The 54,811-nt window shown below is 62.3% G+C and carries 57 protein-coding genes; 43 read left to right on the top strand and 14 right to left on the bottom strand.

The features are described 5' to 3' along the window. Window positions 1-75 precede the first annotated feature (75 nt). Window positions 76-1,548 carry a PLP-dependent aminotransferase family protein gene (locus AAIL67_RS14290; protein ID WP_063665085.1) on the top strand — a complete coding sequence of 491 codons (1,473 nt, stop codon included), beginning with the start codon at window positions 76-78 and terminating at the stop codon, window positions 1,546-1,548. A 265-nt stretch (window positions 1,549-1,813) separates the two neighbouring features. On the opposite strand, the gene AAIL67_RS14285 is transcribed toward AAIL67_RS14290, so the two are convergent. From AAIL67_RS14285 to flgA, 4 genes are all read right to left on the bottom strand, one after another. Continuing rightward, entirely contained in the window at window positions 1,814-1,942 is a 129-nt protein-coding gene (locus tag AAIL67_RS14285; protein ID WP_343484266.1) for a hypothetical protein, read from the bottom strand. A 209-nt stretch (window positions 1,943-2,151) separates the two neighbouring features. Continuing rightward, the gene (locus AAIL67_RS14280) at window positions 2,152-2,514 is read right to left on the bottom strand and encodes a hypothetical protein (protein ID WP_003065537.1); all 363 of its coding nucleotides are present in this window, start codon (window positions 2,512-2,514) and stop codon (window positions 2,152-2,154) included. A 38-nt stretch (window positions 2,515-2,552) separates the two neighbouring features. Continuing rightward, entirely contained in the window at window positions 2,553-2,867 is a 315-nt protein-coding gene (gene flgM / locus AAIL67_RS14275; protein WP_034378013.1) for a flagellar biosynthesis anti-sigma factor FlgM, read from the bottom strand. Between the two features lie 117 nt (window positions 2,868-2,984). After that, window positions 2,985-3,743, bottom strand: a complete 759-nt coding sequence (gene flgA / locus AAIL67_RS14270; protein ID WP_034353095.1) for a flagellar basal body P-ring formation chaperone FlgA — start codon at window positions 3,741-3,743, stop codon at window positions 2,985-2,987. On the opposite strand from flgA, the gene AAIL67_RS14265 reads away from it, so the two are divergent. From AAIL67_RS14265 to AAIL67_RS14180, 18 genes are all read left to right on the top strand, one after another. Next, window positions 3,742-3,933 (top strand): hypothetical protein, encoded by a 192-nt coding sequence (locus AAIL67_RS14265; protein ID WP_131324637.1) that lies wholly within the window; start codon window positions 3,742-3,744, stop codon window positions 3,931-3,933. The two genes, flgA and AAIL67_RS14265, sit on opposite strands and share 2 nt — an antisense overlap. Window positions 3,934-3,946: 13 nt before the next feature. Further along, window positions 3,947-4,360: a flagellar basal body rod protein FlgB gene (gene flgB / locus AAIL67_RS14260; protein ID WP_003065531.1), complete on the top strand. Its 414-nt coding sequence runs from the start codon at window positions 3,947-3,949 to the stop codon at window positions 4,358-4,360. Window positions 4,361-4,376: 16 nt separating this feature from the next. After that, window positions 4,377-4,781: a flagellar basal body rod protein FlgC gene (flgC, locus tag AAIL67_RS14255; protein WP_003059205.1), complete on the top strand. Its 405-nt coding sequence runs from the start codon at window positions 4,377-4,379 to the stop codon at window positions 4,779-4,781. Between the two features lie 16 nt (window positions 4,782-4,797). Beyond that, window positions 4,798-5,460, top strand: a complete 663-nt coding sequence (locus AAIL67_RS14250) for a flagellar hook capping FlgD N-terminal domain-containing protein (RefSeq protein ID WP_034353098.1) — start codon at window positions 4,798-4,800, stop codon at window positions 5,458-5,460. Between the two features lie 14 nt (window positions 5,461-5,474). Then, window positions 5,475-6,743 carry a flagellar hook protein FlgE gene (gene flgE, locus AAIL67_RS14245; RefSeq protein WP_012836849.1) on the top strand — a complete coding sequence of 423 codons (1,269 nt, stop codon included), beginning with the start codon at window positions 5,475-5,477 and terminating at the stop codon, window positions 6,741-6,743. 69 nt (window positions 6,744-6,812) lie between these two features. Continuing rightward, a complete protein-coding gene (locus tag AAIL67_RS14240; protein WP_003077982.1) occupies window positions 6,813-7,553 on the top strand; it encodes a flagellar basal body rod protein FlgF in 741 nt (246 codons plus the stop codon). 18 nt (window positions 7,554-7,571) lie between these two features. After that, entirely contained in the window at window positions 7,572-8,354 is a 783-nt protein-coding gene (gene flgG, locus AAIL67_RS14235) for a flagellar basal-body rod protein FlgG (protein WP_003065524.1), read from the top strand. Window positions 8,355-8,524: 170 nt separating this feature from the next. Beyond that, complete coding sequence (locus AAIL67_RS14230) at window positions 8,525-9,232, top strand: flagellar basal body L-ring protein FlgH (RefSeq protein WP_003065522.1); 708 nt, start codon at window positions 8,525-8,527, stop codon at window positions 9,230-9,232. A gap of 20 nt (window positions 9,233-9,252) precedes the next feature. Next, the gene (locus AAIL67_RS14225; RefSeq protein WP_054073443.1) at window positions 9,253-10,401 is read left to right on the top strand and encodes a flagellar basal body P-ring protein FlgI; all 1,149 of its coding nucleotides are present in this window, start codon (window positions 9,253-9,255) and stop codon (window positions 10,399-10,401) included. Continuing rightward, window positions 10,398-11,426: a flagellar assembly peptidoglycan hydrolase FlgJ gene (gene flgJ / locus AAIL67_RS14220; protein ID WP_343484265.1), complete on the top strand. Its 1,029-nt coding sequence runs from the start codon at window positions 10,398-10,400 to the stop codon at window positions 11,424-11,426. The genes AAIL67_RS14225 and flgJ overlap by 4 nt, the downstream gene beginning before the upstream one ends. Then, window positions 11,423-13,369: a flagellar hook-associated protein FlgK gene (flgK, locus tag AAIL67_RS14215; RefSeq protein WP_054073250.1), complete on the top strand. Its 1,947-nt coding sequence runs from the start codon at window positions 11,423-11,425 to the stop codon at window positions 13,367-13,369. The genes flgJ and flgK overlap by 4 nt, the downstream gene beginning before the upstream one ends. Window positions 13,370-13,392: 23 nt before the next feature. Then, the gene (gene flgL / locus AAIL67_RS14210; protein WP_034378018.1) at window positions 13,393-14,607 is read left to right on the top strand and encodes a flagellar hook-associated protein FlgL; all 1,215 of its coding nucleotides are present in this window, start codon (window positions 13,393-13,395) and stop codon (window positions 14,605-14,607) included. 55 nt (window positions 14,608-14,662) lie between these two features. Continuing rightward, a complete protein-coding gene (locus AAIL67_RS14205) occupies window positions 14,663-15,931 on the top strand; it encodes an HDOD domain-containing protein (protein WP_224649617.1) in 1,269 nt (422 codons plus the stop codon). A gap of 184 nt (window positions 15,932-16,115) precedes the next feature. Further along, window positions 16,116-17,297 (top strand): flagellar biosynthesis protein FlhB, encoded by a 1,182-nt coding sequence (gene flhB / locus AAIL67_RS14200; protein WP_003065511.1) that lies wholly within the window; start codon window positions 16,116-16,118, stop codon window positions 17,295-17,297. Beyond that, the gene (gene flhA / locus AAIL67_RS14195) at window positions 17,297-19,399 is read left to right on the top strand and encodes a flagellar biosynthesis protein FlhA (protein ID WP_063665092.1); all 2,103 of its coding nucleotides are present in this window, start codon (window positions 17,297-17,299) and stop codon (window positions 19,397-19,399) included. Before flhB ends, flhA begins: the two co-directional genes overlap by 1 nt. After that, complete coding sequence (flhF, locus tag AAIL67_RS14190; RefSeq protein ID WP_343484264.1) at window positions 19,396-21,012, top strand: flagellar biosynthesis protein FlhF; 1,617 nt, start codon at window positions 19,396-19,398, stop codon at window positions 21,010-21,012. Before flhA ends, flhF begins: the two co-directional genes overlap by 4 nt. Continuing rightward, entirely contained in the window at window positions 21,005-21,862 is an 858-nt protein-coding gene (locus tag AAIL67_RS14185; protein ID WP_280041581.1) for a hypothetical protein, read from the top strand. Before flhF ends, AAIL67_RS14185 begins: the two co-directional genes overlap by 8 nt. Before the next feature lie 5 nt (window positions 21,863-21,867). Beyond that, window positions 21,868-22,587: an RNA polymerase sigma factor FliA gene (locus AAIL67_RS14180; protein WP_280041584.1), complete on the top strand. Its 720-nt coding sequence runs from the start codon at window positions 21,868-21,870 to the stop codon at window positions 22,585-22,587. A 253-nt stretch (window positions 22,588-22,840) separates the two neighbouring features. Here AAIL67_RS14180 and AAIL67_RS14175 read toward each other — a convergent pair whose 3' ends face one another. From AAIL67_RS14175 to AAIL67_RS14150, 6 genes are all read right to left on the bottom strand, one after another. Next, window positions 22,841-23,140, bottom strand: a complete 300-nt coding sequence (locus AAIL67_RS14175; RefSeq protein ID WP_003059178.1) for a flagellar protein FliT — start codon at window positions 23,138-23,140, stop codon at window positions 22,841-22,843. Between the two features lie 3 nt (window positions 23,141-23,143). Next, window positions 23,144-23,557 (bottom strand): flagellar export chaperone FliS, encoded by a 414-nt coding sequence (gene fliS / locus AAIL67_RS14170; RefSeq protein ID WP_280041586.1) that lies wholly within the window; start codon window positions 23,555-23,557, stop codon window positions 23,144-23,146. Window positions 23,558-23,650: 93 nt separating this feature from the next. Then, window positions 23,651-25,066 carry a flagellar filament capping protein FliD gene (fliD, locus tag AAIL67_RS14165; RefSeq protein WP_343484263.1) on the bottom strand — a complete coding sequence of 472 codons (1,416 nt, stop codon included), beginning with the start codon at window positions 25,064-25,066 and terminating at the stop codon, window positions 23,651-23,653. A 155-nt stretch (window positions 25,067-25,221) separates the two neighbouring features. Then, a complete protein-coding gene (locus AAIL67_RS14160) occupies window positions 25,222-26,796 on the bottom strand; it encodes a flagellin (RefSeq protein ID WP_224649624.1) in 1,575 nt (524 codons plus the stop codon). Between the two features lie 294 nt (window positions 26,797-27,090). After that, window positions 27,091-28,569, bottom strand: a complete 1,479-nt coding sequence (locus AAIL67_RS14155; protein ID WP_224649626.1) for a flagellin — start codon at window positions 28,567-28,569, stop codon at window positions 27,091-27,093. Continuing rightward, a complete protein-coding gene (locus tag AAIL67_RS14150; RefSeq protein WP_343484262.1) occupies window positions 28,560-28,799 on the bottom strand; it encodes a hypothetical protein in 240 nt (79 codons plus the stop codon). Before AAIL67_RS14150 ends, AAIL67_RS14155 begins: the two co-directional genes overlap by 10 nt. Before the next feature lie 152 nt (window positions 28,800-28,951). Between AAIL67_RS14150 and motA the strand changes: the two genes are divergently transcribed. From motA to AAIL67_RS14130, 4 genes are all read left to right on the top strand, one after another. After that, window positions 28,952-29,812 carry a flagellar motor stator protein MotA gene (gene motA / locus AAIL67_RS14145; protein ID WP_003059167.1) on the top strand — a complete coding sequence of 287 codons (861 nt, stop codon included), beginning with the start codon at window positions 28,952-28,954 and terminating at the stop codon, window positions 29,810-29,812. A 42-nt stretch (window positions 29,813-29,854) separates the two neighbouring features. Then, window positions 29,855-30,922, top strand: a complete 1,068-nt coding sequence (gene motB / locus AAIL67_RS14140) for a flagellar motor protein MotB (protein WP_063665099.1) — start codon at window positions 29,855-29,857, stop codon at window positions 30,920-30,922. Between the two features lie 65 nt (window positions 30,923-30,987). Continuing rightward, window positions 30,988-31,374: a chemotaxis response regulator CheY gene (cheY, locus tag AAIL67_RS14135; RefSeq protein WP_003065483.1), complete on the top strand. Its 387-nt coding sequence runs from the start codon at window positions 30,988-30,990 to the stop codon at window positions 31,372-31,374. A gap of 3 nt (window positions 31,375-31,377) precedes the next feature. After that, window positions 31,378-31,995, top strand: a complete 618-nt coding sequence (locus tag AAIL67_RS14130; protein WP_012836866.1) for a protein phosphatase CheZ — start codon at window positions 31,378-31,380, stop codon at window positions 31,993-31,995. 195 nt (window positions 31,996-32,190) lie between these two features. Here the strand turns inward: AAIL67_RS14130 and fliE are convergent, their stop codons facing one another. Beyond that, the gene (gene fliE / locus AAIL67_RS14125; protein WP_343484261.1) at window positions 32,191-32,499 is read right to left on the bottom strand and encodes a flagellar hook-basal body complex protein FliE; all 309 of its coding nucleotides are present in this window, start codon (window positions 32,497-32,499) and stop codon (window positions 32,191-32,193) included. A 173-nt stretch (window positions 32,500-32,672) separates the two neighbouring features. Here fliE and fliF point away from each other — a divergent pair, with 173 nt between their 5' ends. From fliF to fliR, 13 genes are all read left to right on the top strand, one after another. Next, window positions 32,673-34,379, top strand: coding sequence for a flagellar basal-body MS-ring/collar protein FliF (gene fliF, locus AAIL67_RS14120; protein ID WP_343484260.1), 1,707 nt, complete (start codon window positions 32,673-32,675; stop codon window positions 34,377-34,379). A 148-nt stretch (window positions 34,380-34,527) separates the two neighbouring features. Then, entirely contained in the window at window positions 34,528-35,523 is a 996-nt protein-coding gene (fliG, locus tag AAIL67_RS14115) for a flagellar motor switch protein FliG (RefSeq protein ID WP_003059149.1), read from the top strand. Continuing rightward, a complete protein-coding gene (locus tag AAIL67_RS14110; protein ID WP_063665102.1) occupies window positions 35,516-36,343 on the top strand; it encodes a FliH/SctL family protein in 828 nt (275 codons plus the stop codon). Before fliG ends, AAIL67_RS14110 begins: the two co-directional genes overlap by 8 nt. Next, complete coding sequence (gene fliI, locus AAIL67_RS14105) at window positions 36,340-37,728, top strand: flagellar protein export ATPase FliI (RefSeq protein WP_063665103.1); 1,389 nt, start codon at window positions 36,340-36,342, stop codon at window positions 37,726-37,728. Before AAIL67_RS14110 ends, fliI begins: the two co-directional genes overlap by 4 nt. A 33-nt stretch (window positions 37,729-37,761) precedes the next feature. Then, a complete protein-coding gene (gene fliJ, locus AAIL67_RS14100) occupies window positions 37,762-38,226 on the top strand; it encodes a flagellar export protein FliJ (protein ID WP_034353137.1) in 465 nt (154 codons plus the stop codon). 2 nt (window positions 38,227-38,228) lie between these two features. Next, on the top strand, window positions 38,229-39,545 hold the full coding sequence (locus tag AAIL67_RS14095) for a flagellar hook-length control protein FliK (protein WP_343484259.1): 1,317 nt from the start codon (window positions 38,229-38,231) through the stop codon (window positions 39,543-39,545). A gap of 189 nt (window positions 39,546-39,734) precedes the next feature. Continuing rightward, window positions 39,735-40,289 (top strand): flagellar basal body-associated FliL family protein, encoded by a 555-nt coding sequence (locus tag AAIL67_RS14090; RefSeq protein ID WP_034353146.1) that lies wholly within the window; start codon window positions 39,735-39,737, stop codon window positions 40,287-40,289. 15 nt (window positions 40,290-40,304) lie between these two features. Then, window positions 40,305-41,309, top strand: coding sequence for a flagellar motor switch protein FliM (gene fliM / locus AAIL67_RS14085; protein ID WP_003065459.1), 1,005 nt, complete (start codon window positions 40,305-40,307; stop codon window positions 41,307-41,309). After that, window positions 41,299-41,733 carry a flagellar motor switch protein FliN gene (fliN, locus tag AAIL67_RS14080; protein ID WP_003059131.1) on the top strand — a complete coding sequence of 145 codons (435 nt, stop codon included), beginning with the start codon at window positions 41,299-41,301 and terminating at the stop codon, window positions 41,731-41,733. Before fliM ends, fliN begins: the two co-directional genes overlap by 11 nt. A gap of 34 nt (window positions 41,734-41,767) precedes the next feature. Further along, a complete protein-coding gene (locus AAIL67_RS14075; protein WP_012836872.1) occupies window positions 41,768-42,157 on the top strand; it encodes a flagellar biosynthetic protein FliO in 390 nt (129 codons plus the stop codon). Window positions 42,158-42,194: 37 nt separating this feature from the next. Beyond that, complete coding sequence (gene fliP, locus AAIL67_RS14070) at window positions 42,195-42,899, top strand: flagellar type III secretion system pore protein FliP (protein ID WP_269446746.1); 705 nt, start codon at window positions 42,195-42,197, stop codon at window positions 42,897-42,899. A 152-nt stretch (window positions 42,900-43,051) separates the two neighbouring features. Then, on the top strand, window positions 43,052-43,321 hold the full coding sequence (gene fliQ, locus AAIL67_RS14065; protein ID WP_003059126.1) for a flagellar biosynthesis protein FliQ: 270 nt from the start codon (window positions 43,052-43,054) through the stop codon (window positions 43,319-43,321). After that, entirely contained in the window at window positions 43,318-44,082 is a 765-nt protein-coding gene (gene fliR / locus AAIL67_RS14060) for a flagellar biosynthetic protein FliR (RefSeq protein ID WP_003065453.1), read from the top strand. Before fliQ ends, fliR begins: the two co-directional genes overlap by 4 nt. A gap of 79 nt (window positions 44,083-44,161) precedes the next feature. Here fliR and AAIL67_RS14055 read toward each other — a convergent pair whose 3' ends face one another. Beyond that, window positions 44,162-44,800 carry a response regulator transcription factor gene (locus tag AAIL67_RS14055; protein WP_003065450.1) on the bottom strand — a complete coding sequence of 213 codons (639 nt, stop codon included), beginning with the start codon at window positions 44,798-44,800 and terminating at the stop codon, window positions 44,162-44,164. Window positions 44,801-44,855: 55 nt separating this feature from the next. Beyond that, window positions 44,856-45,977 carry an ATP-binding protein gene (locus AAIL67_RS14050; RefSeq protein ID WP_343484258.1) on the bottom strand — a complete coding sequence of 374 codons (1,122 nt, stop codon included), beginning with the start codon at window positions 45,975-45,977 and terminating at the stop codon, window positions 44,856-44,858. Window positions 45,978-46,098: 121 nt separating this feature from the next. Here AAIL67_RS14050 and AAIL67_RS14045 point away from each other — a divergent pair, with 121 nt between their 5' ends. From AAIL67_RS14045 to AAIL67_RS14015, 7 genes are read left to right on the top strand one after another with little or no spacing between them, the layout of a single operon-like run. After that, entirely contained in the window at window positions 46,099-46,548 is a 450-nt protein-coding gene (locus AAIL67_RS14045; RefSeq protein ID WP_003065446.1) for a hypothetical protein, read from the top strand. Window positions 46,549-46,590: 42 nt separating this feature from the next. Beyond that, window positions 46,591-46,953, top strand: a complete 363-nt coding sequence (locus AAIL67_RS14040; protein WP_003059121.1) for a response regulator — start codon at window positions 46,591-46,593, stop codon at window positions 46,951-46,953. 32 nt (window positions 46,954-46,985) lie between these two features. Continuing rightward, window positions 46,986-49,190, top strand: coding sequence for a chemotaxis protein CheW (locus tag AAIL67_RS14035; RefSeq protein WP_034378046.1), 2,205 nt, complete (start codon window positions 46,986-46,988; stop codon window positions 49,188-49,190). Between the two features lie 50 nt (window positions 49,191-49,240). Continuing rightward, entirely contained in the window at window positions 49,241-49,729 is a 489-nt protein-coding gene (locus AAIL67_RS14030; protein WP_003077929.1) for a chemotaxis protein CheW, read from the top strand. 17 nt (window positions 49,730-49,746) lie between these two features. Next, complete coding sequence (locus AAIL67_RS14025) at window positions 49,747-50,661, top strand: CheR family methyltransferase (RefSeq protein ID WP_034353168.1); 915 nt, start codon at window positions 49,747-49,749, stop codon at window positions 50,659-50,661. Window positions 50,662-50,685: 24 nt separating this feature from the next. Further along, the gene (gene cheD, locus AAIL67_RS14020; RefSeq protein ID WP_034393764.1) at window positions 50,686-51,417 is read left to right on the top strand and encodes a chemoreceptor glutamine deamidase CheD; all 732 of its coding nucleotides are present in this window, start codon (window positions 50,686-50,688) and stop codon (window positions 51,415-51,417) included. 13 nt (window positions 51,418-51,430) lie between these two features. Beyond that, window positions 51,431-52,546: a chemotaxis response regulator protein-glutamate methylesterase gene (locus AAIL67_RS14015; protein WP_196491440.1), complete on the top strand. Its 1,116-nt coding sequence runs from the start codon at window positions 51,431-51,433 to the stop codon at window positions 52,544-52,546. Between the two features lie 111 nt (window positions 52,547-52,657). Here AAIL67_RS14015 and AAIL67_RS14010 read toward each other — a convergent pair whose 3' ends face one another. Beyond that, on the bottom strand, window positions 52,658-54,544 hold the full coding sequence (locus AAIL67_RS14010; protein WP_063665115.1) for an ATP-binding cassette domain-containing protein: 1,887 nt from the start codon (window positions 54,542-54,544) through the stop codon (window positions 52,658-52,660). Window positions 54,545-54,811: the final 267 nt, after the last annotated feature.

Raw genomic sequence — 54,811 nt, 5'->3', positions numbered from 1 at the left:
GTACCTATACAGACAGTCTCACAATCATGGCTTCTGTATCGGTATCCGCTTCAATACAGTTCGCTGCACATTACCATGTCCATCTCCCTGTCCCGCCAGGCGGCCCTGACCCTGACCCAGCAACTGGCCGAGCGTCTGGCCGAGCGCATACGCACGCGGCTGCTGCCCGCTGGCGCGCGCCTGCCCTCGGTGCGTGAATGCGCGCGCCAGCAGGGCGTGAGTCCGTACACGGTGGTGGCCGCCTACGACCTGCTGCAGGCCCAGGGACTGGTCGAGGCCAGGCCGCAACGCGGCTTCTTTGTGCGCGATATTGTGCAAAATCCGCTTCAAACGCAGGAGAGTAAAGCGCAGATAGCTATCAATGAGGGAGCGGTCAATACCCCGGTAGGCATCCCGCCAGGCACGCGCATCAACGCCACCATGCTGATTCGCGGCATGTTCGTGGAGAGCGTGGCCGGAAAGCCCCAGCCCGGTGCCGGCGTGCTGCCTGCCGAATGGCTGGATGCCGGCTTTCTGGTGGCGGCCATGCGCAAGGTCACCAGCGGGCAGGCGCTGCGCGAATCGCTGGTGCGCTATGGCGAGCCCATGGGTGACAGCCGGCTGCGCGAAGCGCTGGCGCGGCGCCTGCAGCGCATAGGCATCGCGGCGGGGACTGGCCAGATCATCACTACCCTGGGGGCGACCCAGGCGCTGGACATCGTGAGCCGAGCCCTGCTGCAGCCCGGCGATCCGGTGATGGTTGAAGAGCCGGGCTGGGCCGTGGAATATGCGCGCCTGGCCGCCATGGGCATGCGCGTGCTGCCCGTGCCGCGCGGGCCCGAAGGGCCGGACATGGCGGTGATGCAGCGCTATTGCGAGACCATGGCCCCCAAGCTCTATGTGAGTGTCAGCGTGCTGCACAACCCCACGGGCTACAGCCTGAGCGCAGCCAGCGCCCATGAGGTGCTGCAGATGGCGCAGCGATACGGCTTCTATGTGGTGGAGGACGATAGCTACTGCCATATCGCTGCCGATCACGCACCGCGCGTGTCGGTACTGGACCGGCTGCAGCGCAGCATCTACATCAGCGGCTTTGCCAAGGTGCTGGTGCCCAACTGGCGCCTGGGCTATCTGGCGGCGCCGCCCGATCTGGTCGAGAGACTGCTGGACACCAAGCTGCTGTCCACCCTGTCCACGCCGACCCCCATGGAGCAGGCCCTGGCCCTGTGCATGGAGCAAGGCCAGCTGCGCCGCCATGCCGAGCGGCTGCGCCAGCATCTGGCCCAGGCGCGCACGCGCAGCGTGGCTCTGGCCCAGGCGGCTGGCTGTCGGTTTGTGGCCGAGCCTGCTGGCATGTTCGGCTGGGTGGATACTGGCGTGGATACCGAGGTGCTGACCCAGTTGCTGCTGGATCAGGGCTACATGATTGCCCCTGGCGCCATGTTCCATGCCAGCCGGGGCTCCAGCACCTGCATGCGCATCAACTTCGCGACCACACAGGATGCCGCTTTCTGGCGCGTCTTCGAACGCGTGGTGGCCCCCATGCGGGCCCAGGCACAGAAGTTGTAGAACGTGTTGACGATCTCCTCGCGCCGCGACAGAGGGTTTGCGGGATGGGATGCAAGGCGCGATACCGCAGCAATAGCCGTGCTATTGCGAGGATTCGCAACGCCGCAGACCGCCCGCAAACCCTCTGTCCCGCAGGGTTGGGGCGAAATCGGGCGATTTCTGCGCGCTGACTCTTGCTTGCACCCCGGTGCAAGCGGCGAGCCAACGCTTTGAACTCATCCCGATTGCGCTCCAACGCGACTGCGTAGAGATCGTCAACACGTTCTTAACCCAGTTGGACGGGACCCTGATGGATATGGCAGCCTGTGCGCTGCAGCAGCTCGCCAAAGGCGTCGGACATCGGATAGTCGAACTCCACGGGCCGCTGCCTGCCTATGGCATCGCCCTGCACCACGCCGTGGACCAACCGGCTAACTATCTGTGTGTCATAGCTGGCTGTGCTGGGGCATCAAAGCCATCGACGCAGGCAAGCCATGGTTCATGGGGATGTCGGCAGGCGCTGCGCTCAGGTGGCGGGCCACCGCTTAGCGGCCGGCGTGGTTGAGCGCGCCCAGAGCATCTCGTGCTGGGTTGCCCGTGTTGCTTGGAGTTTCCGCGTCGAGCCTAGCTGGCTGCGTGATAGATGCGTGCGCGGCCGGTCTGCGATGCGCCGCGCAGACTGCTTTCATAGGTGCTGTCTTCGGCAGCAGGCACCAGGGCCTTGGTGCGGCGCTGGTTGAGCACGGAAAGCCGTGCCAGCTGGTCACGGACCAGGGAAATTTCGCGGTCCAGATTCTGTGCGCGCTCGCGCAGTGCAGGCGTCCAGTCGTCTGCCGAGAAGCGTTTGACGAGCTGGGAGAACGCCACCATGGCGTCACGCAGGCGGGTGCTGGACTGTTCCAGCGCGGATGCGTCCGGTGACTGCAGCGATGCCGAAACGGTCTGAATCACCGCATCCAGCGAATCGAGCATTTCCTGCAAGGTCATCGGGTCAGCCTTTGTTCGGGAGTTCAGGCACGGGCGCTTCAGCCGCGAGCGTGAACCAGGAATTCTTCGGTATTGGCCAGCAGCTTGTCTGCCACGGCCTCGGCGTTGACGCGGAAGCTGCCATTGGCAATGGCTTCGCGCATGGCCTTGACGCGATCGGCATCAAAGTCGGTATTGGTGCGGTTTTGGCTGTCCAGGGCGCGGGCCGAGGACGAAAAGGACACGGGCACGCCGGCGGCGCGCTCGGACAAGCCTTTGGTCGATTCTTCGGTGGCAACCGTGGTGGCGGATTTCGGGGCCTGCTTGGCGGCTGCAGCGGTCTGCTGCAGGTCCGGCTTATTGCCTATCTTCATGCTGGTTCTCCAATCGCCCTGTATCGGCGTAGGGCGCTGTAGCCTTGCTTTCGACAAGGGCGCGTAAAACTTGAGGAATATTTGGCATGGTTGATAAAGTGAGTATGCACTCTCTCGTCATTGAACCAGAACCACGCCACTGGCATTGACCGTTCCTGTAACAAGGCGGCCATTATCCATGCGAACCCGTACCTGCTGCCCTTCTCCGGCTGCAGTCATTGCCTTGCCTGAGCCGGCAACGCTGAAGCCGCCGCCGTTGACCATCACCTGGACGGGCGATCCCGCCGTGAACAAGGCAGGCGGACGTACCATGTTCTGGCGCAGAGCCTGCCCCGAAGTCAGCGGTCGCGCCGCGACCATGCCGATGAAATCCTGTGCATTGGCGAAGACAGGGGCGCTGTCCTCGGCCCAGTCCACTTCAGCGGGGGCTGCGTCCTCGGCGCTCAGCGTCTTGCCGGCCGGAATATTGCCCTGTGCCACCCAGGCCGGGCCATAGGCCCGCACGGTGATGGGCAGGAACACGTTCCAGGGCACGCTGCCCTGCACGCAGCGCAGGCCCAGCCGGGTGCGACCCCAGAGGCGACTGCCCGCAGGCAGATAGGGCTCGACCTTGGCGCAGGCTGCCAGGCGCAGGCGCGAGTCCAGCTGGCCCATCTGAACTTCCATGCGCAAAGCCATGCCATTGCCGGCCTGCGCAGTCTCGGTTGATGGCTGGTGCAGAGCCGCATCGACAAAGCGCTGTCCGATCTGGCTGAGCTGCGCCGCGCCGTCCTGGGCCTGTGCGCCAGCCGTCAGCAGCAGCGCAGCGAGACCCCATGCTGCAGCCAGGCCTTGAGAGGGGCGAAGGCGCAGAAACAGGGAAAAGCGGCCAGACATGCATCAATCCTTTGAAGTATCCGCAGTCACAGGGCTGCAGACGATGCTGGCAAATATAGGCGTGACATGGCTTGCGCAATGGCTTGAAGAGCCAGCGCAATACCGCTTTCTTCGCGCTTTAGTTTGCGCTGCCGATTTTCATAATCCTCGCATGCCGCAGTCCGTGGGCTCCGGCATCCCCGAATTCTGAAAGCGAGGCCGCAATGCTGAACAAAATGACCGAACGACTGGACTTCCAAAGCGAGGCGCTGCTCTTGCGCGCCGAGCGCCAGCGCGCCATTGCCAGCAATATTGCCAATGCCGACACCCCCGGCTATGTGGCGCGCGACTTCAATTTCCGCGAAGCCTTGATGGCCGCGACCAGCGGGCCCAAGCCCTTGACCCAGGCCAGCGTCACGACGGCAGGCCATATCCCGCTGCAGGCGCAGATGTCGGACGAGGCGCTCAAGGCCAAGCTCGGCTATTCGGTCAATTCCCAGCCCAGCCTGGATAACAACACCGTGGATCTGGATCGCGAGCGCGCCAATTTCGTCGACAACTCCGTGCGCTACGAAGCCACGCTGCGCTTCATCAACGGCCAGGCCAAGACCATGCTCAGCGCCATTCAAGGCCAGTAAGCCCAGGAGCTAAACCATGTCCATGTTTTCCATCTTCAATATCTCGGGCAGTGCGGTCAGCGCCCAGTCCCAGCGCCTGAACGTGGTGGCCTCCAATCTGGCCAACGTCGATGCCGTGGCCGGCCCCGATGGCAGCGTCTACAAGGCGCGCCAGGTCGTGTTTCAGACCGTGCCCATGGGCAACGACGGCAGCGCGGGCGTCAAGGTCAATGCCATCAGCGAGGACAACACGCCCGGCCGCCGCATCCACGACCCCAGCAATCCGCTGGCCGATGGCGAGGGCTATGTCACCCACTCCAACGTGAGCGCCGTGGACGAGATGGTCAACATGATCTCGGCGTCACGCTCCTATCAGAACAACGTGGAAGTCATGAACACGGCCAAGACGCTGCTGCTCAAGACTCTGCAAATGGGGCAGTAAGCCCGGGAACACACACATGATCTACGGCGCAAGCAGCGTGGACGGCACCACGACCAACACCACCAGCAATACCAAGAACTCGGTGACCAACCCCAACGAGGCGCAGGACCGTTTCCTCAAGTTGCTGGTGGCCCAGCTCAACAACCAGGACCCCATGAATCCCATGGACAACGCGGAAATGACCTCGCAGATGGCGCAGATCAACACCGTGACCGGTATTCAGCAGCTGAACCAGACCATGGCCTCCATGTCCAGCCAGTTCACGGCCATGCAGGTGCTGCAGGGCACTTCCATGATCGGTCGTACGGTGCTGACCGAGGGCAACACCCTGGGCGTGGCGGCCGATGGCACGCATACCGCTGCCTTCGATCTGGAAAACCAGGCGGCCAGCGTCAAGATCCAGATCACCACGGCCAGCGGCGAGCTGGTGGACACCATCGACCTGGGTGCCGGCGCTGCCGGACGGAACTACTTCACCTGGGATGGCAAGGACAAATACAGCGGCGATGCCTCGCAACTGCGCTACAGCGTGGTCGCCACCAATGGCACGACCGCAGTGGCATCCACCCCGCTGGCGCCGCATGCCGTGATTGCCACCAGCTCGGCCAATGGCTCTTTGTCGCTGGAGCTCGATAACGGCGACAGCGTGGCTTATTCCGGCGTCAAGGCCGTTTACTGATTGAGGAACACATCATGGGTTTTCAACAAGGTCTCTCCGGCTTGAACGCCGCCAGCAAGAATCTGGACGTCATCGGCCACAACATCGCCAACTCCAACACCACGGGCTTCAAGGCCTCGCGCGCTGACTTTGCCGAGATGGTCGCCAGCGCCATCGGCTCGGCCAGCGGCCAGAGCAGCGGCATCGGCGTCAACGTGGCCTCCGTGTCCCAGCAGTTCAGGCAGGGCTCCATCACTTCGACGGGCAACAACCTGGACATCGCCATCAACGGTAACGGCTTTTTCGTCGTCAAGCAAAGCGACGGCAGCATCGCCTACACGCGCGCCGGCAACTTCGGTCTGGACAAGGAGGGCAACCTCAAGACCGTGGACAACGACAATGTCATGGGCTATGTGGTGGACCCTTCGACCGGCAAGATCCAGTCGGGTGCCACGCCTGTGCCGATGAGCTTTCCCACAGGGCAGCCGATTCCCGCCAAGCAGACATCCAAGGTGAATGTGGAGCTGAATCTGGATGCACGCGCCACGGCGGCCGCCGGCGACGCGACAGCCACGCCCCCTGTCGCTGCTACGCCGCGGGCCACCTATGGCACCTCGCTGAATGTGTATGACACCCAGGGCACGGCGATCCCGGTCAATCTGTATTTCGAGAAAGACGCCACAGGCAACACCTGGAATGTCTTCAACTCGCTCGATGCAACGGCCACGCCCATCGGTAAGGCCGTGTTCGATGCGAGCGGCAAGCTCACCAGCGTCACCCCCAATGCACCGACCACAGGTTCGGGTACTACGCTGAATCTGAGCGTCAGCGGCGGCACGGCCAATCCCAACGGCCTGCAGCCCTTCAACGTCGCGTTCGATTTCGGCGGTCTGACCCAGTTCGGCACCAAGTTTGCCGTCAGCAGCCTCAAGCAGGACGGCTATACCTCGGGCGCACTGACGGGCATCAATGTGGGCCGCGACGGCTCCATCGTGGCTTCCTACTCCAACGGTGTCACGCGCACCGAAGGCCAGATCGCTCTGGCGGCATTCACCAATACCCAGGGTCTGGGCTCCATCGGCAACAACAAATGGGTTGCCACCTCCGACTCCGGCCCTGCGCTCAATGGTTCGGCCCAGACCGGCACCTTCGGCTCGCTGCAGTCGGGCGCGCTGGAAGAGTCCAACGTGGACCTGACGGCCGAGCTGGTCAACATGATGACGGCGCAGCGCTCCTATCAGGCCAACGCCCAGACCATCAAGACGCAGGACCAGGTGTTCTCCACACTCGTGAACCTGCGATAACCGATAGGCCCTTGAGGCGCTTTGTGCCGGGGCTGCAAAGGCGATTGATTTGACGGAAGAAAGGTCAGCATGGACAAAATTATTTATACGTCGATGACTGGGGCCAATGCGGCAGCCCAGCGTCAGGCCGTGCTGGCTCACAACCTGGCCAATGCGGGCACCAACGGCTTCAGGGCCGAGATGTCCACCTTCCGTTCGGTACCGCTGCAGGGTTCGGGGGCCGGCACCCGCGTGTTTGCGCTGGAGGCCACCTCCGGCTATCAGGACACTCCCGGCCCGGCCCAGCGCACCGGCCGTGCGCTGGACGCCATGGCCATGGGCCGCGCCTGGTTTGCCGTGCAGGGCCTGGATGGCCAGGAAGCCTATACGCGCAACGGCGTGTTCGAGATCTCGCCCGAAGGGCAGCTGGTCAACAGCAACGGCCAGGCCGTGCTCTCCGACGGCGGCGCGCCCATCGACATCCCGCCAGAGTCCACGATCTCCCTGGGTTCGGACGGCACGCTGACTGCCAAGATGGGCAACCAGCTGCCCGTGGCCGTGGGGCGCGTCAAGCTGGTCACGCCGCCCGTCGATGAGCCGCTGGTGCGCGGCGATGACGGCTTTTTCCGCGCGGCGCAGGGCGATGCGCTGCCCAACGATGAAACAGCGCGCCTGCTGTCGGGCTCGATCGAGGGATCGAATGTGAACTCCGTCGAAACCATGGTCGGCATGATCGCGGCCTCGCGCCAGTTCGAGCAGCAGATGAAGCTGCTGCAGACCGCTGAAACCAACGATAAATCCGCCAGCCAGCTGCTGAGCTTGAACGGCTGATAGCCAAAGGAATACGTCATGATCAATTCGCTGTTCATTGCCAAGACCGGCATGGAAGCCCAGCAGACGCAGCTGGACGTGATTTCGCACAATCTGGCCAACGTCTCCACCACCGGCTACAAGCGCGCGAATGCGGTCTTCGAGGATCTGATCTATCAGAATCTGCGCCAGTCCGGTTCGCAGACCACCGAGCAGAATCAGCTGCCGACCGGCCTGCACCTGGGCCTGGGCGTGCGCACCGTGGCCACCAGCCGCAACTTTCTGCAGGGCAGCCTGCAGCAATCGAGCAATGCGCTGGATGTGGCCATCAACGGCAACGGCTTCTTCGAAGTCAACATGCCAGACGGTACGATTGCCTATACCCGCGACGGTTCGTTCGAGGTCGATGCCCAGGGCCAGCTGGTGACCTCCAGCGGCCTGCCTGTGGCCAACGGCATCACCATCCCGCAGGGTGCGACCAAGGTGTCGATCAGCCATGACGGCGTGGTCAGCGTCACCATGCCCGGCCAGGCTGCGCCGCAGCAGGTGGGCAATATCGCGATGAGCCAGTTCATCAATGCAGCCGGCCTGGAGCCGCGCGGCCAGAACCTCTACGTCGAGACCGCTTCCTCGGGCCAGCCCCAGCAGGGCACGCCAGGCACCAACGGTCTGGGCACGATCCAGCAGGGCTATCTGGAAGCCTCGAACGTGAACGTGGTCCAGGAGCTGGTGACCATGATTCAGACGCAGCGCGCCTACGAAATGAATTCCAAGGCAATTCAGACCTCCGACCAGATGCTGGCCAAGCTGGCACAGCTCTGATTGATCACAATGTATTGAGGAGCAGCTTGCGCTTGATGTGTATGGTTTTCAGATCAATTCATTGCTGATTTCCATTTGAGACAAGCGCTATAAGCTCTGATTTCAATAGCGTGCCTCGCGCACGCAAGGGCACAAGGGGCCAAGCGCCTGACTGCCAAGGACTTGCCGCCATGTTCAAAGCCATTGTTTCCCATTGCCCGCCGCTCTGCGCCCTCGCCGGGGCCCTGCTGGTGTCGGGCTGCGTCACGCTCAATCCGCCGCCGCCCGTGGACATGCCATCCACCGCACCTCCCGTGCTGCAGCCGCGCGAGCAGACGGCCCAGGCGCCCACAGGCAGCCTGTTCAATGCCAGCCGCTACCGTCCCATGTTCGAGGATCAGCGCGCCCGCATGGTGGGTGATTCGGTGACGGTGCAGATTGTCGAGCGCGTTTCGGCCAGCCAGAGCACGGACTCCAAGGTCGGGCGAGCCAACGAGCTGAGCACGGGCATCACCTCGCTGCCGCTGCTCAGGGGCGGCGCCGAGAAGACGGTTGCCGATGCGCTCACCCTGGGGGCCGAGAGCAAGAACGACTTCAAGGGCTCTGGGGCCACCAGCAGCAACAACACCTTCACGGGCTCGATTGCCACCACCGTGGTCGATGTGCTGCCCAACGGTCATCTGGTGATTGCCGGCGAGAAGCAGATCGGCGTGAACCATAACGTCGATGTGCTGCGTTTCACGGGCACGGTGGACCCGCGCTCGCTGCGTCCGGGCAGTACCGTGGCATCGACTCAGGTGGCCAATCTGCGCGTCGAGTCGCGCAGCCGTGGCCAGGCCGGTGAAGCCCAGTCAATTGGCTGGTTGTCCCGGTTCTTTTTGAACGTTATGCCGTTCTGATTCTTCCGAGAATGGGCAGTATGAAAGTACTGTCCACGCTCCTGTCACTGCGCCCTGCGCACACCGCCTTGCTGGTGGTCGCAGCCCTTGGCGCCAGCGGGCTCACCCTGCCTGCGCATGCCACACGCATCAAGGAGGTTGCCGCCATCCAGGGCGTGCGCAGCAACCAGTTGACAGGCTACGGTCTGGTGGTCGGCCTCGACGGCACGGGCGACCAGACCACACAGATGCCCTACACCAAGCAGGCGCTGGCCAATTACCTTGAGCAGATGGGCATCGCCCTGCCGGCCTCGGGCAATGCGGCCCAGCTGCAGCTCAAGAACGTGGCGGCGGTGATCATCACGGCCGAGCTGCCGGCCTTCGCACAGCCCGGTCAGGCCATCGACATCAATGTCTCCTCCATGGGCAACGCCAAGTCGCTCAAGGGCGGCACCCTGGTGGCGACACCGCTGCGCGGCGCGGACGGCGAGATCTACGCCCTGGCCCAGGGCAATGTGGTGGTCGGCGGTGCCGGGGCTGCAGCCGGCGGCTCCAAGGTGCAGGTCAATCACCTGAACGCGGGCCGCGTGCCGCAGGGCGCGCAGGTTGAGCGTGCAGTGCCCACTCCCGTCAACCAGGGCAACACGATCACGCTGGGCCTGAATCAGACCGACTTCCAGACAGCCGACAAGATGGTTCGCGCCATCAACCAGCGCATGGGAGCGGGTACGGCCATGGCATTGGACGGCCGCACGGTGCAGGTCAATGCACCCATCGATCCGGGCTCGCGCGTGCGCATGATCGCCGAGATTCAGGAGATGCCCATCGAGACCTCCAAGCCGGCGGCCAAGGTGGTCATCAATGCCCGCACCGGCTCCATCGTGCTCAATCAGGCGGTGACCCTGGGCCCCTGCGCGATTGCGCACGGCAATCTGTCCATCACCATCAGCACCACGCCGGTCATCAGCCAGCCTGCACCGTTCTCGCAAGGGCAGACCGTGGTGGCGCAGAAGTCCGATATCCAGGTCAAGCAGGAGCCCGGCAAGGTCATCAACATGCCCAATTCGCCCCAGCTCACCGATGTGGTGCGGGCACTGAATTCACTGGGCGCCACGCCCCAGGATCTGCTGGCCATCCTGCAGGCCATCAAGGCCGCTGGCGCCATGGACGCCGAGCTGGAGGTGATATGAGCACGTCATTGCCCCATTCTTCATCCCTGGCGGCCAGCAATGCTCTGGCTGTCGATGCACGTTCGCTCAATGCGCTCAAGACGGCAGCCGGCGAGAACAGCCCTCAGGCCGCGCGCGAGACGGCCAAGCAGCTCGAGTCGCTGTTCATGCGCGAGATGATCAAGAGCATGCGCGAGGCGACCATGAAGTCCGGTCTGCTCGACAGCGCGCAGGGCAATCTCAGCACCGATCTGCTGGATCAGCAGCTCTCGGTCGCCATGGCGGGACAGCCTGGCGGTCTCACGGATGCCATCAGCAAGCAGCTGGCGCGCAGCATGGGGGTCGACGCCGCCGAGGATGCCGAAATTGCCGTGCCTTCCACACTGAGCCTGAGCCGCAACGCCTGGCGCAATGTGGGCAGCAACGGCGCCTGGAGCGGCAGCCGCAGCCAGGCTGCGCAATCGATCAATGCCTATGCACCGGCTCCCAAGGGGCGCGACAACTTCGTGACGGCGCACACCGGCGCGGCCCAGCGTGTGGCCAGCGAGAGCGGCATCCCGGCCCACTACATGATCGGCCAGGCCGGACACGAGACGGGCTGGGGCAGGAGCGAGATCCGCAACAAGGACGGCAGCAACTCGTTCAACCTGTTCGGCATCAAGGCCGGTGGCAGCTGGACGGGCAAGGTCGCCGAAGTCACGACCACCGAATACATCAATGGCGCGCCCAAGAAGGTGACGGCCAAGTTCCGCGCCTATGACTCCTACGAGGAGTCCTTCCGCGACTACGCACGCCTGATCGGCAGCAATCCGCGCTATGAAAAAGCCATGGCCCAGACCGGCTCTGCCCAGGCCTATGCCAGCGAGCTGCAAAAGGCCGGCTACGCCACCGATCCGGCCTATGCGCAAAAGCTCAGCCGCGCCATCCAGAGCGTGGCCCAGGTCACAGTCGCCAACGCCGGCAACGGCAGCGCCAATGTCGCAAGCCGTCTGGGTGCCAGCGCCCGTGCCGCCCAGATCAACAAGATCACCGAGAACCAGTCATGAGTCTTCTGAACGTGGGCGCACGCGCCCTGATGGCCAACCAGATCGCCCTGCAAACCACGGGGCACAACATCGCCAACGTCAACACCGCCGGCTATTCGCGCCAGAGCGTGGCCTTCCAGACCTCGGCGGGCCAGAACATCGGCAATGGCTATATCGGCAATGGCGCCGATGTGGCGACCATCTTGCGCAACTTCAGCGAGCTGCTCAACCGTCAGGCCACGGCGGCCACCGCCGCCAGTGCCGCAGACTCCGCGCGCTCGAACTCGCTCAACCAGTTGCAGGAAGTGTTCTCCGGCGGAACCAACGGCCTGGGCGCGGCCATCAACGACATGATGAATGCGTTTGCCGATGTGAGCAGCGCACCTACCGACTCTTCGGCACGCCAGGTGGTGCTGACGCGCATGAGCGAACTGGCTGCGCGCTTTCGCTCGGCTTCGGCCCAGCTCGACGAGATGGACTACAGCACGCGCCAGCAGATGAGCAATGACGTGAATGTGGTCAACAGTCTGTCCCAACAGGTGGCGGCGCTCAACGGCCAGATCAGCAGCGCCATTGCCACGGGCCACACGCCCAATGACCTGCTCGATCAGCGCGACCAACTGGTGCGTGACATCAACAAATACGTGCAGACCTCGCAGGTCGACGCCGGCGATGGCTCCATCAGCCTGTTCGTGGGCGGCAGCCAGCCGCTGGTGCTGGGGCAGAGCGCGGCCAAGCTCAGCCTGCAGGAGTCCACGCAGTACCCCGGCAGCGGCAAGATGAGCCTGTATTTCCAGCAGCAGGGTGGGCAGCCCGTGGAGCTGACTCCGGCCATGGCCGGTGGCGGCGAGATTGCCGGTCTGCTGCAGTTCCAGAACAACGACCTGAGCGAGGGGCGCAACCTGCTGGGGCGCATGGTGATCTCGATCGGCGATACGCTCAATACACAGAACCAGCTGGGCCTGACCTTGTCGGGTCAGAAAGGCGGGGCGCTGTTCAATATTCCGATGACGACCACGGGCTCCACCACGGGTGCTCAATGGGTACAGCCCGATACGCCCACGGTCACGGTCAAGGACTCGAGCGCGCTCAAGGCTTCGGATTACAAGATCGTTTTCGGCAACGATGCGCCCAAGGGCAAGGTGGTGCGCCTGTCGGATGGCCAGACCACGGCCTTCAACGATCTGACGGACCTGCGCGGCATGACGATCGACGGTCTGCAGTTCGATCTCAAGAACGATGGCCAGGCCGGCCAGTCCGTGCTGTTCAGTCCTGTGGCATCGGCGGCGCACGATATTCAGACCATGGTGCATTCCGGCAACGATCTGGCGGTGGCCAATCCGGTGTCGGCCAAGATCAACTCGCTGGGCGATGCGGCCGTCCGCATGTCCAGCCTGAAGGTGGAAAAAGGCTTCGATGCCTCTACCTTTCCTGCGGGCACCACCCTGTCTTTCGCTCCCGATGGGGCGGGCGGCATGACCTATACCATCACGCCTGCCCCCAGCGGCGTGGCTGCGACAGGCGCTTATATCTCCGGGCAGGCCATCGAGCTGGCTCAGGGGCTCAAGGTGACGCTCACCGGCACGCCTGCGGTGGATGGTGCCACCAGCGATACCGTGAGCTTCGGCCCCAACAGTTTCTACAGCTCGGATACGGGCAATGCCAGCTCTTTCCTGTCGCTTCGCGACGCCGTGATCTTCGATGGCGCGACCACGCTCAGCGACGGTTTTTCCACCGCCATGGCGCAGATCGGCACGCGCACGCAAAGCGCGGCCTATGCAGCCAAGCTGTCCGACTCGATTGCCAAAAATCTGGAAGGCGATCGCACCGCAGTGTCCGGCGTCAATCTGGATGAAGAAGCCGCCAAGCTGCTGCAGTACCAGCAGTCCTACCAGGCCTCGGCCAAGATGCTGCAGGTGGCTCAGGGCATTTTTGACAGCGTGATCCAGGCCGTTGGCCGTTAACCCCCTACAGCCGGAGAACAGGCATGAGCATCAACCGCATTGGCACGGCCAATATGTATGACAGCACCATCAACAACCTGGGCTCGCGTCAGAGCAGCCTGGTGGACCTGATGGAGAAGACCACGGCGGGCAAGCGCGTGCTGCGCGCCAGCGACGATCCCGTGGCGGCGGCACAGGCCGAGCGTGCACGCACCCGCATCACCCGTTCCGAAAATGACCAGCGCGTGCTCGGTGCCCAGCGCGATGTGATTGCCCAGGGCGAGTCCGAGCTGGGCAAGGCTCATGGTGCTTTGCAGGATTTTCGTGATCTGGTGGTGCAGGCCGGCAACGGTTCGTATGACCAGGTGGCACGCGATGCGCTGGTCCAGCAGATGCAAAGCCTGCGCGATCAGATTCTCGGCTATGCCAATGCCAAGGACTCCAACGGCTTGCCGATTTTCCGCGGGCTGGGCAGTCCCGATACGCCGCTGCAAAGCACGCCTCCGGGCTCGAGCAGCCAGCTCAACCCCGGCCAGAGCACCGGCAGCGACAACGGCCTGCCCATCTCTCTGGATGGTCATGCGGCCTGGTTGAACGTGCCCACCGGCAACGGGGTGTTTGTGGTGAATGGCGCTGCCTCCAATTCCGGCAAGGCCTGGGCGGATGTGGGGTCGGTCACCGACCCGAGCAAGGTCACGGGCGATAGCTACACCCTGGTATTCACCAAGGACCCGACTACCGGCGAGGTCAGTTACGAGATCAACTCCAGCTCGGCCACGGTGACCAACCCCGTGGTTCCGCCCACGCCCTACAAGGAAGGGCAGGCGATTACCGTTGGTGGTCAGCAGATCAGCATCAAGGGTACTCCGGCCGACGGCGACAGCTTCACCATGTCTCCAAGCACACGTACCGATATTTTCAGCGTGCTGGATCAGGCCATTGCCACGGTCAAGGGCGGCACGGGGGGATCGACCGCATTGCAGCAGGGTCTTGGGCGCGCCTTGAGCGAACTGGATTCGGGCATGAACAGGGTGCAGGCCATGCGCAGCTATGCCGGCGACCAGCTCAAACGTGCAGACGGCCTGGAGTCCGACATGAAGGATCAGGCACTGACGCAGGAAGGAGCCCGTTCGCGTGCCGAAGATATCGATATGATCACGGCGCTGTCGCAAGTGGATACGCAGAAGGTGGGCTTGCAGGCCGCCCTGCAGTCCTATGCACAGATGCAGAAGCTTTCGCTGTTCAACTACATCGGCTGATTCCAGCGGGCTCTGTCCGTCTTGATGTCTCGTCGTCTACCTGTCCAAATCCTCCATGACCCAGTCTGCCCTCAGCTCTTTGACTCTTGGTTATCGGCCGCTCTGGGGACGTACGCGACGCCTGGCAGGGATTCAGCTTTATGTCCACGAGGACTCGGGCTCCTCTGCCGACATGGCGCATTTCCTGCGCACGGTGGATGAGATCTGGAGCCGTCAGGCCCCGCCGCTCTTGATATCGCCGCAGTCCCGCCAGGTTCTGTGCAATCTTCTTGAACATGCACCTCAGGGCAGTCCCTGGATAGAGGTGCGCGGTGACTGGCTGCAGCAGGATGAAGGTATCTACGAGCTGGTGCAGAAGGCCAAGGCACGCGGGCTGATGCTGGTCTGGGGCGGATCGCTGGCCGATGTGCCCGATGCCGATGCTGCGCGCTGCTTTGCCAGCAGCCTGCTGAGCCTGCCGCCAGAAGGAGCAGCGGGACTGCCTAATGTGGTGCGCCCAAGCCAGCCGGCGAAGGATGCGGACAAGGAGGCTGCCTCGGGCTTTTTTGCCACTCAGCCCCTGAATCTGCTGGACGGCCAGATGTACCAGAGCCTGCAGAGCCTGGAGCTGGCGCGCTCCTGCCTCGACGAGCATGAAGCGGCCGCCGTGGCCGGTTGGCCCGTGGCAGACACCATGCAGGCTTTTCGGCTGCAGCAGCCCCAGCCCTCGCGCGATGCGCTCTTCAGGCTCATGAAGGCCATCGACAAGGAACAGTCCCTGGATGTGATGGAGGAGATCCTGGGTTCGGACCCGGTGCTGGCCTATCGCTTTTTGCTCTATACCAACTCGGCCGCACTGGGCCTGCGTCGCGGCGTGGACTCGCTGCGCCGCGGGCTGGTGATGCTGGGGCTGGGCACGCTGGAGCGCTGGCTGGCCGACCAGCTGCCCCATGCCTGTACCGAACAGGACCTGGTGCCTCTGCGCACGCAGGTCGTGCTGCGCGCCAGGCTGGCCGAGCAGCTGATCGAGGCCGGGGTGAGCCTGGACCTGCAGCGTGAGATGTATCTGTGCAGCCTGTTCTCGCAGCTGGATTTGCTGCTGCATGAGCCGGTGGCCACCATCTTGCGACGCACGCCGCTGAATGAGCGCATTTTCGATGCCATCGTCACGCGCTCCGGTCCTTATGCGGCCGTGCTGCAGATGAGCCAGGCTCTGGAGAGTCGTGACCCGGCACCCATCCGGCAGCTGCGCGAGCAGGAGGAGTGGGAGGCAGAAGACCTCAACCGGATGCTGCTGCGCATGCTCAGCGAGCTCAAGCTGGGCATGCCGCAAGCTCAGACCTGAGTGTCTGGGTGAAAATTCGCTAAAAACAGGCTCTATCTCCTGATGGGAGCGCGCAGACAGCTATCAAATTGATGGATGTGCTGTGAGGCAGAGTCGTGCATAAGCAGGGCTTGGCTGCCGCTTATCCGCGCATTGCCTGGGCGCCGGATTCGGACAATTGGGATATCCAATCCGTCCGTGCGCCATGTCCGAATCCCAAGACAAAAACCTGCCCGCCACCGAACGCAAGCTGCAGAAGACGCGTGAAGACGGCCAGGGTGCGCGCTCGCGCGATCTGTCGCATCTGGCCATTCTGGGTACGGGCGCATTGCTGATGCTGATGGGCACGCAGCCCATGATCAATCATCTGCGCGAGGCCATGGCCCGGCAACTGGTGTTCAACGCTGCGGCGGCCAAGACTCCGGCGCTGATGCTGGAGCGCTTTCAGTCCATGCTGGTGCTGGGTCTGGGCATTGCCGTGATCTTTGCTTTGGTGACCACCACGGCCTCGGTGCTTTCCGGCGTGGCTGCCGGTGGCTGGATCTTCAGCTTCAAGCCCATTCAGCCGCGCTTTGGCAAGCTCAACCCCTTGTCGGGTCTCAAGAATCTGTTTTCCAAGCAGCAGCTGACCACGGTGGTCAAGATGGTGTTCATGACCATCGTGCTGGGCTTTGTAGCCTGGAAGTACATGAGTGCCAATATTGCCGAGATTGCGTCGGTTTCGGCCCAGCCATCGCCCATGGCGCTTGCTATGGTCGGCTCCTGGCTGACCACGGGCATCACCTTGCTGCTGATCGTGGTGCTGCTGGTGGCCCTGATCGACGTGCCGCTGCAGGACTTTCTCTTCAAGTCGCGCCTCAAGATGAGTCATGAGGAGGTCAAGCAGGAGCACAAGGAGTCCGAAGGCAATCCGCAGCTCAAGGGCAAGATCCGCCAGAAGCAGCGCGAGATTGCCGACCGGGCCAGCGTCTCGGCCGTGCCGAAAGCCGACTTTGTAGTCACCAATCCCACCCACTATGCCGTGGCGCTGCGCTATGACGACGCCTCCATGGCCGCTCCCCAGGTCATTGCCAAGGGCACGGATCTGGTGGCGCTCAAGATTCGTGAAATCGCGGGCGCGCACCAGATACCGGTACTGGAGTCGCCCATGCTGGCGCGTGCACTCTATGCGCATGCCGATCTGGATCAGGCCATCCCTGCCGCGCTCTACACCGCGGTGGCCCAGGTACTGGCCTATGTCTATCGTCTCAAGGCTGCACTGAGCGGCCAGGGTCCCATGCCCGATGCCCTGGGAGAGCCCCCCGTGCCCGTGGAGCTGGATCCGCACCGTGGCCGCACCCAGCCTGCGGCGGTCGATGCTGCTGCGCAGCAAGAAGGTAATCTGTGATGTCGTCGAATCCTCTGCAACTGTTCCAGAAGTGGTCTGGCTCCAACGCCGGCGCCCTGCAAGGGATGACTGCTCCCATACTGGTGGTGGCCATTCTGGGCCTAATGGTGTTGCCTGTGCCTCCATGGTTGCTGGACACCTTCTTCACCCTCAATATTGCCGTGGCGCTGATGGTGATGATGGTGGCGGCCTACATGATCAAGCCGCTGGACTTCGCGGCCTTCCCTTCGGTGTTGCTGCTGACCACATTGATGCGCCTGTCGCTCAACGTGGCATCGACGCGCGTGGTGCTGATGGAGGGCCACACCGGCCCCGGCGCCGCGGGCGCGGTGATCGAGGCCTTCGGCCACTTCCTGATCGGCGGCAACTTTGCCGTGGGTCTGATCGTGTTCAGCATTCTGGTGGTCATCAACTTCGTGGTGATTACCAAGGGTGCCGAGCGCATTGCCGAAGTCTCGGCCCGCTTCACGCTGGACGCAATGCCCGGCAAGCAGATGGCCGTGGACGCCGATCTGAACGCCGGCCTGATCGACGAGAAGGAGGCCAAGCGCCGGCGTGCCGAAGTGGGCGAGGAAGCCAATTTCTTCGGCTCCATGGACGGTGCCAGCAAGTTTGTGCGTGGCGACGCGATTGCCGGCATTTTGATTCTGGTGATCAACGTCATCGGCGGCCTGATCATCGGCATGGCCCAGCACGGCCTGTCCGCGGGTCAGGCGGCCGACAGCTACATCCTGCTGGCCGTGGGTGACGCGCTGGTGGCGCAGATTCCAGGCCTGCTGATCTCGGTGGCCTCGGCCATGGTGATCTCGCGCGTGGGCAAGGAATCCGATATGGGCCGCCAGATCGTGCAGCAGTTGTTCATGTCGCCCAAGGTGCTGGGTATCACTGCCGGCGTGATGATCTTGCTGGGTCTGATTCCCGGCATGCCGCATCTGGTGTTCATCAGCATGGGGGCCTTGCTGGGCTGGGGTGCCTGGGTGCTGGACAAGAGGGAAAAAGCCCGTCTGGCCGCCCAAAGCAGTGCCCCGGCGCCCCAGCAGCAGGCTGCGCAAAATGATGGCGAAGCGACCTGGGACGATCTGCAGCCCGTGGACCTGCTGGGTCTGGAGCTGGGCTATCGCCTGATCGCGCTGGTGGACAAGAGCCGCCAGGGCGACCTGCTGACGCGTATCAAGGGCGTGCGCCGCAAGTTCGCGCAGGAGGTCGGCTTTCTGCCGCCGGCCGTGCATGTGCGCGACAACCTGGAACTCAAGCCCAGCGCCTATCGCATGACGCTGCGCGGCGTCATGGTGGGCGAGGGCGAAGCCTTCCCCGGCATGTTCCTGGCCATCAACCCCGGCGGCATCACCACGCCGCTGATCGGCACGGCCACGACCGATCCGGCCTTTGGTCTGCCCGCGCACTGGATCGACGAACGGCAAAAGGAAGCGGCACAAATGGCCGGTTTTACCGTCGTTGATTCGGAAACCGTGATGGCGACGCATTTGTCACACTTGATGCAAGTGCACGCGGCCAAGCTGTTGTCTCGTACCGAGACACAGCAGCTCGTTGACCATGTGGCCAAGCTGGCCCCCAAACTCATCGAAGAAGTCATCCCGAAAATGGTGCCCATCACAACGTTCCAGAAAGTGCTCCAGCTGCTGCTGGAGGACTCTGTGCACATTCGTGATATCCGCACCATCATCGAGACGCTGGCCGAAAACGCCACGCAGACGACCGACCCGGTGGAGCTGGCGCGTCGCGTGCGCATTGCACTGTCGCCTGCCATCGTGCAGCAGATCTACGGTCCGACCCGCGAGCTCAATGTGATTGCCATCGAGCCCGGCCTGGAGCGTCTGCTGGTGCAGGCACTGTCGAACCCCAATGCGCCATCGCTGGACCCCGGCGTGGCTGAAATCCTCACACAAAAAGCGGTCGATGTGGCCAACCAACAGGAAGAGCTGGGCCTGCCCGCCTGCCTGCTGGTGCCGGACGCGATCCGCAACTCTCTTGCCAAGCTGCTGCGTCGTGTGGCGCCGCGTCTGCAGGTGCTCGCGCACAGCGAGATTCCCGAGACGCACACCATCCGCATCGGCCCGATTCTTAAAGGTGCATCCGCATGAATATCAAACGCTTTTACGCCCCGACTGCCCGCGAGGCCCTGGCCAAGGCGCGCATGGTTTTTGGCGACGGCACCCTGATTCTCTCCAACCGCCAGACGCCGGACGGAGTGGAAGTCATGGCCACGGCCGAAGAGACCCTGCAGGACATGGATGCCGGCATGCAGGCCGGTTCGCCCCTGCAAAAGGCGCTGGAGCGCCGTGCAGGCGACGAAGGCATGAGCAGCCTGCGCAAGGAGCATTCGCCTCTGGCTCCCGCTGCTGCCAGGCGCAGCCAGGGCGGTGAAACCATGAGTACGCTGGAGCATGTGCAGGCGCGCCAGACGGCCAAGGAAGAGCAGGCCCGCGAGATGCAGGTCCAGGCCAAGCCCGTCAAGGCCATCAATGAACTGGCCCGGCATTCCGTGCAGGACGATGTGGAACAGCTGTCCATGAGCACGCTGACCTTCCAGGACTATGTGCGCGAACGCATGCTGCGCCGTCGCCATGAGTCTTCGCTGGACAGCAGCGAAGCCCTGCCCACTTTTGCCCAGCGCGTGCAGGAGCGCAACAACGAGCGCCCCGCCATGGCAGCCAAGTCTCAGGTGGCCAGCGCTGCGGTGGTCCGCCACAATCCTCTGCGTCCCGAGAAGATTCAGCTCAAGGAAAGCGCCAGGCCCGCGGCCGTCGCTGCCCCACAGAACTTCATGCAGGAGATGCAGTCCATGAAGGATCTGATCGAGGAGCGCTTCAACACGCTGACCTGGCTGGGCCAGACGCGTCAGAACCCGATCCAGTCCAGCCTGATGCACAAGCTCATCCGCGCCGGATACTCGCCCGCGCTTGCGCGTGCGCTGATCGAGAAGCTGCCGGAGACACTCTCCGCTGGCGACGCCGTGCGCTGGCTGATGCAGGTGCTGGAGCGCAATCTGCGCACCGATGTCGCCCAGCCCGCCATCTATGAGCAAGGCGGGGTGTTTGCCCTGGTCGGTGCGACCGGCGTGGGCAAGACCACGACCACGGCCAAGCTGGCGGCGCTGTGCGCGGCCAAGCACGGTCCCGCATCCGTGGGCTTGATCACGCTGGATACCTACCGCATCGGTGGTCATGACCAGCTGCGCACCTATGCCCGCATGTTGGGCATGGTGGCCCATCAGGCCCATGACAAGGCCGCGCTGCAGGACCTGCTGGGCCTGCTGCAAAGCAAGAAGATGGTGCTGATCGACACCACCGGCGTGGCCCCGCGCGATCCGCGCAAGGACGAGATCATGGATGTGTTGGCCATTGATGGCGTGCAGCAGTTGCTGGCCGTCAATGCAGCCGCACAGGGCGATGCGCAGGACGATGTCATGCAGGCCTTCAAGGCGCGCGGCTCGCAACACGCCATCCTCACCAAGGTCGATGAAGCCGTGAAGGTCGGTCCCTCGGTGGATACGCTGATTCGTCATCAGATCCAGCTATGCGGCGTGACCAATGGCCAGCGCGTGCCCGAAGACTTCGAGCGCGCCAATGCGCAGTTGCTGGTCTCGGCCTCCATGCGTTCGGCTGCCAAGTCGGCATTTGATCCGCAGTCGCTGGATCTGGACTTCTTCTTTACCCCTTCGTCCGCCAGCGGCGCAGAGGCTGCCCATGCTTGAGCGCCGCTCGCCTCTGCATCAGGGCATGGCTCTGCATATGAGCGATGCCAGCACCGCCGGCTTGCGCGTGCTGGCCGTGCTGCACAGTGCATCAGGTGCCGCTGCCGAGCAGGCAGTGCTCTGGCCGCTGTGCGCCCAACTGCAGCGCCTGGGCCAGAAGGTGCTGGTGCTTGATGGCAGCCAGGCCGAATCCTTTCACACGCCAGGTCTTGCCCAGTTGCTGGCGCAGCATGCCTGGCAGGCCCAGGCGGGACTGCGCGCAAGCGTCGGCGACGCCCAGTCGGTGGCCAGTCTGCCGGCGCGGCAGGGTCTCAAGCAGCTCAAGGCCTCGGCCGACGAGATGGGGCTGGACATGCTGACGGCCCTGCAAGCCTATGTGCGCGGCTACACCACCGTGATCATCTATGCGAGCAGCGAAACCTTGACGCCGATGCTGCAAGGTCAGGGCCTGCAGCCGCTGCTGGTCGTGCCGCCCGATTCCGAGCACCTGATCGAAAGCTACCGCCAGCTCAAGCATCTGGCCTTGTTTGCCGGTGTGGAGTGCACGATTGCTGCACTGGAAGCGCCGCTGACGGCAGACGGCCCGCAGAAATACGACTGGAGCCGCAAGCAGAGCAGCTCGCAGACAGCCAAGCAAAACGCTCAGACACGATTGCAGCGTCTGAATGCGCTGCTACAGTGTTCGCAGCGCCACCTGGGCGATGCCCCGGTGCTCATGCGCCTGCGCTGGCGCCAGGCCAGCGATCTGCATCAGCTCACGCTGCACATGCTCAAGACGGCCTGCATCCTGCCCATGCATGCCCAGTCCACGGCGGCTGCCGCACCTGAATCTCTTGTCTGGAGCCATTGACTGCCATGTACACCGCCAAAGGCCAACTCGACCGCGACGCGCTGATTCGTCAGCATGTGCCGCTTGTGCGTCGGATTGCCTTGCACATGATCGCCAAACTGCCACCGAACGTCGAGCTGGATGATTTGATCCAGGTCGGCATGATCGGTCTGGCCGAAGCGCTGTCGCGCTTCGAGAGCGAGCAAGGCGTGCAATTCGACACCTTCGCCAGCCAGCGCATCCGTGGCGCCATGCTGGACGAGCTGCGCGAAGGCGACTGGATGAGCCGTAGCTCGCGCAAAAGCCAGAAGGAAATCGAGCAGGCGCTCAACCGCCTGGAGCAGCGTCTGGGCCGGCCCCCGCTGGAGTCGGAAATCGCGGCCGAGCTGGGCATGGCCCTGGACGACTATCAGTCCCTGCTGGGTAAGGTGCGCGGCACGCAGCTGGTTTATCTCGAGGACATAGGCGGCGGTGACGGCGACGATGGCGATGACTATCTGGAGCGGCATGTGGCCGACTCGGGTGCCGACCCCTTTGCCTTGCTGCGTGACCAGCGCATGCGCTCCGCATTGGTCGAGGCCATCAAGGCCCTGCCGGAGCGCGAGCAGTACGTGATGGGCATGTACTACGAGCACGACATGAACCTCAAGGAAATCGCCGCCGTGCTCGGCGTGACCGAATCGCGGGTCTGCCAGCTACACAGCCAGGCCATCGCGCGCTTGCGCACCAAGATGCGTGCGCATTGATCACTGAAACGGCTCGCCAGGCGCGGGCCGTTCACCACAACAGAAGCCGCCGCGCTGGCAGATTGCATCTGCCCACGCGGCGGTTTTGCTTTTGTGACGCAGCTTGACTGCGTTCTGGTGCTTCGCTATCGATAGCTTGTGGCGTTCTACGACATTGGGTTCACGGATGTCTTGATCGATCAACTGTCGTCGCTGCAAGCAAAAAGCCCTGTTGCGTTGCTGCAGCAGGGCTTTGAGTTGGGTGGCTTTGCAATCAGTGCATCACATGCGGCTGACCGTCGAACATATGCTCGAAACTTGCCAACCAGGGCTCGGCCAGCACGCGAATCTGGGCATCGTTGCGCAAGATGCGCTGCATGATGCGCGCCTTTTCCTTGCGCAGTTCGGGCGCCAGCTTTTCATCTCGCGAGCGAAAGCGCAACTGCTCGATCAGCACGGCGCAAGTGCCCTCATAGCGCGCAACACCATCCCAGTCCTTGGCCTGGGCGGCTTGCAGCATCTTGGCGCTGCTCTCCTCTATGGCGCGGTAGAAGTCGATCAATGTGTGCTCCATTTTTTAGGCAGCAGCGGGTGCTGGTGCATTGGTTATTTCATTCCAGCCCTGTGCCACCGTGCTCACAAGGCCTGCGACTTCATCGACCAGGCTTGCATCGTTGCGGGCATTGGCCAAGGTCAACCGGGTGGTGCAGTACTCATAGAGTGAGGCCAGGTTGCCAGCCAGCTCGCCCCCTTTTTCGCGGTCCAGCGCGCCCAGCAGGCCTTCCTGCAGAATGCGTACTGCCTTGCCGATATGGCGCACTTTCTCATTGATATCACCGCGCTCTATCGCACCGCGTGCCGCATTGATGGAGGCAAGCAGGCCGTCAAACAGCATCTTGATCAACTGCTGAGGCGATGCGCTGTCCACCATGGATTGCACACCCACCTGACGGTAAGCCGACATTGCGCGCGCATTGGCTGGGGAAAACATCACAAAACTCCTTTGTTGCAGTTTCTCAAATTACTGTTCTTCTTATCGGCCGACTCAGGGGGCAATTAAGTCCTTTCTGCAGGCTTCAATAGCTTAGCTGGTGGACTTGTTCCATGTTGCCACTTGCTGGGCTACATAGGTGTCCAGGGCTTTCAGGCTGGCCATCTGCGTATCCAGACGTGAATACTGGGCGCGCACGCGCGCTTCATAGGCGGTCACGCGCGCGGTCTGGCGTTCCTGATCGGCCGTATTGCGCTTGAGCGCATTCTTGAGCGTCTCGTCCTTGGTCGAGAAGGTGCCGCCAGTGGCCAGCATGCCGCTTGTGAAGTCCTTCATGCGCACAGCCAAGCCATCCTGGTTGGCATCGGCAACGTCTGCGGTGAAGAACTTGGACATGCTCTCCGGGTCCTTGAGGGCCTTGTCCAGCTTGGTGTCGTCAATCTTGAGCGTACCGTCTGCCTGAAAGGCAATGCCCATCTGAGACAGGCTGTTGAACTCACCACCTGCTCCCCCGGGGCCGGAGAGCAAGCGACGCAGCGCAGACTGCAGATTGATGGCGGTTGAATCGCCTTGCAAGGTACCAGCCGTCTTGCTGTCCTTGTCATAGGCGGTCATGGTCTTCAGGGCGTTGCTGAGTGCGTTATAGGACTCCACCAGATTTTTCAGCGCTGTTTTGGCCGTCGCCGTGTCATTGGCAATGGTGATGCGCACCGGAGCAGCATCTTTCGCTGACTTTTGCGCTACCGTCAGAGTCACACCCGCTGCGACCTCTTCAAACACATTGGTGTGCGAGGCCATGTCAATGCCATTGATCTTGGCCAGAGTGTCCTGCGCTTCAACGGAACGTTTCATGGTCCCGTCGGTGCCGTTGTAAGCAAATTGCTGCAGCCCGGCGCCTTCGGCCTCCACCGAGAAAGCGGAGTTCACACCTGTGGTCTTGGATTGCAGCACCAGGCGCTCGCCCGTGTGGTCCTTGAGCACGGTGGCGCTGACATCGCCCTTGGCGGCATTGATCTTGGCGGCAATCTTGGCCAGAGAGTCATCTTCTGCAGCGATTTCCACGCTGAAGCTCACATTCTTGCCGTCCTTGGTATTGGGTGTCAGTCCATTGGCACCATAGGTTCCCATGGAAATGGTCAGCTTGCCAGGTCCGAGAGTGGTACCACTGGCCACCAGGCCAGAGCCAATGGTCTGGCCCGCCGCCATCTGAGACACTTCCACGTCATAAGTGGCTTGCACTGCACTGGAGGTTGCCGTGCCGGTCACTTGGGCAGAGTTGGAGGAGGTCAGCGTATTGCCAAGCCATGTGGCGGGCTTTGCCAGCTTGTCCACCTGATCCTGCAGATTGGAGATTTGCGACTTCAGCTGGCTAAAGGCCGAGATCTGGGTATTGATACCAGTGGCCTTGGTCTGCAGCGCTGCGATGGGCTTGGACTCCAGCGCCACCAGTTGCTTGACAATGGTTTCTACTTCCAGGCCGCTGCCAATACCGACTGAGCTGATCGCCATATAAAACTCCCTCTGCGCAGGACCGCAGGCGTGTGGCACGCCTGGTCTGCGTCATTGAACAAACGGCGCCTTCGCGCCGTCTTTATGGACAGTACTACGCATTGTGTTTCGGCAGGCCGAAACAGAACTTGAGTAAAAATTACCAGATGCCGATATCAGCCTTGCAGCAGCTTGAGCACTTGCTGTGGCAGCTGATTGGCCTGTGCCACCATCGCCGTGCCTGCCTGTTGCAGAATCTGTGTCCGGCTCAGGTTGGCGGTTTCGGTTGCGAAGTCGGCATCCATGATGCGGCTGCGAGAGGCAGAGAGATTTTCCGAATTGACACTCAGATTTTCCACTGTGGTTTCAAAACGGCTTTGCACTGCGCCCAGCGTGGCTCGTGCGCCATTGACTGCCTTCAAGGCCGCGTCCATCGCCAGGATGGCGTTATCTGCGTATTCCGCATCCAAAACATTCAGTTTCTCAAAGCCTTGAACATTGGCTTGAGCTGAGGCAAAGGTGCGTGCTCCTGCAATGAAGTTTGTGTCACCTTCAATGGTGTTTCCCACAGTCAATCCCGTGGATGCTTTGAGTTCATTTGCAGTGGCAGGTGCGACTGCACCCACGGAGATGTTGCCGTCGCTCGAGGTCAGAACTAGGCCGCCGTTCACAATGGCTGCGGTAACTTTGGAATTAGGTGCAGTGTAGGAGGCGGCGTTGATCTGTGTGACCAGATCGTTGACGCGCTTGGAGGCGCTTTCCTGGGCGGGTAACTGAAGTGTGACTCCGTTGATGGAAACGGCGGCTGCTGGCATGCCACCTGTCGCAACATTTTTACCGGCAACCGCTGTAAGTGCGATATCTCCAAGCGGAGAGCTAACTTCAGGCGATAGGGCTACATTGGTAGTGCTTGAGTTTGCAACCGAAATGTTGCCGGAGGCATCTAACGTGAAGGTTAGGTTGGGGATGTTTGCCCCCTGTAAGCCAGCGAGCAGATTGTTCTTGGCTTCAGTTGCATTGGTTGCGCCTGTTGCCGGAATTGGAGCAATCGTCACTGGCGTTGCAGAACCATTGACCGTAATGTCGAAGTCGCCATAGCTGAAGTCGGCTGGTGTTGCTCCATTACTCACAGGTGCTGCTAGTGTGAACGTACTTGACCCAGGAATAGTCACCGGCGCCGCTCCACCTTCTATAGATGAACCTGTCACCTTTGCTGGAACGGCAACGCTATCCCAGGTACCAAGTGCATCTACGTTGGCGTTGACAATGGCTGAGATATCGATGGTTTGGCCTTGATTGGCGCCCACTTGAAAAGCCATATTGGTAAACGAGCCGTCGAGCAAATTGGTGCCGTTGAAGCTGGTCTGCTGTGCCACTCGGGTCACTTCTGCTTTGAGCTGCTGCACTTCGGCATCTAGCGCAGCACGGTCTTCCGACGAGTTGGTGGCATTGCGAGCCTGCACAGCCAGTTCTCGAATGCGCTGCAGATTGCTGCCCAGGGAGCCCAAGGCGCCTTCGGCGGTCTGGGCCAGGGAAATACCGTCATTGGCGTTGCGCATGGCAACCGTGAGGCCACGCACCTGGGTGGTCATGCGTTCGGAAATTGCCAGACCGGCTGCATCATCCTTGGCACTGTTGATGCGTAAGCCCGAGGACAGGCGCTGCATGGAGGTAGCCAGCTGGCTTTGGGACGAGCTCAGGTTGCGTTGCGCATTGAGCGACTGGATATTGGTATTGATGATGGCTGCCATGGCGTGTGCTCCTGTTTCAAGCCAGTAAACCGGCGACGTACTAGCCGTTTTCACGACCAGCGACGGCGCTGGCCCACGTGACCGGAAACACGGACGAAGTCTGGTATTCCGGGTACGAGGATTGTTGGAGCAAGCCATGCAGGACATAAGACCGATAAGAGGCCTAAAGTCCTGCTATTTTTGCAATTGACGGTTACATATAGGGTGCAGCTGGGCAGCAAAAAGGCCTCCCGAAGGAGGCCTGGTTTGTCGCTAACTGCACCAGCGTATGGCTGGTGCAGCAGCTTGATGCAATTAGCGCAGCAGGGACAGCACGCCCTGGGGCAACTGGTTGGCCTGGGCTACCATGGCGGTGCCGGCTTGCTGCAGAATCTGCGAGCGGCTCAGATTGGCGGTTTCCGCGGCAAAGTCTGCGTCCATGATACGGCTCTTGGATGCCGACAGATTTTCGCTATTCACGCTCAGATTGGAGACAACGGATTCAAAGCGGTTCTGCATGGCACCCAGATCAGCGCGGGCAGAGTTCACGGCCTTGAGGGCGGCGTCCATGGCGATGATCGTATCGTCTGCACCTTCGGCTGTGGCCACGGATACACCCTTGAATCCAGTCTGTGCTGTCCCCTTCACTGTTGCGACTGTTCCTACTGTCAGGCCTGCACCGGTAGTTGCACTCGCGCCAGCAATCTCAATGTCTTTGTCCGACTTAAGCACCAGAGAGCCATTGACATTGCTTGCTACTACAGACTTGTCTTCAAACTGCTTGTTGATTTCAGTTACGAGTTGGTTTACTCGGTCGTTTCCTGTGTAAGCGGCACCTACTTCAATGTTCTTGCTGTTGATGCTCAGCGCATTACCGGTCAGTGCGGTGTAGTTGGTGCCTGCGTCAATAGTGGTGTCAGAGGCCGTTACATTGGGTGCGCCAGCAACAGAAAGAGACGGAGAGTCCACTGTTGCGTTGCTGATGGTCACGACGCCAGCAGCCACAGTGGTGGACAGGCCGTTGAGACCTGCTCCATCCAGTGCTGTCTTGATGTTTGTAGCCAGTGCATCGCGCGCTTCGTCTTCCGTGCGAGTGGCAGCTCCAAGACCTGTCACGTTTACTTCAGTACCACCGACCAAGATCTTGAAATCTGCAAATGCAGCAGATGCAGCTGCTGGGTCTGCAGGAGACGCTACAGTCAGCGTGGCGGTGCCTGCTGTTGGCGCTGCATTCAGAGTTGTTCCGTATGAAGTCGCAGGCTTTTCGACACTGGTCCATGTGCCCAACTGATCAATCTTGGAGTTCTGGATGCTATCGATATTAATGCGCTGGCCCTGGTTGGCGCCAACTTGGAAGGCTTGAGAAGTGAAAGAGCCATCCAGAAGTTTGGTGCCGTTAAAGGATGTGTCGGTCGCCACGCGGTCGATTTCGCTCTTGAGCTGATCCACTTCCTTTTGCAGGGCCGCGCGGTCTTCGGTGGAATTGGTGGCATTGCGCGATTGCACAGCCAGTTCGCGAATACGCTGCAGATTGCTGCCGATGGTGCTCAGTGCGCCTTCAGCCGTCTGGGCCAGCGAGACGCCGTCATTGGCGTTGCGCTGAGCCTGGTTCAGGCCGCGAACCTGGGCGCTCATGCGTTCGGCAATGGCCAGTCCGGCTGCATCGTCCTTGGCGCTATTGATGCGCATGCCGGAAGACAGGCGCTGCATGGAGGTCGACAGCGAAGATTGCGAGGTGCCCAGGTTGCGCTGTGCGTTGAGCGACTGGATATTGGTGTTGATGGTCATTGCCATGATGCGAACTCCTTGATGCGATCAAAACGTCGCCGCCACAGTGACCTGAAATATTCAGGGTGGGCGGCGGCGGCAGCCCAATCCAGCACCCCAGCCTGCAGTTCCTTGATATTTGCTGCTGTGGCTCGCTGGTGACAGGGCTTTGTTTCCCTGTTGAAGCTGTTATCGGAGCCATCCCGGCAAAACTTTAGAGAGTTCTGCAAATATTTTTCGGGATGTAACAAATGCACGGGCTTTGCCTTGCTTGCATGCCGCAGGCGCCTTCACGTCGCTGCTTGGCTCGGAACTACCCTACATAACGACGGCTAGCTGCCGATCTAGCTTCCAAACGCCCAGCTTTTTGCACCTATGGCGGGGCTTCTGCAACTTCACAATCGGCACCATGCTTGTTCTCATCGGTTATATCGTCGCCTTCGGCTGCATCTTCGGCATGTATGTGCTGCACGGCGGCAGCGTGGGCGTTCTTGTCAAGGCGCTGCCGTTCGAGATGGTGACCATTGGCGGTGGCGCCCTGGGCGCTTTCATCGTCAGCAACCAGCCCAAGGTGCTCAAGGCCACGGCCAAGGCGATTCCTTCGGCGCTCAAGCCCTCGCGCTATAACAAGGCGCGCTATATGGAAGTGATGGCGCTTCTGTACGAGCTGCTGCAGAAGGCGCGCAAGGAAGGCCTGATGTCGATCGAGTCCGATGTGGAAGATCCGCAGTCGTCGACGGTGTTTCAGAACTATCCGCAGCTGATGGCCGACCACCATGTCGTCGAGTTCCTGACCGACTATCTGCGCATGATGGTCTCGGGCAATCTCAACTCGCACGAGATCGAGGCGCTGATGGACAGCGAAATCGAAGCCCATCATGCCGAGGCCCACGCACCGGTGATGGCGCTGAATCGTCTGGCGGGCGCCTTGCCTGCCTTCGGCATTATTGCGGCCGTGCTGGGTGTGGTGAACACCATGGCTTTCGTGGGGCAGCCCCCAGCGGTGCTGGGCGGCATGATTGCCTCGGCCCTGGTGGGTACCTTCCTCGGGATCTTGCTGGCCTATGCGCTGGTGGAGCCCATGGCTGCGTTGCTGGAGCAGCGTGCGCAGGATGCGGCCAAGGAGTTTGAGTGCATCAAGGCGACGCTTTTGGCCAGCATGCAGGGCTACAACCCGGGCACGGCCATCGAGTTCGGCCGCAAGGTGCTGTTCTCGACCGAGCGCCCAGGTTTTCTGGAGCTGGAGTCGCACGTCAAGGGTAAGAAGTGATGAGTGCCTGCTCTCGCCGGAATCGAGTGATGGAGCGCTGCCATGGCTGACAAGAAGCTGCAGCCCATCATCATCAAGCGCGTCAAGAAGACCGCCCATGCCCACCATGGTGGCGCCTGGAAGATTGCCTATGCCGACTTTGTGACGGCGATGATGGCCTTCTTCCTGCTGATGTGGCTGCTGGGCTCGACCGCTCAGGGCGAGCTGCAGGGGATTGCCGCGTATTTCAATTCGCCGCTGAAGGTGGCCATGTCGGGCGGCAGCGGTGCGGGCAACAGCTCCAGCATCGTGCCGGGCGGCGGCAACGACCTGTCCAAGGTTCACGGCCAGGTGCGCCGCTCCGAGTCCGAAGACAATGCCAACCGCCGCGCCAGCCAGGCCATGGGCCGGGCCGAAGAGTCCGCACGCGATGCACAGCGTCTGCATGCACTCAAGGCCAAGGTGGACAGCATGATTGCCAACAATGCGCGCCTGAACGAGTTCCGCTCGCAGATTCGCACGGAGATCACGCATGACGGCCTGATGATTCAGATCGTCGACGACCAGAACCGCCCCATGTTCGATAGCGGCAGTGCCGTGGTCAAGCCCTATATGCGCGACATCCTGCGCGAGATCGGGGCGGCCATGGGCAATGCGGAAAATCGCATCAGTCTCTCAGGCCACACTGATGCTGCACCCTACGGTAATGCCGATCGCGGCTACAGCAACTGGGAGCTGTCGGCCGACCGCGCCAACGCCTCGCGCCGCGAGCTGGTGGCAGCCGGCATGCCGCTGGACAAGCTGGCGCGCGTGGTGGGCATGTCCAGCAGCGACCTGCTGCTGCCCGAGGAGCCGCGCGCTGCGCAGAACCGCCGCATCACCATTACCGTGCTGACCAAGGAGGCCGAGCGCCGTGTGCTGGGCAACGACAAGGAGCGCAGCACGGAGCAGGTGACCAGTGCCGAGGAAGCTGCCAGCACGATCAACCAACCCAAGGCCCGGCGCGCAGTACCCAGCGCTGCCGACAAGCAGTCTCTGGATGCCAAGGAAGAGTTTGTTGTAACAAACCCTGAAGTTGCCACGGAGACTGTCGAAAAGCCTGACAATGCACGTCCAATGCCGGGAGGTTGACAAATTGTTACCATCACGGCTGAAAACTTGTTCCCACGCACCTATTCCGACCGAAAGGGCCTCTCGTGGCTAATGCCCTGCGATTTTTGATTGTTGACGACTTCTCCACCATGCGCCGCATCGTGCGCAATCTGCTCAAGGAGAGTGGCTTTGCCGATGCCGATGAAGCCGAAGATGGTGTGGTTGCCATCACCAAGCTGCGTGCTAGCAAGTTCGACTTTGTGGTGACCGACATCAACATGCCGAACATGAACGGCTTTCAGCTGCTGAGCGAAATCAAGCAGGATGAAAAGCTCAAGCATCTGCCGGTGCTGATGGTGACCGCCGAAGCCCGCAAGGAAGATATCGTGGCTGCCGCCCAGGGCGGCGCGGCCGGCTATATCGTCAAGCCCTTCACCAAGGCCACGCTGGAAGAGAAGGTCAATCTCATCATCAAGAAACTCGATCTCTGAGCCATGAGCAGCGACCAGGCTTCCGCCAACGTCCATTACAAGATTGGCGTGCTCACGCGCCAGTTGCATAACTCGCTCAATGAGCTGGGTTATGCGGACCGTTTGCGTGGCAGTGCGGGGGAGCTTCCCGATGCGCAAAGCCGTCTGTCCTATATCGCCCGTCTGACGGGAGAAGCGGCCAACAAGGTGCTGGGCCAGGTCGAGGTAACGCAGAACCGCCAGGATGCGCTGGCCGAGCGTACCCGTGCCATGCGTGCAGAACTCATCAAGGATCCCGTGGCCGCGGTGGCCAAGGGGCGCGTGATGAACTACCTGCAGGAGGTGGAAGAGGGCACGGAGCAGACCAACAGTCATCTGACCGAGATCATGATGGCGCAGGACTTCCACGATCTCACGGGCCAGGTAATTGCTCGTGTGGTTGCCCTGGCGGCCGATCTGGAGTCGCAGCTGCTGGAGCTGCTGATCCAGACTTCGCCGGATGCTGCGCAGGCACCGGCCCTGGCGCCTGTGGAAGCCGCGCAGCCCAAGCTGGCCGGCCCGGTGGTGGATCCCGAAAACACGGCAGATGTGGTGACCTCGCAGTCCCAGGTGGATGATTTGCTGGCCAGTCTTGGCTTCTGACCTTCTGAAAACATAGCTGCCAGCGCTTTTCCGATAAGCGCTTGAGCCTGAAAAGCCTGATCTTTTGAAAGGATCGGGCTTTTTTATTGGGCTCAGCTGGGCGGGCAGGGCGCAAAAAGCCCGCATGTCATCACAACATGCGGGCAAGCCTTGGAGGGCAATCTGCCTTTTGAGCGATGTGCGGCGTTGCGCCGATCACACCTGCATATTCATGACATCGGAATAGGCCTGCACCAGTCGGTTGCGCACATGCAGTGCGGCCTGAAAGCCGATCTGCGATTTCTGCATGGCCACCATGGTCTGCTCCAGGCTGACGGCGGGGTTTTCCAGCTGTACTTCGCGCTGCAGCTGGCCGGAATGGTTTTGAGCGGCGCTCACCGATTGCAGTGCATTTTGCAGAGCCTGACCAAAGCCGCCGGCCACGGGTGCAGTGCCGGCGCTGCCGACCTTGGTGAGCTGGTTGCCCAGTTGGGCGGGGTTGATTGCAGGGATCTTCAGGTCCATATCTTTATCCAACTGGCTTGGTGAGTTGGAGGTGATCGTAGGTTTTTCGCGTGATCGCAGACGGGCAATAAGTGGGTGAATCGGCTTGCTTATCGGGGGAACGCCGCCGGCCCGAGTCCGAATAATCCACTGGACGCTAGACCTCGTGTGGGGTCTGACACCATGGAATCAAGATGTCTGCTGTAGCTGAAGTACCTGTCCCCAATGCCGCGCCCGGTGCCACGTATGCACCCCGCCCTGCGCTTGCGCAGCGCTGGGGTGCGCTCGACCGTGGCCAACGTCTTCGCTGGGGTGCGCTGGCGGCCTTGGTCGCTGTAGGCTTGGTGGCGGCTGCGGTGTTCTATCGCCAGCCTGACTACAAGCTGCTGTTCTCCAACGTCAGCGACAAGGATGGCGGTGCCATCGTGGCGCAGCTGACGCAGATGAACGTGCCCTACAAGTACAGCGAGGGCGGCGGCGCCATCCTCATCCCCGCAGACCGTGTGCACGATGTGCGCCTGAAGCTGGCCACGCAAGGCCTGCCCAAGGGTTCGGTGACGGGCTTCGAGCTGATGGAGAACAGCAAGTTCGGCATCACCCAGTTTCAGGAACGCCTCAACTTCCAGCGCGGCCTGGAAGGCGAGCTGACGCGCTCCATCCTGGCACTCAATGCCGTGCAGAGTGCACGCGTGCATCTGGCCCTTCCCAATCAGAACGGATTTTTCCGCGAGCAGCAGAAGCCTTCGGCTTCCGTGCTCCTGAGCCTGCATCCGGGCCGCATGCTGGACCGTGCGCAGATCGCGGGCATCGTGCATCTGGTGGCCTCCAGCGTGCCCGAGATGGAGCCTTCGGCCGTGAGCGTGGTGGACGACACCGGCAAGCTGCTTTCGCAGTCGCCTGACGGCAATGCCGGCGGCGTGGACATGCAGCAGTTCCTCTACACCCAGCAGGTGGAGCAGCAATATGTGCGCCGCATTCTGGATATTCTGGAGCCCGTGGTCGGCAAGAACAATGTGAAGGCCCAGGTTTCGGCCGAGCTGGACTTCAGCCAGACCGAATCGACTTCCGAGCAGCATCGTCCCAACCAGTCTGCAGACGGCGGGGCCGTGCGCAGCCAGCAGGTGATGGAGACCAATGGCGAGAAGACGGCCACTCCACCTACCGGCGTGCCTGGCGCGACCAGCAACCAGCCACCCCAGAACTCTACGGCGCCCATCAACGGTGCCAATCCTGCGCCGCAGGCTGCTGGTGCAGGCCAGGGCAACGGCCAGGGCAACAAGCGCGAGTCCATCACCAATTACGAAGTGGACAAGACCGTCAGGGTCACACGCGGCAGCACCGGCACCGTCAAGCGCCTGACGGCTGCGGTGGTGGTCAATGCACCGTTGGCTGCTGCGGCTGGCACCGATGCGGCGACAGCGGCAACGGCAGCCGCAGTCAGCTCCGGTCTGCGCCCACTGACAGCCCAGCAGCAGGAGCAACTGCTCACGCTGGTGCGCGAAACCGTGGGCTATAGCGCCGACCGAGGCGACTCGGTGAACCTGGTCAGCGCTCCCTTCATGGACAGCGGTGCCGCTCCGGCCGAGCTGCCGATGTGGAAGGACCCCGAAATTCAGGCCATGGCCAAGAGCCTGGGCGTGCCGATTGCGCTGGCGCTGTTTGGAGCCCTGGTGCTGTTGGGCCTGGTGCGCCCCTTGCTCAAGGGACGCAATACCGGCCCCGGCGGCCAGCTCAATGCCATTGAAGCCGAGGCGCTGGATCGCCCCGCTCTGCCCGCCCCTGCGAAGGAGCTGTCTCCGACCAAGGAGCAGGAACGACTGGATCAGGCCCGTCATCTGGCCAAGCAGAACCCGATCGCGGTGGCGAACATCGTGAAGACATGGATTAACGGCGAGGGGTGACGAAGTCACCCCCTGAGGCGCGTTGCGCCTTCCCCCTCTCTCTTTGGGAGGGGGACGATGCCCTCGCTGTGGGGCGGCGGGGCCGCCTAGGCCCTTGCTCGGCATCCCCGGCATGGGACGGTTGAATAACTAGTAGAGAGTTTTGAATATGGACGATAGAGGTCTGAACGACGCTGCCATCTTGCTGGTCTCCCTCGGTGAGGAAGAAGCGGCCGAGGTGTTCAAGCACCTCACGCCCAAGGAAGTGCAGAAGCTGGGCGAGACGATTGCCCGCATGCGCGGCGTGACGCGGGAAAAGGTGGATTTCGTGATCGACCGCTTCACCAGCGATGCCGCGTCGCAGAGTCTGCTGGTCGACGATGCCAGCGACTATGTGCGCTCGGTGCTCAAGCGTGCCCTGGGCGATGACAAGGCGGCGCTGCTGATCGACCGCATCATGCAGGGTGGCGACATCTCGGGCATTGAAAGCCTGAAGTGGATGGATCCGCTGTCGGTGGCCGAGTTGCTGCGCGGTGAGCATCCGCAGATCGTGGCGGCGATTCTGGTGCACCTGGAGTATGAGCAGGCTGCGGCCGTGCTGATGCAGTTCCCCGACCGGGCGCGAAGCGAGGTCATGCTGCGCGTGGCCACGCTGGAAGGCATTCAGCCCACGGCGCTCAAGGACTTGAACGAGGTGCTGTTCAAGGTGCTGGCGGGCGGCGACAAGGTGCGCAAGACCTCGCTGGGCGGCGTCAAGACAGCGGCCGAAATGCTCAACCAGATGGGCGGCAATGCCGATGTGGCGGTGCTCGATACTATCCGCAACTACGACCCCGAACTGGCGCAGAAGATCATGGACAAGATGTTCGTCTTCGACGACCTGGTCAAGCTCGACGACCGCTCGGTGCAGCTGGTGCTGCGCGAGGTGGTGTCCGAGACGCTGATCGTGGCGCTCAAGGGCGGCTCCATGGAAGTGCGCGACAAGATCCTGGCCAATATGTCCATGCGTGCGGCCGAGTCGCTGCGCGAGGACCTGGAAGGCCGTGGCCCCATGCGTCTGTCCGAAGTGGAAGCCCAGCAGAAGGAAATCCTCAAGGTCGTGCGTCGTCTGGTCGAGGAAGGCCAGGTAACCATCGGCAGCGGTCCGGAGGACAGCTATGTCTAAGGGCCAGCCTCCGCGCTCGCACTCGCGCTTTATCCCGCAGGAAGAGATCGACGACAGCACCGTGGTGCAATGGCGCTTCGGCGCCGTGGAGGCACAGGATCGCGGCGTCTTCGCGCCCGCACAGCAAGCGGCCTTCATACCGGCTGGGGTAGAGCATTTCAACGGCTTTTCCCCCTCGATTGCCCATCAACCGCAGGCGCAGCCAGAGGTGCAGGCGGTGGAGCCCGTGGAGCCAGCCGCCCCGGCTTTCGACGAGGAGCAGTTGCAGCAGATGCTGGAGCAGGCACGAGCCGAGGGTCATGCACAGGGCCTGGCCGAAGGCCGCACCCAGACCCAGCAGCAATGGCAGCAGCATCTGGACGACCATATCAACGGTGCGGGCCGCGAGAGTGCGCAGCGTGTCGATGGCGTGTTGCAGGGCCTGGAAGACAACTTCAAGCAGCTGCAGTCGGGCATGGCCCAGGAGCTGCTGAACCTGGCTTGTGACATCGCACGCCAGGTAGTGCGCCAGGAGCTGCGCAGCCAGCCTCAGGCCTTGCTGCCCGTGATTCGCGAGGCGCTGGACATGCTGGTTGACGAGAGCCGCCCGGTGACCGTTCGTCTGAACCCTGCAGACTTTGAACTGCTCGATGAAGCCCTGCGTACCGAGCATGGCGCGCACAGCCGTATTCAGTGGCTGGGCGATGCCTCGATTGCCCCCGGCGATGTCAAGGTGGAGTCGGGCGGTGCCGAGATCGACGGAGGTCTGGACAAGCGCTGGCGCCGTGCGGTGGCGGCTCTGGGCCTGGTCTCCACCTGGTATGACGGAGACAAGGCATGAACCCCTGGCAGCAGTTCATGAGTCAGGCGCGCGCACGTTACGCCGAGCCAGTGCCGCTGGAATGCCAGGGCCGTCTGACCCGGTTGACCGGCATGGTGCTGGAGGCTTCGGGGCTGCGCGTGCCCGTGGGGGCGCAATGCCATATTCATCAGCACGGGCAGGAGCCTGTGCTGGCCGAGGTGGTCGGTTTTGCCGGCGAGCGCGCCTTTCTGATGCCTGCGGGCGATATTCAGGGTTTGTCCAGCGGCGCCATGGTGACGCCGGCAGCCCCCTTTGTTCCCGTACCCCAGCTGGGCGTGATGGAGACCGAGAAGGTCAGCCAGACCGTGGGCGTGCTGCGCCTGCCCATGGGAGATGGCTTGCTGGGGCGGGTGGTGGATTCGCAAGGCATTCCGCTGGACCATGCGGGCGAGCTGGGCAGCGTGGTGCCGGAGGTGCTGGATCGCAACCCCATCAACGCCATGGACCGGGACCCCGTGCGCGAGTCGCTGGATACCGGTGTCAAGGCGCTGAATTCCCTGCTGACCGTGGGGCGCGGCCAGCGTCTGGGTCTGTTTGCCGGCTCGGGTGTGGGCAAGTCCGTGCTGCTGGGCATGATGGCGCGCTACACCCAGGCCGATGTGATCGTGGTGGGCCTGATCGGCGAGCGTGGCCGCGAGGTCAAGGAGTTCGTCGAGGACATCCTGGGCGTCCAGGACCGCAGTCGTGCCGTGGTCGTGGCCGCCCCCGCCGATGCGCCGCCGCTGCTGCGCATGCAGGGCGCCAGCTACGCCACGGCGATTGCCGAACATTTCCGCGACAAGGGCAAGCATGTGCTGCTGCTCATGGATTCCTTGACCCGCTATGCCATGGCCCAGCGCGAAATCGCTCTGGCCATCGGCGAGCCGCCGGCGACCAAGGGCTATCCGCCGTCCTGCTTTGCCAAGCTGCCTGCGCTGGTGGAGCGCAGCGGCAACGGCCTGCACGGCGTGGGCTCGATCACGGCCTTCTACACCGTGCTGTCCGAAGGTGACGATCAGCAGGATCCAATTGCCGATGCGGCCCGCGCCATTCTCGACGGCCACGTCGTGCTCTCGCGGGCGCTGGCCGAGACCGGACATTACCCGGCCATTGATATCGAGCAGTCGGCGTCTCGCGTCATGCACAACGTGGTCTCGCGCGAGCATTTCGAGCTGGCGCGTCGCTTTCGCGCCGTCTATTCGCGCTATCAGAAGGGGCGCGATCTGGTGCAGGTCGGCGCCTATGTCCCAGGCTCCGATCCGCAACTGGACGAGGCGATTGCGCTGCAGCCTGCCATGACCGGGTTTCTGCAGCAAAGCATGTTTGAAAGCTCCAGCATGGAGCAAAGCCTGGCCGGCATGGCGCAAGCCATGCAGCGGGGCTGAGCATCAACGGGTTAGCCAGAGGGAGAGTCGCAGATGTCGTCCTTGAATGCCTTGAACGTCGCCATTGAAGCCGCAGAGCGCAAGCGTGACGCGGCCCGCACCACCATGCAGGAGCGCCAGCGTGCTCAGCAGGCGGCGCAGGCCCAGATGGATCAGCTGCAGGGCTATGTCCTGGAGATGCAGGCGCGCTGGGGGGCCCAGGAAGGGCTGGCCGTGCAGCCCGAGGTCATGCATCACCAGTATCAGTTCATGGAGCGCCTGCAGCACGCCATCGGCTTGCAGACCCGTGTGGTGGCGGACCAGGACATTCGGCTGGAGACCGCACGTCAGGCCCTGCTGGCGGCAGAGTTGCGCGTGACCAGCCTGCAGAAGGTGGTGCAGGCCCGCCGCCGTGATGTGGCACTGGCCCAGATGCGGCGCGAGCAAAAAGATACCGACGAGCGCGCCACCATGGCATTTTTTCGACGCAGCTTCGGCCTGCAACTTCAGGAGGCCTGAGCATGGCAGAAACCAGAATTGATGGCCCGCGCAGCGGCGAATCGCGCACCGGCAAGGCCATGGCGCAGTCCATGAGCTCGGCCAAAAGTGCTGCGGCTGCGGCAGGCGAGCCCGGCCAGGGCTTTTCATCGCTGCTGGCTTCGCTGGACGGATTCGTGACTGCAGGCCTGCCGCAGGCGGCGCAGCAGCCTGCCGAGACATCGGATGTGAAACTGGCGCCCGGTGAGCAGGATGCGCTGCTGATCGCTCAAGGCCATGCGCCGTGGATGAGCCTGGTCGGGCAGACCGCCCAGCTGGACGGGCAGGGCGATGCCGATCTGCGCCAGGGCGTGGCCACCGACTTTCTTTCAGGCAGAGGCCATGCCGCGCAACTGGCCCATCGCCAGGCTTTGCAGCCCGGGTCCGGGGAGGCGCATGCCGCATTCATGGGTAAGGATTTTCAATCAAATCAAGCCCAAACGTATACGACGCAAACGCAAGCAGCTATTAATTCTGATGCGGCTGTCTTGCAGCCGCAGCAGGACGCAGTCGCGCAGGGGCAGGACAGCGGGCACAGCGCGCTGGCTTCGGCGGCGGAAGATGTGCCTGCTGCGCGCGTCGAGCCTGCTGTGCACAAGGCGCAGGCATTGCTGCAGCAGGGCATTAGCCTGCAGGGCATGACGGCTGTGCAGCCCCAGGCCCTGGAAGGTCTCAAGGATTTGCTGCGTGCGGCCCGCTCGCCCCAGCAGGATGAAGCTGCGCCACAGGGCAAGACGGCGGCAGTGCAGGGTGGGGCCGACCTGCAGGCCGTAGCGGCTGCCGTCGGGGCAGCCATGGGAGCAGCGAGCGCGGGCATGCAGGGCGGCGGTCAGAACAGCTCCGACTTCGGCCAGAGCCTGGCGGGGCAGGATGCCGCACCTACAGAGCGTGAGCAGGAAGTGTCCGAGCAGGTGGCCTTCTGGGTGCATCAGAAAACGCAGAATGCCGCGCTGTCGATCCAGCATGAGGGCAAGGCTATCCAGGTCCAGGTGCAGCTGAACGGCCAGGAGGCTCAGGTGCGCTTTGCCGCAGGCGATGAGCAGGCACGCCAGCTGCTGGCCGACGGTCAGGCCCAGCTGCGCGAGCTTTTGCAGGCCCAGGGGCTGAATCTGAGCGGCGTCAGCGTGGATGCGGGCAGTGCCGGCGCCCGGTCCGGGGGGGACAGCCAGGGCGAGGATGCCCAGCGCGGCCAGGCCAGGGTGGCCCGGGTCTCGGTCAATGCTGCAGAGCTGCCCATGAGTGCGGCCAGCGCAGGCAATGGCGCGCGGCCGGTGCAGTCCGGCGTGGACCTTTTCGTGTAAATGATCAGAGCCGGCTCACGGAAACAGTGAGCCGGACATGGTGCGAAACCCGGAATGAAGCCGGGTTTCGCGCTTTTATTCGGGCAATGGTCAGAAGGGCGGGCGGCGAATAATTCAGGCGTGGATCTTCCGTGTCGCGGCAATGGCTGCGGGGTGGATGCAGTCCCCCACTCTTGAGGAATACCCGCCGTGTCAGCCAATCCCAATGCCGCCCCTGTTGCACCTGCTCCTGCCAAAAGCAAGAAGCTGATCGTCATCGTGGCCATCGTTGCCGTGCTGGCCATCGTGGCTGCCGCAGCCTATGTGCTGATGATGCAGCGCCAGCACAGCAGCGCCGATGGCGAAGAAGAAGTCAGCGCCAAAGCCACAGTGCCCACTTTCTTGCCACTGGACAATATGGTGGCCAATCTGGCTGACCCCGGCGGCGATCGCTTTGTGCAACTGGGCATCACGCTGGAGCTGGCCGATGAGAAGACGGCTTCCACTGTCAAGCAGTACCTGCCCAGCATCCGCAACGGCATTCTGATGCTGGTGTCCCAGCGCACGGCCGACGAGCTGCTGGCGCGCGAGGGCAAGGAAAAACTGGCCGCCGACATTCTCACCGAGGTCTCCGCGCCGCTGGGCTTTGGCCCGGGCGCCAAGAAGCGCTCGCGCGACGATGAGGACGCCGACGAAGACAGCCCGCGTGCCAATCGCAAGGGGCCTGTGCGTCGTGTGCTGTTCTCTAGCTTCATCATTCAATAAGCAGGGAGGGAGTGCATGAGCGATTCTTTTCTCTCCCAGGAAGAGGTTGATGCTCTTCTTGAAGGCGTTACCGGCGAAAGCCAGCGCTCCGAGGTGGTGGAGGTCGATCTCGGCCAGGTCCGCAGCTACGACATCTCCAGCCAGGAACGCATCGTGCGTGGGCGCATGCCCACCATGGAAATCGTCAACGAGCGCTTTGCCCGCAACTTCCGCATCGGCCTGTTCAACTTCATCCGCCGCAGCCCCGAGGTTTCCGTCGGCACGGTGACGGTGCAGCGCTACAGCGCCTTCCTGCGCGAGCTGGCCGTTCCCACCAATTTCAACATCATGGCCATTCGCCCGCTGCGCGGCAATGGTCTGATCGTCTGCGATCCCTCGCTGGTGTTCGGCGTGATCGACACACTGTACGGCGGCACGGGTCGCCTGCAGACCCGCATCGAGGGGCGCGACTTCTCGACCACCGAGCAGCGCGTGATCAACCGCATGGTCAATGTGATCTGCGAGGAATACAAAAAAGCCTGGCACGGCATCTATCCGCTGGAGCTGGCCTATCAGCGCTCGGAAATGCAGCCGCAGTTCGCCAACATCGCCACGCCCAGCGAAATCGTGGTCTCCACGGCTTTTCAGCTTGAGATCGGCGATATCTCGGGCTCCATCCACATCTGCATGCCCTATGCGACGCTGGAGCCGATTCGCGATGTGCTGTATTCGTCGACTCAGGGCGATGCCATCGAGGTGGATCGCCGCTGGGTCAAGGTGCTGACGCGGGAGATTCAGGCCGCCGAGGTCACGCTGGTGGCCGAGCTGGCCCGCGCCGATGCCACGGTGGAGCAGCTGCTGGCCATGCGCCCGGGTGACTTTATCGAGCTCGACCGCGAGCCGCTGATTCGCGCCTCCATTGGTGGGGTGCCGGTTTTCGAGTGCCAGTACGGCACGCACAACGACAAATATGCAATCCGCGTGGAACGCAGCCTGCGCGGCGGCGAGACCAGCTGGATGGGAGAGAAGCATGGCAATTGACGACAACAACAAGCCCGCGGGTGACGATCCGTTCTCCGGCTGGGCCGAGGCGCTGGAAGAGCAGCGTCAGCATGACCAGGCCGTCGAAGGCCCCGATCTGTCCGACCAGGGCGGGCCGCTGGCGGGCGACGCCGCACGCAGCTATGGCGATGTGCCGGTGCACGATATCAACATGGTGCTGGACATTCCGGTTCAGCTGTCCGTGGAGCTGGGCCGCACCAAAGTGCCCATCAAATACATTCTGCAGCTGGCTCAGGGCTCGGTGGTGGAGCTCGATGCCTTGGCCGGTGAACCCATGGATGTGCTGGTCAACGGCTATCTGATCGCCCAGGGCGAGGTGGTGGTGGTCAATGACAAGTTCGGTATCCGCCTGACGGACGTGGTGACACCGTCCGAGCGTCTGCGCCGAGTCAGCCGTGGTTGATAACGCGGCAAACTCTGCGGCAGCGGCCCCTTCCATGTGGCCCACGCTGCTGCTGGTCGTCCTGTTTGTGGCGGTCATGGCAGCGTTGCCCTGGCTGGTGCGTCGTCTGCAGCAAAAAAACCTCCTGCCCCGTGGCATGGGGATGGCCCGTGGTGTCGCCTCAGTTCCGGCGCAGGTGCTGGGCACGCTGGCCATTGGCCCGCAGCAGCGGGTGGTGACCGTGCAACTGGGTGAAGGGGAGCAGGCCGTGCGCCTGGTGCTGGGCGTGACGGCGCAGCAGATCCAATGTTTGCATGTGCTGCAAGACCCGTCCGCATCTTTGCAATCCGCCCGTGCTGCCCATTCACCTGCCGTCTCATCGTTCACCGACTCGCTGATGCGCGCGCAGGCCGACGAAGCGGCCCGGAATTCTGGAAATGTCTAAATTCGTCTCTCGTGCTGCTGCCGCTGTCCTGCTGGCCATGCCCCTGATGGCCGCAGCCCAGGGCGCACCCGCCAGTCTGCCGCTGCTGGTAGGCCAGGGCGCGGGCGGCACCAGTTATTCGGTGCCCATCCAGACACTGCTGTTTTTCACGGCGCTGTCGTTCCTGCCCGCCATCTTGCTGTTGATGACGGGCTTTACCCGCATCGTCATCGTGCTGAGCCTGCTGCGCCAGGCGCTGGGCACGCAGTCCGCGCCGCCCAATCAGGTGGTGATCGGTCTGTCGCTGTTTCTCACCATGTTTGTGATGGGGCCGACGCTGGACAAGGTCTATCAGGACGCCTATCTGCCCTATACGCAAAACAGCATCAGCTTCGAGCAAGCCATGGAAAAGGCCGAAGCCCCCATGCGCGGCTTCATGCTCAAGCAGACGCGCCAGTCTGACTTTGCGTTGTTCAAGCGCCTGGCCAAGCTGGATGCGAATGTCACGGCAGAAACAGCACCTCTGCGTGTGCTGGTGCCGGCCTTTGTGACCAGCGAGCTGAAAACGGCTTTTCAGATCGGCTTCATGATCTTCATTCCGTTTCTGGTCATCGACATGGTGGTGTCTTCCATCCTCATGTCGCTGGGCATGATGATGCTTTCGCCCGTGCTGGTGGCCCTGCCTTTCAAGCTCATGCTGTTTGTGCTGGCCGATGGCTGGAACCTGATCATCGGCTCTCTGGCGGCGAGCTTTGCTACATGAGAGCCCCCTGAGGCGCTTGCCTGGGCGGCCCGCGCCTTCCCCCAAGGGGGACGGCATCCTTGCTGCGAGGCGGATCTTGCTTGATGCCTCTCACTTAGGCTGCGCTAGTTTCAAGTGCGTTTAATCCTGTCGCTAATGTGGGGAGAAAAACAATGACTTCTCAATTTGTTCTGACTTTTGGCCGCGAGGCGCTGACCCTGCTGCTCATGATCTCCATGCCGGTGCTGGGCGTGGTCATGGGCGTGGGTTTGCTGGTGAGCGTCTTTCAGGCCGTGACCCAGGTGCATGAGGCCACGCTGGCCTTTGTGCCCAAGCTGATCGCCGCCGTGCTGGTGTTTGCCGTGGCAGGGCCGTGGATGCTGTCCACGCTGGTGGATTTCATTCGTCGCACCATAGAGAGCATTCCAGGTTCGGTGGGATGATTTCCTTTAGCGAAGCGCAGATTGCCGCCTGGCTCTCGCCACTGATCTGGCCGTTTGTGCGCGTGCTGGCGCTGTTCACCACGGCGCCTGTGTTTTCTCAGAAAGCCATTCCCATGCGGCTCAAGGTGGGGCTGGCTTTTCTGGTTGCGCTTTGCGCGCAGCCGGTGCTGGGCGAGCAGACGGTGGTCAGCATTGCCTCGGCCCAGGCACTGGGCACTCTGGTGCAGCAGGTGGTGATCGGCCTGTCCGTGGGCTTTGCCGTGCGTCTGGTGATGGCGGCCATCGAAGTCGCAGGTGAAGTGATAGGCCTGCAGATGGGCCTGAACTTCGCGTCTTTCTTCGATCCGACCAGCAATGCCCAGCTCAGTGCCGTGGCGCGCTTCATGGTGCAGATCGCCACCTTGCTGTTCATCGTCATCAACGGTCATCTGCTGGTGTTGATGGCGGTTCTCAAGAGCTTTGAGGCCTTCCCCGTCGATGGAAACTTTCTGCAGGCCATCTCCCAGATGCGGATCCACGAGATGGGCAGCGCCGTCTTTGCCAGCGCTTTCTGGATTGCCCTGCCCATGATTGCCATGCTGCTGTTCGTCAACCTGGTGCTGGGCATCATCTCCCGTGTCGCGCCACAGATGAATATCTATGCCGTGGGCTTTCCTGTCACCTTGACTGTGGGGCTGCTGGGCCTGACGGCGACTCTGCCTTTGCTGGAGCAGCCTCTGGTGGCCTTGCTCCAAAAGGGGATGGCAGTCTTCGGGGTCTAGGGCGAACGACTATTCTTTTTATAGCTCGATACGCTTTGTGGGCAAGCGCTAAAGCCGGATCTGGCTTCCGACCAGCAACTCAGGGCGTATCGATCAGCCCATTCTTGATGGCATAGGCGGTCAGTTCCGCATTGCTGCCCATGCCCAGCTTCTCCAGCACCCGTGCCCTGTATACGCTCACCGTCTTGGGGCTGAGCATCAACTCCTGCGCAATATCGGTCTGGCGCTGACCGCTGGCAATCTTCAGCAGCGTCTGCATCTCGCGCTCGGACAAGGTTTCATGCGGCACGGGGGCGGCAGGCTGGGCCAGGCTGTCGGCAAGCATCTGGGCCACTTCGGCAGTCAGGTATTTGCGTCCGCTGTGGACGGTGCGCACGGCGTCGATCAGCAGCACCGGATCCCCCGCCTTGTTGGCATAGCCGGCCGCGCCAGCCTTGATGCTGCGCAAGGCGTACTGGTCTTCGGGATACATGGAGACCATGATGACGCGGATCTGCGGATGCGTCTCGCGCACGCTGGCGAGCACTTCCAGGCCGCTGCGGCCCGGCATGTTGATGTCCAGCAGCAGCACATCGCAAGCTGCGTCGCGCAGTTGTTCACGCAGTTCGGCATAGCTGCCGGCTTCTGCGGTGACGCTGATGTCCGTCGCCTCTGCCAGGGTGTCGCGTATGCCCCGGCGCAAAATGGCATGGTCGTCGCACAGCACCACGTGAATCAAGGTCGCTCTCCCAGGAAGTCAGATGGCAGACCGGGCAAGCGCGTGGTTGGGCGGCTCATGCCTGGGTCTCTGCCAGAGGAATGGTGAGAATGATAGAGGTTCCTCGGCCGGGGTGGCTGCTTACATCCAGCCAGCCTTGAATAGTTCGCGCGCGCTCACTTAGACCTCGAAGTCCGAAAGACTGAGGTTTTTTGCGATCATCCTGGCTCAGGCCTACCCCGTTATCTGTTACTTCCAGTGTCAAAAAACCCTCGTGGTCGGACAAATCCAGCGTCACCTGGCTGGCTTGTGCGTATTTGCTGATATTGGTCAAGGATTCCTGTGCCGTACGGTAGACCACCACCTGCTGCGCGGGTGCTATTTCCATATGCTCACGGCTGGTGTGCAACCGGGCTGGTATGCCTGTGCGGCGCTCGAACTCCTGGGCCAGCCATTGCACGGCGGCCACCAGTCCCTGATCCAGCACGGGCGGGCGCAGGTTCTGCATGATGCGCTGGCTGGCGCCCAGGGCGTGTTCCAGCATCTCCAGTGCCGATCTGGCATGCTCGCGCTGCTTGCCCTCGGGGCTGTTGCGGATCAGCCAGGCCAGATCAAACTTGACGGCAGTGAGCGAGCCGCCTATGTCGTCGTGAATCTCGCGCGAGATATTGGCGCGCTCCTGCTCGATACTGGTATGCAGATGTTCGGTCAGCTCGGCCAGGCGCTTTTTAGACTCGGCCAGCTGCAGTGCGGCGCGGCGGCGGGCTCTCCTCGCCTCATGGACCTCCACGGCGCGCTTGATGACATGGGGCAGGCCGTTGATCTGGTCCTTGAGAAGATAGTCGCTGATGCCCAGCCGCATGATGTCCACGGCGGCGGATTCGCCGATGGCGCCCGACAGCAGCACAAAAGGGGGGGCGTCGGCACGGTCGCACACCAGATCCCAGACGTCGAGAGCCGTGAAGCCGGGCAGATGATAGTCCGCCAGAATCAGGTCGAAATCCTGTGTCTCAAGGGCGTCGCGTACCTCCTGCAGACTGTCCACGGCCGTGAGCGTGCAGGGCAGCTGCCCGCGCTTGAGGCTCAGGCGTGCCAGAGCCTGATCTGCGACAGAGTCTTCAATATGAAGGATTTTCAAGGTCTGATTCCGGAATTGCATATCGCCAAGGACGCTATCATTGGATACATTTTGGAACATCGAGGGTAGCCGTCAAGTGTGGCCATGTGGCCATGTGGTCACGGGGCAGGCTGCCGGGCGGTTCATTTCGTGGAGCATGGCGGCGTGGCTGTCATGATGGTTTTACGCAGTTGGAGTAACAATGCAGACGATGCAAAACCCTTCGGGTGTGCCTGCAGTTGCCGTGCCGGTGATGGTGGCTGCGGAGCTGCAGGATGCCTTGCTGGTCACACTGCGTGATCTGCAGCGTCTTGAGGGGCTGCTGGACCATGCCACGCACAATCTGCTGGAGCGCTTCGAGCAAGTCAACGGGCAATTGTCGCAGCCGGCTTTGCCCGATTCGGCTGCGCTGGCTACAGCACGTGAGTCGTTGCGGCTGGCCGTGACCGAGCTCCAGTTTCACGATATGTCGTCTCAGCTGATTGCCCATATGGCACATACCTTGCAAGCCTGCGCTTTCAGGCTCGGGGCTGCCGCCATGGGCAGGGATGAGGATGAGGCGGAGTCCGCCATCAGTCTGCCAAACCTGCCCGAAAAGCCCAATCCCGTCACGCAAAGCGAGATGGATGCAGGCTCTGTGGAGCTGTTTTGAACTTCTACCCTGTTTTCCGTTGCCCGTCTGTTGGAGCTGTACATGCGATCGATTCTGGCTGTTGATGATTCCCCCTCGATGCGAAAGATGGTGTCTTTCACGTTGAGCAGTGCTGGTTTTAAGGTGGTGGAAGCCGTCGACGGTGTGGATGCGCTGGAAAAAGCACAGGCGCAAAACATCGATCTGGTGCTGGCCGACCAGAACATGCCGCGCCTGGACGGCATCGGTCTCACGCGCAAGCTCCGTGAAAACCCGAAGTTCAAGGGCACGCCCATCCTCATACTGACCACGGAATCCAGCGATCTGATGAAGCAGGCGGGCCGGGCCGCAGGTGCCACGGGCTGGCTGGTCAAGCCCTTCGATCCCAATCGATTGATCGAAGTTATTCAAAAAGTGCTGCGTTAAGCCGATAACAACGAATCACAGCAGGAAACACCATGGCGGATACACACCAGGATGGCGCAGGTTCGGGCGCAGACTTCGACCTTAGCCAGTTCTATCAAATCTTTTTCGAGGAAGCCAGCGAGAACCTCGACCAGATGGAGCAGATGCTGCTCAGCCTGGACCTTTCGGCCGCCAACGATGAAGAGCTCAACGGTATTTTCCGCTGCGCCCACTCCATCAAGGGCGGTGCGGCGACCTTCGGCTTCTCGGATGTGACCGAGCTCACGCACCGCATGGAATCCCTGCTGGACCGCCTGCGTCGCCATGAAATCACGCCCATCCCCGAGATGGTCGATGTGCTGCTGGAGTCGGCGGACGCCAGCCGCAGCCTGCTGGCACGTCACCAGTCCGGTGACGAGGGCGAACCGGTTTCCACTGCGGAACTGGTGGTGCGCATCGAAGCTCTGGCCCAGGGCTTGACCGAGATTCCCCAGGTCAACCGCAGTGCCGCGGCTGCCGAGCCTGTGCAGCCAGCTGCCGTTGTTGCCGCGGTAGTGGCGGATACGCCCGCTCAAGCTCCGGCCCCTGCGGCAGCCCAGGTGGCAGAGCCAGGCCCTGTGATCGGCACCGAGCCTCCCGAGGGGGCGCGCGAGCTGATGATCGAGATCGGCCCGCTGTCCAGGCTGGAGCTGGGCGATGCCATCAAGGAGCTGTTCCGGGATATTCCGGGTCTGGGCACGATTCAGGATCAGGTCGGCACCAAGGCCGATCACCGCCTGTTCAAGGTCAGAACGGTGTCCACCGATGACGAGCTGCGCGATCTGTTTGTCTTCCATGTCTCCAAGGAGCAGGTGCAGATCAGCGATGCCGCCCAACCGCAGAACGCAACCGAGCCCGTGGTCGAGCAGCTGGAAGCCGTGGTGGATGAAGAAGCCGCCATGCCGCCCCACAATCTGCCGGCCGAAGAAGCCTACGGTTTTTTTGCGGGTGCTCCGGGCAGCCCCGAGGCTCAGCAAAATCAGGAGCATGCCGTGATTGGCGGCGCTGGAAGCACGGTGCAGAAGGCCACACCCAAGGCTGCCGCTGCGCATATGGAGTCCACCAGCATCCGCGTGGATGTGAAGAAGGTGGACCAGCTCATCAATCTGGTGGGCGAGCTGGTCATCACCCAGGCCATGCTGGCGCAGAACAGCCAGGGGCTGGACCCGACGACCTATCAGCAACTGCTGGCCGGCCTGGCCGATCTGGATCGCAACACGCGCGACTTGCAAGAGTCCGTAATGTCGATCCGCATGATTCCCATGTCCACGGTTTTCAGCCGCTTCCCGCGCATGCTGCGCGACCTGGCGGGCAAGCTGGGCAAGAAGATCGATCTGGTCACGCTGGGCGAAGCCACCGAGCTGGACAAGGGCCTGGTCGAGAAGATTACCGATCCGCTGACCCATCTGGTGCGCAACAGCGTGGACCACGGCATCGAGATGCCCGAGGACCGCATCGCTGCGGGCAAGTCCGAGCATGGCACGCTGACGCTGGCGGCATCCCATCAGGGCGGCTCCATCGTCATCGAGGTGCGCGACGACGGCAAGGGCATGAATCGCGAGAGGATTCTGAACAAGGCGCGCGAGCGCGGCATGGATGTCTCCGACAGCATGCCCGACAGCGATGTCTGGCAACTGATCTTTGCGCCCGGCTTCTCCACGGCCGATGTGGTCACCGATGTCTCGGGCCGTGGCGTGGGCATGGACGTGGTCAAGCGAAACATCACCTCGCTGGGTGGCACGGTGGAGATCGAGTCCGTTGCCGGCGTGGGCATGAAGGTGGCCGTGCGCCTGCCGCTGACGCTGGCCATCATGGACGGCATGTCCGTCGGGGTGGGCGAAGAGGTCTATATCCTGCCGCTGTCCTCGGTGGTCGAGTCCTTCCAGGTCAAGGCCGACGATGTCAACACCGTGGCCAATGGCACGCAGCTGGTCAAGGTGCGCGACGAATACATGCCGGTGATCGCGCTGGAGCGAACCTTCCAGGTGCCGCGCGCCGACGAAAGCCAGACCAGCAACATCATGGTGGTGGTCGAGGCCGAAGGCAGCCGCGTGGCGCTGCTGGTCGACGAGTTGCTGGGCCAGCACCAGGTGGTGGTCAAGAACCTGGAAAGCAATTACCGCAAGGTGCCCAATGTCTCGGGCGCCACCATTCTGGGCGACGGATCCGTTGCGCTGATTCTGGATACGGGCGCTCTGGTGCGCCGTACCCGCCATTGAGGCCGCTGGCCTGAGCCGTCGCCGACCCGAACAACGCAGAGAGAGCTGACATGAACATCATCAACAAGACTGCCGAAGGCGTGGCCACCGGTGCCCGCGAATATCTGACCTTCCGCCTGGGCGAGGAGGAATACGGCATCGATATCCTCAAGGTGCAGGAAATCCGTGGCTACGAGCAGCCCACGCGTATTGCCAATGCGCCCGAGTTCATCAAGGGGGTGGTCAATCTGCGCGGCACCATCGTGCCCATCGTGGACATGCGCCTGCGCTTCAACTGCTCCGAGGTGGAGTACAACGCCTTCACCGTGGTCATCATCCTGAACCTGCGCAATCGCGTGGTCGGCATTGTGGTGGACTCGGTCAGCGATGTGATGGAGCTGCCCGCCGATGCCGTGCGTCCCGCACCCGATATCGAAAGCGCCATCGACAGCGGCTGCATTCTGGGCCTGGGTTCTGTGGGCGAGCGCATGTTGATCCTGCTGGACATCGAGAAGCTCATGGGCAATGTCGACATGGGCCTGGTGGCCTCCGAAGCCTGAGTGCGCCAGAGGTCCGTGTGCTGAACCTGGGACGTAGCGCTTCATTCGCAGCCTCTCCTGCCAGGCTTGAGCAGGATGATGATGCGCTGCCGGGCGGCATGTCCGGCCCGCTGGCGCAGGGGCGCGAGTTCGTCTGGTCCAACCGCGACTTTGCCCGCGTCCAGGCCCTGATCTACAAGCGTGCCGGCATCAGCCTGCATGACGGCAAGCATGCCATGGTCTACAGCCGTTTGTCGCGCCGCCTGCGCGAGACCGGGCATGAGAGCTTTGTCAGCTATCTGGACTGGCTGGAGAGCATCAATGACGGGCCCGAATGGCAGGAGTTCGTCAATGCTCTCACCACGAATCTGACCTCGTTCTTCCGCGAGCAGCATCACTTCGACATCCTGGCCCAGCATCTACGCAGCCACAAACCCGGCGGCAATGGCTGGAAGGTATGGTGCAGCGCGGCCTCCACGGGGGAGGAGCCTTATTCCATCCTGATGACGGCCGTGGAGAGTCTGGGCAGCTCGGCCAGCTTTCAGCTCATGGCCAGCGATATCGACTCGCGCGTGCTGGATACCGCCTCGCGCGGCGTGTACCGGGCAGAGAATCTCAAGGGCGTGAGCACCGAGCGGCTGCACCGCTTTTTCCTGCGCGGGCGCTCGGCCAACTCGGGCATGGTGCGGGTCAAGCCGGAACTGCGCCGCATGGTGGACTTTCTCAACGTCAACCTGATCGCCGGAGATTGGCCGTTCCGGGAGAGCTTCGACATCGTCTTCTGCCGCAACGTGATGATTTATTTCGACGCACCGACCCAGCGTCGCGTGCTGGAGCGCATTCATCAGGTGATGCGTCCGGGCGGGCTGCTGTTTGTCGGTCATGCCGAGAACTTCAGCGATTCGCGCGATCTGTTCGCGCTCAAGGGCAAGACCGTCTATGAGCGCCAATGAAGCTGAAGGGCAGGGCTGCAAGTCATGAGGAATCTGAGCTCTCCGCTGGATCTGCCAGGTGCTGGCGCTGCCAGACCCCTGCGCGGCAACAGCTTCGTGCCCCAGGGCTATCCTGATCCGGCCATGCCGGCGCCGGTCTCATCGCTGGAGCAGCTCAAGCGCCAGCCGCGCCAGCCGGGCGAGGCCTCGTTCTTCTACTACGACCCGCACTTCCAGCTCAATTCGGCCAAGGTGTTGCCGGGCGAGTACTTTGTCTCGCGCGACGAGATGGCCATCGTCACCGTGCTGGGTTCCTGCATCGCGGCCTGTCTCTGGGATCGATTCATGCGCATTGGCGGCATGAACCACTTCATGCTGCCTGATGGCGACAGCAGCGATGTCTCGGGGCGCTATGGTTCGTACGCCATGGAGCTGCTGATCAACGAGATGCTCAAGCTGGGCGCACGGCGCGAATCCATGCAGGCCAAGATTTTTGGTGGCGCCCAGGTCATGGCCAATTTCACGACCATGAATGTGGGCGAGCGCAACACCAGTTTTGTGACAGAGTATCTGCAAACCGAGCGCATTCCCATCGTCTCCGAGGACGTGCTGGATATCTATCCGCGCAAGGTGGTGTTTTTTCCATCCACGGGCAAGGCCATGGTCAAGCGCCTGGCACACGCCCATCCCGAGGCATTGGTGCAGCAGGAAATCAGTCGCGGCAGCGCGGCTGCGGTGGCACGCAATACGGCGGGCGGCTCGGTGGATCTGTTTTGAGGAAGGTTGAGCGTTGTTAAAGCCAAAAATCCGGGTGATCGTGGTGGACGACTCTGCGTTGGTGCGCAGTCTTCTGGCCGAGATCATCAATCGCCAGCATGACATGGAGTGCATCGGCTCGGCCAATGACCCGTTGATCGCACGCGAAATGATCCGCGATCTGAACCCCGACGTCATCACGCTGGATGTGGAAATGCCCCGCATGGACGGCATTGATTTCCTCGGGCGGCTCATGCGCCTGCGTCCTATGCCGGTGGTGATGATCTCCACCCTGACCGAGCGCGGTGCCGAAGTCACCATGCGCGCCCTGGAGCTGGGTGCCATTGATTTTGTGGCCAAGCCCCGTGTCGGCGTGGCCAACGGCTTGCAGGAGCTGGCCAGCCAGATCGTGGACAAGATCCGCGTGGCTGCCGTGGCCCAGGTGCATCGCCTGCCCGTGGTGCCGCACGGCGTGGCAGCGGCAGCGAGTGCGGGCGCCAAGCCCGCAGCGCCCCGTGCGCCGGCGGCGCCCAGCCTGCTGGGGCGCATCTCGACCGAAAAAATCATCGCCATCGGCGCTTCCACGGGGGGCACCGAGGCGATCCGCGAGGTGCTCACCCATCTGCCGGCCGACTGCCCGGCCATCGTCATCACCCAGCACATGCCGCCGGGCTTTACCACCAGTTTTGCGGCTCGGCTCAACAGCCTGTGCCAGATGACGGTCAAGGAAGCCACGCACGGCGAGCGTTTGCTGCCCGGCCATGCCTATATCGCTCCTGGCGGCAAGCATTTCTCCATCACGCGCAGCGGTGCCAACTATGTGGCCGTGGTCGATGATGCGCCGCCCGTCAACCGTCACAAGCCCTCGGTGGAAGTGCTGTTCAAGTCGGTTGCCGCCAGCGCCGGGCGCAATGCCTACGGCATCATGCTCACCGGCATGGGGGCCGATGGCGCCACCGCCATGCGCGAGATGCGCGATGCCGGCAGCTACAACCTGGTGCAGGACGAGAGCACCTGCATCGTCTTCGGCATGCCCCGCGAAGCCATTGCCCATGGTGCGGCCGACGAGGTGCTGCCTCTGCCGCAGATCGCCCATGCCCTGCTGACCAAGCTGCGCGGCGGCTCGGACCAGGTACATCACCGCATATAAGGTTGCATAAAAAGAGAGCGTCTTGCGCTTGTCAGATAATGATTTCAGGCTTCTATAGCTTTGAAATCAAGGCCTGACAGTCGCAAGGCGCTCTCTTATTTGACGGCCTGATTATTCAGACAGCAAGGTCCAGCGCTCCAGCGCCTCCATCAGTGCTTCATCGATCTCCGCGTCGCGCTGGTGCATGGCGACGGCCTTGGCGTTGTCGCTGGCAAACAGGCTGCCGTCGGCCAGCGCTTGCTGAATCTGCTTTTGCTCGGTCTCCAGTGCGGCAATCGTGGCCGGCAGGGCTTCCAGCTCGCGCTGATCCTTGTAGCTGAGCTTCTTCTTGGGGCTGGCCGCAGCGTCGGTGCGGCTTGCGACGGGCTTGGGCTCCTCCTTGGGGGCGGACTTGGCCTGTGCGGCTTCGGCCATGGCCTTGCTGCGGCGCGATTGCTCCATCCAGTCCGTCACGCCACCTTCGTATTCACGCCAGTGGCCGGGGCCTTCCCAGGCAATCGTGCTGGTGACCACGTTGTCGAGGAAGGTGCGGTCGTGGCTGACCAGAAAGACCGTGCCGTCATAGCTTTGCAGCAGGTCTTCCAGCATGTCCAGCGTCTCGATGTCCAGGTCGTTGGTCGGCTCGTCCAGCACCAGGACATTGGCTGGCCGCGCAAACAAACGGGCCAGCAGCAAGCGGTTGCGCTCGCCGCCTGACAGGGATCGGACCGGGGAATGCGCACGCGCCGGAGAGAACAGAAAGTCCGCCAGATAGCTCTTGACGTGCTTCTTCTGGTTGCCGATCTCGATCCACTCGCTGCCGGGGCTGATGAAGTCCTCCAGCGTGGCATCCAGATTCACCTGATGGCGCATCTGGTCAAAGTAGGCCACTTGCAGATTGCCGCCCAGGCGAACCTGGCCGCTGTCCGGAGCCAGCTCGCCCAGGATCATCTTCAGCAGCGTTGTCTTGCCTGCGCCGTTGGGGCCCAGCAAGCCGACCTTGTCGCCACGCAAAATGGTGCCGCTGAACCTTTCAACGATCTTCTTTTCGCCAAAGGACTTGCTGACATCGGTCAGCTCGGCCACGATCTTGCCCTGATAGCCGTCGCCCTTGCCGGATGCGATATCCATGTTCACGCTGCCCAGCACATCACGGCGCTGGGCACGGCTGGCACGCAATTCCTGCAGACGGCTGATGCGGCTCTGGCTGCGGGTGCGGCGGGCTTCCACGCCCTTGCGGATCCAGACCTCTTCCTGGGCCAGCAGCTTGTCAGCCTTGGCGTTGATGACGGCTTCCTGGTTGAGCTGCTCTTCCTTTTGCAACACATACTGGGAGAAGTTGCCGGGGTAGGTGCGCAGAACGCCCCGATCCAGCTCCACGATGCGGGTGGCGATGCGGTCCAGAAAGCTGCGGTCGTGGGTGATCGTGATCACGCTGCCCTTGAAGGCAATCAGCAGCTCTTCCAGCCACTCGATGGAGTCCAGGTCCAGGTGGTTGGTCGGCTCGTCGAGCAACAGGACATCGGGGCGGGCCACCAGAGCCTGGGCCAGCGCCACGCGCTTGCGGGTGCCGCCGGACAGGCTACCCACCACAGCGTTCGGGTCCAGATGCAGGCGCTGCAATGTTTCCTCTACGCGCTGCTCCCAGTTCCAGGCGTCATAAGCCTCGATCTGCGTCTGCAACTCGTCCAGATCCTCGCCCTCGCCGCCAGCCAGGTAGCGCTCACGAATCGCAATCACCGCCGCAATGCCGTCGGATGCCGACTCGAAGATGGTGTGCGCAGGGTTCAGGTCGGGCTCCTGCGCCACATAGGTAATGCGGACCCCGTTCTGCACCTGGAGCTGGCCGTCATCGGCCTTTGCCAGGCCGCCCAGAATCTTGAGCAGTGAAGACTTGCCGGCGCCGTTGCGGCCGATCAGGCCGACGCGCTCGCCGGTCTCCAGGGAAAAATTTGCGTGGTCCAGCAGGGCCACGTGCCCGAACGCCAATTGAGCGTCTAACAAAGTAATCAGTGCCATCGTGCCAGCATTATCGTTGGCCTCCATAGAGACAGCGGCCGTAAGGCCGCTGTCTCTATCTCTGTCCAAGGACACAGCCCAGGCAAAGACCACGCTGGCAGATGAATCTTTTGTGTCAAAAGCGGCGTGGCTAGGGTTTCACCTATGCTATAGTTCGATCCATCGCAGCAAATGACTGCCTCGCAAAAACTCAAAAGTTCTTGCTCGGAAGTGAAAAAGTTGTGATACACTACAAGGCTTCGCTGATCGCAGCAAGCAACGAGATTC

Source organism: Comamonas sp. A7-5, assembly GCF_039581385.1.
GTDB classification, from domain to species: Bacteria; Pseudomonadota; Gammaproteobacteria; order Burkholderiales; family Burkholderiaceae_C; genus Comamonas; species Comamonas thiooxydans.
This window is presented reverse-complemented; position numbering and strand designations above follow the sequence as displayed.

What these genes read in the sequence shown, in the direction of transcription:
- AAIL67_RS14290 (WP_063665085.1), top strand. Translation starts at nt 76, where the DNA reads ATGTCCATCTCCCTGTCCCGCCAGGCGGCCCTGACCCTGACCCAGCAA.
- AAIL67_RS14280 (WP_003065537.1), bottom strand. Translation starts at nt 2,514, where the DNA reads ATGACCTTGCAGGAAATGCTCGATTCGCTGGATGCGGTGATTCAGACC.
- flgM (WP_034378013.1), bottom strand. Translation starts at nt 2,867, where the DNA reads ATGAAGATAGGCAATAAGCCGGACCTGCAGCAGACCGCTGCAGCCGCC.
- AAIL67_RS14265 (WP_131324637.1), top strand. Translation starts at nt 3,742, where the DNA reads ATGCATCAATCCTTTGAAGTATCCGCAGTCACAGGGCTGCAGACGATG.
- flgA (WP_034353095.1), bottom strand. Translation starts at nt 3,743, where the DNA reads ATGTCTGGCCGCTTTTCCCTGTTTCTGCGCCTTCGCCCCTCTCAAGGC.
- flgB (WP_003065531.1), top strand. Translation starts at nt 3,947, where the DNA reads ATGCTGAACAAAATGACCGAACGACTGGACTTCCAAAGCGAGGCGCTG.
- flgC (WP_003059205.1), top strand. Translation starts at nt 4,377, where the DNA reads ATGTCCATGTTTTCCATCTTCAATATCTCGGGCAGTGCGGTCAGCGCC.
- AAIL67_RS14250 (WP_034353098.1), top strand. Translation starts at nt 4,798, where the DNA reads ATGATCTACGGCGCAAGCAGCGTGGACGGCACCACGACCAACACCACC.
- flgE (WP_012836849.1), top strand. Translation starts at nt 5,475, where the DNA reads ATGGGTTTTCAACAAGGTCTCTCCGGCTTGAACGCCGCCAGCAAGAAT.
- AAIL67_RS14240 (WP_003077982.1), top strand. Translation starts at nt 6,813, where the DNA reads ATGGACAAAATTATTTATACGTCGATGACTGGGGCCAATGCGGCAGCC.
- flgG (WP_003065524.1), top strand. Translation starts at nt 7,572, where the DNA reads ATGATCAATTCGCTGTTCATTGCCAAGACCGGCATGGAAGCCCAGCAG.
- AAIL67_RS14230 (WP_003065522.1), top strand. Translation starts at nt 8,525, where the DNA reads ATGTTCAAAGCCATTGTTTCCCATTGCCCGCCGCTCTGCGCCCTCGCC.
- AAIL67_RS14225 (WP_054073443.1), top strand. Translation starts at nt 9,253, where the DNA reads ATGAAAGTACTGTCCACGCTCCTGTCACTGCGCCCTGCGCACACCGCC.
- flgJ (WP_343484265.1), top strand. Translation starts at nt 10,398, where the DNA reads ATGAGCACGTCATTGCCCCATTCTTCATCCCTGGCGGCCAGCAATGCT.
- flgK (WP_054073250.1), top strand. Translation starts at nt 11,423, where the DNA reads ATGAGTCTTCTGAACGTGGGCGCACGCGCCCTGATGGCCAACCAGATC.
- flgL (WP_034378018.1), top strand. Translation starts at nt 13,393, where the DNA reads ATGAGCATCAACCGCATTGGCACGGCCAATATGTATGACAGCACCATC.
- AAIL67_RS14205 (WP_224649617.1), top strand. Translation starts at nt 14,663, where the DNA reads ATGACCCAGTCTGCCCTCAGCTCTTTGACTCTTGGTTATCGGCCGCTC.
- flhB (WP_003065511.1), top strand. Translation starts at nt 16,116, where the DNA reads ATGTCCGAATCCCAAGACAAAAACCTGCCCGCCACCGAACGCAAGCTG.
- flhA (WP_063665092.1), top strand. Translation starts at nt 17,297, where the DNA reads ATGTCGTCGAATCCTCTGCAACTGTTCCAGAAGTGGTCTGGCTCCAAC.
- flhF (WP_343484264.1), top strand. Translation starts at nt 19,396, where the DNA reads ATGAATATCAAACGCTTTTACGCCCCGACTGCCCGCGAGGCCCTGGCC.
- AAIL67_RS14185 (WP_280041581.1), top strand. Translation starts at nt 21,005, where the DNA reads ATGCTTGAGCGCCGCTCGCCTCTGCATCAGGGCATGGCTCTGCATATG.
- AAIL67_RS14180 (WP_280041584.1), top strand. Translation starts at nt 21,868, where the DNA reads ATGTACACCGCCAAAGGCCAACTCGACCGCGACGCGCTGATTCGTCAG.
- AAIL67_RS14175 (WP_003059178.1), bottom strand. Translation starts at nt 23,140, where the DNA reads ATGGAGCACACATTGATCGACTTCTACCGCGCCATAGAGGAGAGCAGC.
- fliS (WP_280041586.1), bottom strand. Translation starts at nt 23,557, where the DNA reads ATGTTTTCCCCAGCCAATGCGCGCGCAATGTCGGCTTACCGTCAGGTG.
- fliD (WP_343484263.1), bottom strand. Translation starts at nt 25,066, where the DNA reads ATGGCGATCAGCTCAGTCGGTATTGGCAGCGGCCTGGAAGTAGAAACC.
- AAIL67_RS14160 (WP_224649624.1), bottom strand. Translation starts at nt 26,796, where the DNA reads ATGGCAGCCATCATCAATACCAATATCCAGTCGCTCAATGCGCAACGC.
- AAIL67_RS14155 (WP_224649626.1), bottom strand. Translation starts at nt 28,569, where the DNA reads ATGGCAATGACCATCAACACCAATATCCAGTCGCTCAACGCACAGCGC.
- motA (WP_003059167.1), top strand. Translation starts at nt 28,952, where the DNA reads ATGCTTGTTCTCATCGGTTATATCGTCGCCTTCGGCTGCATCTTCGGC.
- motB (WP_063665099.1), top strand. Translation starts at nt 29,855, where the DNA reads ATGGCTGACAAGAAGCTGCAGCCCATCATCATCAAGCGCGTCAAGAAG.
- AAIL67_RS14130 (WP_012836866.1), top strand. Translation starts at nt 31,378, where the DNA reads ATGAGCAGCGACCAGGCTTCCGCCAACGTCCATTACAAGATTGGCGTG.
- fliE (WP_343484261.1), bottom strand. Translation starts at nt 32,499, where the DNA reads ATGGACCTGAAGATCCCTGCAATCAACCCCGCCCAACTGGGCAACCAG.
- fliF (WP_343484260.1), top strand. Translation starts at nt 32,673, where the DNA reads ATGTCTGCTGTAGCTGAAGTACCTGTCCCCAATGCCGCGCCCGGTGCC.
- fliG (WP_003059149.1), top strand. Translation starts at nt 34,528, where the DNA reads ATGGACGATAGAGGTCTGAACGACGCTGCCATCTTGCTGGTCTCCCTC.
- AAIL67_RS14110 (WP_063665102.1), top strand. Translation starts at nt 35,516, where the DNA reads ATGTCTAAGGGCCAGCCTCCGCGCTCGCACTCGCGCTTTATCCCGCAG.
- fliI (WP_063665103.1), top strand. Translation starts at nt 36,340, where the DNA reads ATGAACCCCTGGCAGCAGTTCATGAGTCAGGCGCGCGCACGTTACGCC.
- fliJ (WP_034353137.1), top strand. Translation starts at nt 37,762, where the DNA reads ATGTCGTCCTTGAATGCCTTGAACGTCGCCATTGAAGCCGCAGAGCGC.
- AAIL67_RS14095 (WP_343484259.1), top strand. Translation starts at nt 38,229, where the DNA reads ATGGCAGAAACCAGAATTGATGGCCCGCGCAGCGGCGAATCGCGCACC.
- fliM (WP_003065459.1), top strand. Translation starts at nt 40,305, where the DNA reads ATGAGCGATTCTTTTCTCTCCCAGGAAGAGGTTGATGCTCTTCTTGAA.
- fliN (WP_003059131.1), top strand. Translation starts at nt 41,299, where the DNA reads ATGGCAATTGACGACAACAACAAGCCCGCGGGTGACGATCCGTTCTCC.
- AAIL67_RS14075 (WP_012836872.1), top strand. Translation starts at nt 41,768, where the DNA reads ATGTGGCCCACGCTGCTGCTGGTCGTCCTGTTTGTGGCGGTCATGGCA.
- fliP (WP_269446746.1), top strand. Translation starts at nt 42,195, where the DNA reads ATGCCCCTGATGGCCGCAGCCCAGGGCGCACCCGCCAGTCTGCCGCTG.
- fliQ (WP_003059126.1), top strand. Translation starts at nt 43,052, where the DNA reads ATGACTTCTCAATTTGTTCTGACTTTTGGCCGCGAGGCGCTGACCCTG.
- fliR (WP_003065453.1), top strand. Translation starts at nt 43,318, where the DNA reads ATGATTTCCTTTAGCGAAGCGCAGATTGCCGCCTGGCTCTCGCCACTG.
- AAIL67_RS14050 (WP_343484258.1), bottom strand. Translation starts at nt 45,977, where the DNA reads ATGTTCCAAAATGTATCCAATGATAGCGTCCTTGGCGATATGCAATTC.
- AAIL67_RS14045 (WP_003065446.1), top strand. Translation starts at nt 46,099, where the DNA reads ATGCAGACGATGCAAAACCCTTCGGGTGTGCCTGCAGTTGCCGTGCCG.
- AAIL67_RS14040 (WP_003059121.1), top strand. Translation starts at nt 46,591, where the DNA reads ATGCGATCGATTCTGGCTGTTGATGATTCCCCCTCGATGCGAAAGATG.
- AAIL67_RS14035 (WP_034378046.1), top strand. Translation starts at nt 46,986, where the DNA reads ATGGCGGATACACACCAGGATGGCGCAGGTTCGGGCGCAGACTTCGAC.
- AAIL67_RS14030 (WP_003077929.1), top strand. Translation starts at nt 49,241, where the DNA reads ATGAACATCATCAACAAGACTGCCGAAGGCGTGGCCACCGGTGCCCGC.
- cheD (WP_034393764.1), top strand. Translation starts at nt 50,686, where the DNA reads ATGAGGAATCTGAGCTCTCCGCTGGATCTGCCAGGTGCTGGCGCTGCC.
- AAIL67_RS14010 (WP_063665115.1), bottom strand. Translation starts at nt 54,544, where the DNA reads ATGGCACTGATTACTTTGTTAGACGCTCAATTGGCGTTCGGGCACGTG.